Origin of the sequence: Streptomyces sp. NPDC012888, from assembly GCF_042900645.1 — a bacterium.
Lineage (GTDB): Bacteria > Actinomycetota > Actinomycetes > Streptomycetales > Streptomycetaceae > Streptomyces.
The window spans coordinates 57077-113062 of record NZ_JBIBBM010000008.1 but is presented as its reverse complement, the minus strand read 5'-3'; the positions used below and the strand labels follow the sequence as shown (position 1 = coordinate 113062).

Genomic DNA, 55986 nt, shown 5'->3' with positions numbered 1-55986 from the left:
GGTCACAGCGGGTGGTGTCCACCGGAGTCGCGCGGGGCGCCTGCCCCGTTCGGACGATCAAGAGCCTCGCCGACGGGCCGCACCCCACGGAAGCCCTTGGACCTGGCCCGAAGCGTCCCCGGACCGTTCAGGCCGGCGCTTGCGCTCGGCACGCGGGCGACACGGCCCGCCCGGAACGGGGTCGCCGGAGGTACCGGGCGGGGTCGAGACGTGCGGCAGCCCGCGGCGCCGCCGCGGCAGGCGCGCCGGCCGCGGCGGCGCTGGGGGCGGTGGAGGCGGCGGCGCTGGGGGCGGTGGGGGCGGCGGCGGTGGGGGCGGGGTGACGTCTCGCGTTCCGCCGCGAGACGTGTCGCCGAAGCCTTGCCCCACACCTCGACGTCACGCAGGGGCTACGGCTTCCCGGGCCGCCGCCGGCCTCGCCGTGCAGGGACGGCCTAGAGCCGCGAGCCGATGCCCCCGCGCTGGCCGAGGACGTCGTCCGGGTTGGACAGGACGCACGTCTTCAGCGAGAGGCAGCCACAGCCGATGCAATCCGTCAGGTGGTCGCGCAGCCGGGCCAGCTGCGCGATGCGCTCGTCCAGCTCGGCGCGCCAGACCTCCGACAGCTTCGCCCAGTCCTCACGGGTCGGCGTGCGCTCCTCGGGGAGCTCCGCGAGGGCCTCGCGGATGGTCACCAGCGGGATGCCGACGCGCTGGGCGGCCCGCACGAAGGCGACCCGGCGCAGCGCGTCACGGCTGTAACGGCGCTGGTTGCCGGAGGTGCGGCGGCTGCTGATGAGCCCCTTGGTCTCGTAGAAGTGGAGCGCGGACACGGCCGCGCCGCTGCGCGCGGACAGCTGTCCGACGGTCAGTTCGTGAACTCTCTCGGGAATCTGCGGCACCCTGCCGAGCGTAGTCGGCGCGGCGCGCATCCGTTGACAGATACATGCAGCCCAACCATGCTGAGCAAGCGCTTGTTCGCCGTCGTGGGACGCATCGAGAGGGAGACGTATGGCCGAGCCGAGGATCTTCACCTCCGCCGAGGAGCTGCGCGCCGGGACCGGTGAGCCGCTCGGACCCAGCGGCTGGCTGGAGGTGGACCAGAAGCGGATCGACCTCTTCGCGGACGCCACCGGCGACCACCAGTGGATCCACGTGGACCCCGAGCGCGCCGCGTCCGGCCCCTTCGGGTCCACCATCGCCCACGGGTACCTGACCCTCTCGCTGCTGCCCAGCCTGCTGCCGCAGCTGATGCGGGTCGAGGGCATGCGGATGGGCGTCAACTACGGGGTGGACAAGGTGCGCTTCCCGGCGCCCGTGCCGGTGGGCTCGCGACTGCGCGCCACCGCCGTGATCACCGAGGTGACGGAGGCGGGCGAGGGGGTGCAGGTCGCCGCGACGGTGACGGTGGAACGGGAGGGCGGCGAGAAGCCGGTGTGCGTGGCGCAGACCCTGTCGCGCTACTACTTCTGAACTACTTCTGATCGCGGGCGGCGGGCGCGCCCACCATGCGGAGCACGAGGTCGGCGTAGAGGGTGCCGACCTCGTCCGGGGTGCGGTTCCCGGTGAGGCTGAACCAGCGGGCCACGTCGATGCAGAGGGACAGCACGGCGAGGGTGGTGCCGGGCAGGTCCGGCACGTCGAACTCGCCCGCCGCGACCCCGTCGGCGAGGATCCGCCGGACGGCGGCGTCGCTCCGGCGCCGCAGGGCGACGATCTCGGTGCGGTGCTCCGGGCCGAGCGCGTCCAGCTCGTACTGGACCACGCGCGCGGTGGTGTGGTGCGCGGCGTGCCACCGCACGAAGGAACGCACGGCGGCGTCGAGCCGGTCGGCGGCGGTGCCGGGACCGTCGGCGGCGGTGCTGAGCAGCTCCAGGGCCTTGAGGTGGCCGACGCGGCTGATCCGGTGGAGCAGTTCTTCCTTGGTCTTGTAGTGGATGTAGAGCGCGGCCGGACTCATGCCGGCGCGCTGGGCGATGTCGCGGGTGGTCGTGGCGTGGTAGCCGCGCTCGGCGAAGGCGTCCACGGCGGCGATGAGCAGCCGCCGGGCCGCGTCCGGGGTGACCTCGGACCACGGCACGTACTCGCCGCTGCCGTCGGTCTCCACCGCGCTGTCCATCCGCCCACTCACCCTCTTCGCCGCGTTACGGGGGTGCACACTTTACCGGAGGGTGAGCAAGCGCTTAGGGCGCGGTCTTGTACGGGTCGTACTCGGCGAGGATCTTCTCCATCCGGGCCTGGTCGACGCGGCTGACGATCTGGCCGGCCTCCTGGCGGTCGCGGACGACCTTGGCGAGGGTGAAGGCGGAGGTGGTGAGGTACAGGACGGCGACGGCCATGAAGGCGCGCACCCAGGCGCCGGCCTCCATGTGGTAGATGCCGAGCGTGACGGCGAGGAGGGCCAGGCCGAAGGAGGCGACGGCCTGGCCGTAGTACGCGCCGGTGGTCTGCTGCTTGACCGGTGTCTCGTTCATGCCCCCACGATCGGCCCGGCGGGCCCGGTCCCACATCCGCCGGCCTACTCACCCCCACCCGCCGCGCTACTCACCCGCCCGGCCGCGGACCCGGCGGCGCGCCGCCCACCCGCGGAGCCGAGCGCAGGGCGAAGCCCCGGGGCACCTGGCGGAGCCGGGGCCGCACCGTCCAGCCCGAGCGGCGCTTGAGCGGGGTCCGGCGGAGCCGTCGAGCACCTGGCGGAGCCGGGGCCGCACCGTCCAGCCCGAGCGGCGCTTGAGCGGGCCCCGGCGCAGCCGAAGCCGCGCGGCCAACGCTCCGCCCGAGCACACGGGGCTCCGCCCCATACCCTGCTCCTCAAACGCCGGAGGGGCTGGAAGTGCCCCCGGAACCGGCCCGCAGGACCACACCACGCCGGGCCATCCAGCGCGAGCGGCGCTTGAGCGGGCCCGGGCGGAGCCCCGGGGCACCTGGCGGAGCCGGGCCGCACTTCAAGCCCGAGCGGCGATTGAGCGGGGTCCGGCGGAGCCGGAGTCGGGCGGCCGTCGGCCCGGGGGCCGCGCCCGGAACGCCCGCGGGCCCGGCGTTCAGAACGCCGAGACTCCCGTGCGGGCCCGTCCGATCAGGAGCTTCTGGATCTGGCTCGTGCCCTCGTACAGCGTCATCACCCGCGCGTCCCGCAACAGCTTCCCCGCCGGGTACTCGTCCACGTACCCGTAACCCCCGTGCACCTGCAACGCGTTGCTCGCCGCCCGTACCGCCGCCTCCGAGGCGAACAGCTTCGCCGTGGAGGCCTCCGTCGCGAACGGGCGTCCCCGGTCGACGAGGTCGGCCACCCGCCACGTGAGCAGCCGGGCCGCGTCCACGTCCACCGAGATGTCGGCGATCAGCTCCTGCACCAGCTGGTGGTGGGCGATCGTGCGGCCGAACTGCTCGCGCTCGCCCGCGTAGGCGACGGCCGCGTCCAGGGCCGCCTGGGCGATGCCCACGCAGCCCGCGGCCACCGACATGCGGCCCTTGGCGAGGGCGGACATGGCCACCGAGAAGCCCTTGCCCTCGGGCCCGAGCATCGCGGAGGCGGGCACCTCCACGTCGTCCAGGACGAGTTCCGCCGTGGCCTGCCCGCGCAGCCCGAGCTTGCCGTGGATCTCGCGACGGGCCAGCCCGGCGGCGTCCGTGGGGACGAGGAACGCGGAGATGCCCCGGTGCCCGGGGTCCTCGTTGCTCCGCGCGAAGACGAGCGCCACGTCGGCCCAGGTGCCGTTGGTGATGAAGGTCTTCGTCCCGCTGAGGAGGTACGTTTCGCCGCGCCGGACCGCCCGGGTGGCGAGCCGGGCCGCGTCGGAGCCGGTGCCGGGCTCGGTGAGCCCGAAGCAGCCGAGGGCGTCGCCGGAGCACAGCCGGGGCAGCCAGGCGCGCTTCTGCGCTTCGCTCCCCCACGCGGCGACGGTCTTCGCGACCAGCCCGAGCGAGACGGAGACGATCCCGCGGACGGCCGAGTCGCCGCGCCCCAACTCCTCGGTGACCAGGCAGTACGCGAGGTGGTCCCCACCCGAACCGCCGTACTCCTCGGGCACGGTGAGGCCCAGGAACCCGAGCGAACCGAGCTTCTTGACGATGCCCCGGTCCACACGTTCGGCGCGGTCCCATTCCGCGGCGTACGGGGTGATCTCGCGGTCGCTGAACTCGCGTGCGAGCTGCCGGACCGCCGCCTGTTCCTCGCTGAGTTCCAGATCCATGGCCACCCCTCGGACGGCGATTAATTAGCGCCGCTAGTTTTAGTTGGGCAGGCCCTACTATGTGGCGCATGGCCAGACCGCGCAAGCCCCTTCTCAGCAGAGACCGCATCGTCGAGGCGGCCGGGGTGCTGGTGGACTCGGAGGGGCTGGAAGCGGTGTCGACGCGGCGGCTGGCGGCCGCGCTGGGCGTCAGCGGGCCCTCCCTGTACAACCACTTCCGCACCAAGGACGAGATCCTGGAGGCGGTCGCCGACGCGGTGAGCGCGCGGGTCGACCTGTCGATGTTCGACGCGGAGGACGGGCGGGACTGGCGCACCGCGCTGCGGGACTGGGCGCACTCCTACCGGAACGCGCTGGCCGACCACCCCAACATCGTGCCGGTGCTGGCGCGCGGGCCGGGACGTCGGCCGTCCGGCCTGCGGCTGGCGGACGCGGTGTTCGGCGGGATGACGGCGGCGGGCTGGCCGCCCGCCCAGGCCACCCGGATCGGCGCGCTGATGCGGTACTTCATCCTCGGCTCGGCGGTGGGCTCGTTCGCCCGGGGCTTCGTGGACGACGAGTCGGCGTACGACCCGGCCGACTACCCGCACCTGGGCCAGGCCCACCTGCTGGCCGAGCGTCAGCGGGAGGTGGACGAAGGCGCCTTCGAGGTGGGCCTGACCGCCCTGCTGGACGGCCTGGCCCTGCAGTACGCGGCGCTGGCCGGCGTCCCGGAGGACCCGGCGGACCGGACGGACCGGACGGACCAGGCTGACCGGGCGGGGGCCGCGCGGGCCCGGTCCGGCCAGGAGGCCTGACCCGGGCGGGAGGGCGCGGCCCGGGCCGGAGGGCGCGGCCCGGGCCGGAGGGCGCGGCCCGGGCCGGAGGGCGCGGCCCGGGCTCGCCGGCCCGGGTCAGGAGTCGAAGACCACCAGCGACCGGCCGCCCTTCCCGGCGACCATGGCGTCGAAGGCGGCCGGGATGCCGTCCAGGTCGATCCGGTCGGTGACCAGCCCGCCGAGGTCGAGGCGGCCGGCCCGGACGTGCTCGGCGAGGACCGGCAGGTCGCGGGCGGGGTCGCTGTTGCCGTAGACGCAGCCGGTGAGGCTGCGGGCGAAGTGGAAGATCTCGAGGGCGTGGAAGGTGACCTGCTGCTCCTTGCCGCCGATGCCGACCACCGTGGTCCGGCCGCCGCGCCTGGTGGACTCCCAGGCGGTGCGGATCGCCGCGGCCCGGCCGGCGCACTCGACGGCCACGTCCGCGCCGCGCCCGCCGGTCAGCGCGCGGACCTCCTTGGCGGTGGTGTCGGAGACGAGGACGAACTCGGTGGCCCCGGCCGCCCGGGCGAGCTCCTCCTTGGCCGGGGACACGTCCACCGCGACCACCGGCCCGGCCCCGGCGATCCGGGCGGCCTGCAGCGCGGCCAGGCCGACCCCGCCGACGCCGAACACGGCCACCGACTCGCCGGCGCGGACCCGGGCGCTGTGGTGGACGGCGCCGTAGCCGGTCAGCACGGCGCAGCCGAGCAGGGCGGCCTCGGCGAGCGGGATGCCCTCGGGGGCGGGGAGCACGCAGTTGGCGGCGACCACGGTCTCCTCGGCGAAGGCCGCCACGTTGAGCCCGGGGTGCAGCTCGGTGCCCTGGGCGTCGTGGGCGTGGACGGCGCCGACTCCGCTGAGGGCGTGGACGCAGAGCCACACCTCGCCCATGGCGCAGTGGTGGCAGCGACCGCAGGACGGCGCCCAGTTGAGCACGACTCCGTCGCCGGGGGCGACGTGGGTGACCCCCTCGCCGACGGCGAGCACGGTACCGGCGCCCTCGTGGCCGAGGACGGCGGGTACGGGGACCCGCATGGTGCCGTCGGTGAGGGAGAGGTCGGAGTGGCAGACCCCGGCGGCGGCGAGCCGGACCCGGACCTGACCGGGCCCGGGGTCGGGCAGGACGATCTCCCGTATCTCCAGCGGGGCTCCGACGGCGGGCAGGATGGCGGCGCGGACCATGGTGGTTTCTCCGTCTGCTGGTGCGGCGTCGGGGGCGGTCAGAACTGCAGGGACTTGGTGTGGAGGTACTCGGCCAGGCCGTGCGGGCCCAGTTCCCGGCCGACGCCGGACTGCTTGTAGCCGCCGAAGGGGGCGAGCGGGTTGAAGCGGCCGCCGTTGATGTCCACCTGGCCGGTGTCCATGCGGCGCGCGAACGCCACCGCGGTCGCGTCGTCCGCGGCCCACACGGCGCCGCCGAGGCCGTACGCGGTGCCGTTGGCGATCCGGAGGGCGTCCTCCTCGTCGTCGTACGGCAGGATCGCGACGACCGGCCCGAAGATCTCCTCCTGGGCGATGGTCATCTCGGGGGTGACGTCGGCGAAGACGGTGGGCGCGACGAACCAGCCCTGCTCGCGGGGCGCTTCGGGGCCGCCCACGACGAGCCGGGCGCCCTCCTCGATGCCCTTGTCGATGTAGGCGCGCACCCGGTCCCGCTGCTTGGCGTTGACGACCGGGCCCAGGCGGGTGGCCGGGTCCTTGGGGTCGCCGACGGGGTACTTGGCGACGGTCTCGGCGGCGAGGGCGACGGCCTCCTCGTACCGGTCGCGGTGCACCAGCATGCGACTGAGGGCGTTGCAGCTCTGGCCGGTGTTGTTCATGACGTGGCCGACGCCGGTGGCGACGGCCTTGGCGAGGTCGGCCCCGGGCAGGATGACATTGGCCGATTTGCCGCCCAGTTCCAGCGCCACGCGCTTCACCGCGCCGCCGGCAGCGGCGCCGACGAGGCGGCCGACGGCGGTGGAGCCGGTGAAGGAGACGAGGTCGACGTCCGGGTGGGTGGCCAGCGCCTGACCGGCGACCGGGCCGGTGCCGGTGACCAGGTTGAAGACGCCGGCCGGTACGCCGGCCTCGTCCACGGCCTCGGCGAAAAGCTGCGCGGTCAGCGGGGTGTCCTCGGCGGGCTTGAGGACGACCGTGCAGCCCGCCGCGAGAGCGGGTGCCACCTTGGCAACGATCTGGTGCAGCGGGTAGTTCCAGGGCGTGATGGCCCCGACCACGCCGACCGGCTCGAGGAGCACGGTGGAGTTCCCGATGCGCTCCTCGAAGGCGTAACCGGCCGCCAGTTCGGCGAAGGAGGAGGACACCGCGATCGGGGCCCCGACGTGGACCATCCCGGAGAAGCCGAGCGGGGAGCCGAGCTCGGCCGTGATCAGCTCGGCGAACTCGCTCCTGCGCGCCACGAGCACGTCCCGGACGGCGGCGATCCGCGCCGCGCGCTCGGCGGGCGGGGTGGCGGCCCAGCCGGGGAAGGCCGCGCGGGCCGCGCGTACGGCCGCGTCCACGTCCTCGGCGGTGCCGGCGGGCACGCCGCCCAGGACCTGCTCGTCGGCCGGGTTGAGGACCTCGATCCGCTCGCGTCCGACGGCGGCCCGCCACTCTCCGCCGATGTACATGCCGTCGTGGGGCTTCATCGCGTTCCTCCCGTGCTGGTGTGCCTGTGTCCTGGCCTCGCGCACACCCTACAAACGAGCACCGGTAGTTTTCTGCGCGCGGGACTCAGATGATGCCGAAAAGCATCCCTGCGGCGAGGACGACCAGGGAGGTGAGGGCGGCCCACTTCACGGTGAAGCGGGTGTGGTCGCCGAACTCCACCTTGGCCATGCCGACCAGTACGTACACGGCGGGGACCAGCGGGCTGGACATGTGGAGGGCCTGGCCGACCAGGGAGGCGCGGGCGATCTCCAGCGGTCCGACGCCGTGGGCGGCACCGGCCTCGGCGAGGACGGGGAGGACGCCGAAGTAGAAGCCGTCGTTGGACATGAAGTAGGTCAGGGGCAGGCTGAGGAGACCGGTGACCAGGGCCATGTGCGGGCCCATGCCCTCGGGGACGGCGCCGACGAGCCAGTCGGCCATGTGCTTGACCATGCCGGTGCCGGTGAGGACCCCGGTGAAGACGGCGGCGGCGAAGACCATGCCGGCGACGTTCAGGACGTTTTCGGCGTGGGCTGCGATGCGCGCCTTCTGGTCGGGCATCCGGGGGAAGTTGACGGTGAGCGCGAGGGCGGCACCGAGCAGGAACAGCACCGGGATCGGCAGCAGCTCCAGGATCATCGCGGTGAGCAGGGCGAGGGTGAGGCCGGCGTTGAACCAGTACAGGCGGGGTCGCAGGGTGTCCCGGTGGGGGTCCAGGCCCTGGAAGCCGCCGGCGTGCGCGGCGGTGACGTCGGCGGGGAAGTGGGCGGGGGCGTCAGCGGGGTGGTCGTCGGTGCCCGTGCCGCCGGCCGCTCCGGTGGCGGAGGCGGCCGGTCCCGTGGTGGTGGGGCCGCCGGCAGCGGCGCCGGAGGTGACCAGGGTCTCCGTGCGCTCCTCGGCGGCGGGCAGGGCCAGCGTGCCGATCCGGCGGCGCTCGCGCAGCCCGAGGACGTAGGCGAGGACGAAGACGAAGACCAGGCCGACCGCGAGGGCCGGGATCATCGGGACGAAGATGTCGGCGGCGTCGAGCTCGAGCGCGGTGGCGGCGCGGGCCGTGGGGCCTCCCCAGGGCAGGGTGTTCATGACGCCGTTGGCGGTGGCGGCCACACCGGTCAGGACCACCAGGCTCAGGCCGAGCCGTTTGTAGAGCGGGTACATGGCCGAGACGGTGATCATGAAGGTGGTTGAGCCGTCGCCGTCGAGCGAGACGACGGCGGCGAGCACCGCGGTGCCCACGACGATCCGGACCGGGTCCGCCTTGCAGAACCGCAGGATGCCCCGGACGATCGGGTCGAACAGGCCGACGTCGATCATCACGCCGAAGTAGACGATGGCGAACATCAGCATGGCGGCGGTCGGCGCGAGTTTGCCGACGCCCTCGATGACGTAGTCGCCGAGCTGCGCGCCCTGCCCGGCGAAGACGCAGAAGAGCGCGGGGATGATGACGAGGGCCGCGATGGGCGACATTTTCTTCATCATGATCAGCACCAGGAAGGTCGCGATCATGGCGAAGCCGAGGAAGGTCAGCATGCAGGGACGGTAGAGCCCTCGTCTTTACGCCAACAAGACGTCCAGCCGTGAGCAATACGAGCAAAACCCCAGGTCAACACATGGGCGAGGCTGACGGTGCGGGGCGGAGCGGCGGTACGGGCGACACCTCCACGGGGAAGCCGTTGAGCACCGCGGTGCCGGACAGCGGGTCCAGCCGGCTGCCGTCGAGCAGCTGGTTGACGTTGGCTCCGGGCCGGGCGGCTGCGGTGGACATCCTGGTTCCGGGCCGGTCGTGGCCCCAGCCGTGCGGGAGGCTGACGACGCCGGCGCGCACGCTGTCGGTGATCTCCACCGGGACTTCCAGCGCGCCGCCCTCGGCGCTGATCCGGGCGGACGCGCCGTCGGCCAGGCCCAGCCGGGCCGCGTCGGCGGGGTGGACGTGCAGGGTGCAGCGGTTGGAACCTCCGGTGAGGGCCGGGACGTTGTGCAACCAGCTGTTGTTGGACCGCAGGTGCCTGCGGCCGACGAGCACCAGGGCGGCGGGGTGTTCCGTCAGCGCCGCGCCCAGCCTGGGGAGTTCGGCCGCGATGGGGTCGGGCAGCAGCTCGATCCCGCCGCTGCGGGTCCTCAGCACGCCGGGGAGCCGGGGGCGCAGCGGGCCGAGGTCGATGCCGTTCGGGTGGGCGCGCAGCCGCTCCAGCGTGAGCCCGTCCGCGGCCGGGGCGTGCCCGAACCGGTCCCCGTACGGGCCGAGCCGCAGCATGAGGTCCAGTCTGCGCTCGGGGCCGGTGTCGCCGGTGAGGCACTCGGCGAGGCGGTCCGGGTCGGCGCCGTGCAGCGGGGAGTGCGGGTCGGCCACGGCCCTGGCCAGGCCGGCCCGGACGGCCAGGTCGTCCACGGCTTCGGGGCCCGCGGTGCCGTGCGTTCCGGAGACGGCGAGGACGAGGCGTGCCTGGATCTCGCATTCGTCCATCCGCCCGGGCTCCAGTGCGACCGGGGCGGGGGTGTACCGGACCTGGTTGCGGATGGCGAATCCGTTGAAGGCGAAGTCGAAGTGGGCGCTCTGCGAGGGCGGCGGAGGGGGCAGGACGACGTGGGCGTGCCGGGACGTCTCGTTGAGGTAGGGGTCGACGGAGACCATGAAGTCCAGGCCGGCCAGGGCCGCGTCGAGGCGGTGTCCGTCGGGCGCGGACAGGACGGGGTTGGCGGCGATGGAGATCACCGCCCTGATCCGGCCCTCGCCCGGGGTGTCGATCTCCTCGGCCAGGGCGGCGAGCGGCAGTTCGCCCTTGGCCTCGGGGTGCCCGGAGACCCGGCTGGCCCACCGGCCGAGGGAGAACCCCTTGCCGGGCCCGGCGGGGCGGGGCGCGGGCCCGGTGGCGGAGAGCGGGAAGAGCGCGCCGCCGGGGCGGTCGAGGTTGCCGGTGAGGATGTTGAGGACGTCGACGAGCCAGCTGGTGAGGGTTCCGAAGGCGACCGTGCAGCTGCCCATCCGGCCGTAGACGGCGGCGGTGGGGGCGGCGGCGAGCCGGCGGGCCAGCGCGCGGATCTCCTCGGCGGGGAGGTCGCAGGCGGGGGCGACCTCCTCGGGGGTGAAACGGGCGAGGGCTTCGGCGAGTTCCCCGAGGTCGGTGGCGAGGTGGGCGACGAGGGGGCCGGGCGCGGCGAGCTTCTCGGCGAGCAGGGTGTGGGCGAGGGCGGCCAGCAGCAGGGCGTCGCTGCCGGGGCGCAGGGCGAGGTGCTGGTCGGCGAGGCGCGCGGTGCGGGTGCGGCGGGGGTCGGCCACCACGAGGGTCCCGCCCCGGGCGCGCAGCGCCTTGAGGCGGCCGGGGAAGTCGGGGGCGGTGCACAGCGAGCCGTTGGACTCGACCGGGTTGGCGCCGAGGAGCAGCAGGAAGTCGGTGCGGTCGAGGTCGGGGACGGGGATGGCGAAGGGGTCCCCGAAGAGCAGCCCGCTGGAGACGTGCTTGGGCATCTGGTCGAGGGTGGAGGCGGTGAAGAGGTTGCGGGTGCCGAGGGCCTTGAGGAGCAGCGGCGGGTAGAGGGCGCCGGCCATGGTGTGCACGTTGGGGTTGCCCAGCACCACGCCGACGGCCTGGGGCCCGTACTGGCGGACCAGCGACGGGACGGCTTCGGCCACGGCCGCGAACGCCTCCTCCCAGGTGGCTTCCACCAGGCGGCCGGCACGCCGGACGAGCGGGGTCCGCAGTCGGTCGGGGTCGCTGTCGAGGTCGCCGAACGCCGCCCCCTTGGGGCAGACGAAGCCGCGGCTGAAGACGTCGTCGCGGTCGCCGCGGGCTCCGGTGACGGTGGTGCCGTCGAGGGTGAGGACGAGTCCGCAGGTGGCTTCGCAGAGGGGGCAGATGCGCGGGGCGGTGCGAGGGGCTCGGGTATCGCTGGGCATGGGCCCTCCTGGGCGGCAGGCTGCGGCGCGCGGGCGTGGACGCGCCCCGAGCATACCGACCGGTAGGCACGGCGGGGAGGGTCCTGCGCGGCCCGCGCTCCCGGCCAGGGTTCCCCGGCCCCTGCTCCCCACTTCCCCGCCCCTTGCCCGTTGCCCCTGCCCCTCGGCCCGTTCTCCGCTGCCGGCGCTGGTCCGGCCCGTCCGCCCCGACCGGGCGGGAGGCTCAGTCGAGGACGCGGGCGAGGTAGGCGTGCATCATGGCGCGGGTTTCGTCCAGGATGTCCGGGTCTCCGGTCGGGGACACCCGGAAGGCCAGCTGTATGAGCGCGTCGGTGGCCTCGACGGCGACGAGGACCGCGCGTCGCAGGGGCGCGTCGGGCACCCGGCGGAGGTGGCCGCAGAGCAGTTCGGTCAGGCGGGCGGCGACGAGGTGGTTGGGGTCCACTTCGGGGTCGCCGGTGGGCGGGGCGGGCACACCGAAGTCGACCAGGACGAAGCCGGGGACGCTGCGCTTCATGGACAGGTACTCGTCGAGCACCGCGTCCACGACGGGCCGCCAGTCCGTGGCCGGGAGTACGGCGAGGCGCTCGGCGACGCCCTCGGCGTAGCGGTCGAGGTTGCGGTGGGCGAGGGCGTCGGCCATGGCCCGTTTGTTGTCGAAGAAGCGGTAGACGGACCCGATGGGCACGCCGGCCCGCAGGGCGACGGCGCGGGTACTGAGGTTCTCGTAGCCGGTCTCGTCGAGGACCTCGGCGCAGGCGTCGAGGATCCGGGCGAGGCGGTCGGCACTGCGCTGCTGGATGGGGGCGCGGCGGAGGGTACGGGCGGGGGGAACTGGTGGCACGGGGTCCATCATGCCGCTCCGGGAAGTGGATCAATTCAGCAGGAGGCCTATTCCGCCGACGGTGTAGACGATCATGAGCCCGAGCAGGGGCAGCTGTCCGGCGACGGCCCGGTCGGGCGGGAAGAGCCGGACGGAGCGGTCGTGGGCCGCGACGACGCCGAGGACGTGGCCGGCGACGACGGCGGTGACCTGGAGGGCGGCGAGGCCGCCCGGACCCAGGGGTGGGGCGGGCGAGGAGGCGTTGTCAGTGCCCAGTGCCATGATTACGGTACGTGGTCCTTCGGTTACGAGGAGGGAGAAGTAGTGGGCCGTGAGATAGCCGAGCGCGATCGGCAGGAGTGAGTGCGCGAAGGCGGTGAGGGGCCCGGGCAGCGGGCCGGACACCAGGCGGGTGGCCGCGGCGCACAGGCAGTAGAGGGCGGCGACGGCGGCGACGGCGCCCAGGAGTCCGAGGGTGGCCGTGGGGGTGCGGCCGAGGGGGGAGGTCTGGACGGTGTTGATCCAGTAGGGGGTGTCGGAGAAGCCGTCGTAGGCGGTGGAGCCGAGCAGGACGCAGACGGTGGCGACGAGGCCGGGGCGCTCGGGTGTGGCGTCGAGTCCGTGCAGGGGGTTGCGGAGGACCAGGCGGCCGTCGTCCCGGCGGCCGAGTGGGGAGAGGCGGGCCAGGAGGGCGGAGTACGCCTCGAAGGGGTCGCCGTGGTCGAACCAGCGCTCGCCGTGGCGGGCGGCGAACAGCAGTTGGACGGCCGTGTGGACGGCGAGGGCGATCAGGAGGGTGGTGGTCGATGCGGGATCGGGCGCGACGAGTTCGAGCCAGGTGAAGCCGAGCAGCCCGACGGCGGCGGGCCGGGTCCCCAGGCGGGCGGGGACCGGGCGGTCGGGCTGCCGGCGGAAGAGCCGGCACAGGAGGAGGTGCACGGAGCGGAGCGGGTTGAGGAGGCGCCAGACGGGGCCGAGCAGCAGGGAGGCCGGGACCAGGCCGACCCAGAGGAGTACGTAGACGGCGCCGGGCGCGGGGTTGCGTTCGGGGTCGTCGGGACCGAGGAGGAGGTGCAGCAGGACGAACAGGGCGGCGGCGAGGCCCAGCCCGCGCAGGGCGGTGCGCGTGGCGGGGGCGTCGGCGGAACGTTGGAGGGCGGCGGGCAGCGGACGGCCGGAACGGTCGCCGCGGAAACGGGAGGAGGACCACAGCAGGCCGAGCGCGAGGAAGGAGACGAACAGGGCGGTGAAGGCGCCGGCGAACGCGTAGAAGGGAGAGATGGGCAGGTCGTGGGTGGATCCCACGCCGTGGGCGAGGGACGGGAGCGAGGGCGGCCGGGTCATCGGACCAGGAGCTGGGTGAGGACCAGGCCGGACTCGTGGGTCTCGACCTCGAAGAGACCGGTGCGGTCCGCGGTGAGCAGCAGGGTGACCTCCTGGCCCGGGGGCAGGGGGAGCTCCTTGTCGTAACCGTGGACGTGCAGGGTGTCGGTGCGGTCGCTGGTGACGCGCAGGGCCACCCGCTCGCCGCGCTTGAGCTCGGTGCGGCCGGGCGGGGGGCTGACCTTGCCGTCGCGGACGGCGATGGTCACGGTCCGGTCGGCGTCCGCGTCGGCGGTGCCGCCGGCCGGTGCCGGGGCGGTCGAGCGGCCCGGGCCGGGATCCTGCCCGTGGCCGTGGGTGTGGCCGGACGGGGCGCCGGGGGTGAGCTGCGCGGTGGCCTGGACGGGCTTGCCGGCGACCGCCCAGGCGGTGTGGTCGTCCGCGTAGAGGCGGACGGTCAGGGTGCGCGCGGCGCCATGGGGTACCTGCGCGGCCGGCAGGTGGTACCAGGGTCCGTACAGCCGGGCCAGTTTGCGGCCGTCCAGCTCCAGGTGGGCGTGGCCGGCGCCGGGGAGGGCGGCGCCGCCGGTGCTGCCGGGGGTGAAGCGGAAGTTCCGCACGGCGAGCTCGAGGTTCCAGCCGTCCTCGGAGTCGGGGCGGACGGTGAGGGTGACCTCGGGGGCGCCGGCCGCCGGGACCTCCCGGTAGCGGTGGCCGGCGGCGTCCTTGGCCTCCAGCAGGGTGCCGGTGCTGCCGGAGGCCTGGTGGTGCGTGGTGCCCGGCTTGTGGTGGGTGGTGGGACGGCCGCCGCAGCCCGCCGCCGTGCCGCCGGCCAGGAGCACGGCGAGGGTGAGCAGCGCCGCGGCGCGGCGGCGGGCCGCGGGCCGGGGGCGGCTCAGGCCACTCATGCCGCTCATGCCGCTCCCTCCCGGGCGCCGGCCGACGGGGTTCCGCCCGCCGGGACCGGCTCGCGGTCGCCCGCCGGGTCGCCGCCGGGGGCGTCGCCGGAGGGAACGGTGCCCGGGCCGGGGCGGGCGGATGCGATCACCGCCCACAGCACCCAGACCACGGCGACGATCCCGCGTATCCAGGCGGGGCCGAGGGGGATCCAGGGGATCATCAGCACGGCCTTGTCGAAGGCGTCGAGCAGGGTGAGCGCGCCCAGCAGGAGGGTGAGGCGGGCGAACCAGGGGCGGTCGGGCCGGAGCGCCAGGCCCGCGCCGGTCCACCACAGGCCGAGCAGCAGCAGGGCCAGGGCCGGGACGGCGGTCGCGGTCAGGCCCGTGGTGGAGCCCGCCACGTCCAGGGCCAGTCCCGCGAGGCCCAGCAGCGAGGCGACCGTGCCCGTCCGGGTGCCGCGCAGCCTGCGCCACCACAGGATCCCGCCCACCAGCAGCAGCACGCAGGCCACGGCGAGTGCCGCCTGGGTCTCCACCCGCTCCAGTCCGCTCGCCCCGTACCAGTCGCAGCCGGCCGGGAGGCGCCGGGCCTGCACGTTGTAGTCGGCGCAGACCATCAGCTGGGCCAGCTTCACCGGTTCGCCGACGAGGCGGGCGGAGGAGCCGCTCACCTCGCCGCGCTCCCCGCCGCACCGGGGCGGGGCGCCGGGAGTGGAGCCGTCGGGGCCGTCCTGCCAGCAGTTGCCCTTGCCCTGGCCGTCCCACCACACGTCCATGCCGTTGGGCCGGGGGTTGCCGGCCTTGTCGCGGCCGAGGACGTTGCCGGCGTACCGGTTGCGGTGGGAGGTGTCGGCCTGCTTGGACCAGGCGGACTCGCCGCGGATGAAGGCCGGTACGGCGCTGAGGAAGAAGGCGGCGCGCTGGTGGCCGTACACCCAGTTGTCCTCGTAGATGTTCCAGTTGCCGCCCGCGGTGATGATGCCGGTGCCGGGGGGCATGGAGATCTGCGGGCAGACCACGCCCTCCTCGTAGCCGCGGTCGACGGGGTCCTTGGCGCAGGTGCCGTCGGCGACGTACCGGTAGTAGTCCTGGTTGTTGTCGTGGATCAGGTTCCGCTCGAACTTGGCGTGGTTCTGCGGCAGTCCGGGGTGGCCGGGGAAGGCGCTGTCCATGGAGGCGCCGCCCATGTTGTGGTCGAACTCGTTGTCGTGGACCCAGACGGAGTCCCCGGCCGTGCCGGAGTAGCCGACCATGTTGTGGTGGCTGCGGCAGCCGGTGATCTCGATGGAGTAGCGGGGGACGTCGTAGCCCCGGCCGTCGTTGATGTTCGAGGCGCTGCCCGGGTAGATGCCGGAGTCCCCGTTGCCGTAGGACTCGCAGTTCTTGTAGAGGCCGTGGTCGCTGGCGAAGGTGAGGAAGCCGTACTCGTCGTTCCACCGGGTCAGCACGTCGTCGATGACGAACCCGTCGGCGGCCAGCACGTACAGCGAGTTGAAGGTGGTGCGCTGGGCGGTGAAGTTGCGGAAGTAGACGCCGTCGGACCGGTCGGCCCGGATCCCGTTGAGCTTGCGGTACTTGCTGTCGATGACCACGTCCAGGCGGGAGGCCCCGGTGCCCTCGATCTGCAGGTCGGTCTTGCCGAGGACGGCGACCAGGTTCTGGTTGTGGGGGCAGCGGACCTGCTGCTCGTAGCTGAGGATCTGGTAGCCGAACGACGAGGTGGGGGCCTTGAGGGAGGCGCACTCGCCGGTCGGTTCGGGCAGGGAGGGCTCCTCCTCGTAGAGCCCGGGCAGCACCGCGATGTTCATGCCGGGCCGGTCGACCTTGTCGACGGCCTCCTGGAGGTGCCGGAACCCGCTGCGCTCGCAGCGCGCGAACAGGTCGAGGTTGCGCTGCCGCAGCTGTTCGGGGAAGCCGGATATCCGTTTCTCGAACGCGGCCCGGTCGGTCTTGCAGACGATCAGGTCGGGCTCCGCCGCACGGTAGCGCGGCACGGAGCCGGAGCCGTCGGGGAAGGTGACGGGCCGCTCTTCGTGCGCGCGGGCGGCGGGTGCGGCGGCGAGGAGTGCGACCAGGGCGAGGAGGGCGGCGAGGAGCGCCCCCGGAACGGCAGGGAACCTGCGGGTCCACGACATGCGCGAGAGAGTAGAGCAATGTTCATCTTTTGGGATCCCCCCGCGCGGGCCCTTTTCCGGCCCCGCCGCCGGCACCGGCCGTTGACGCGGCGGGCCGCGAATCCTACTGTCGACCATAGGATTCCTTCGACGGAGTGGGAGCAGCGCGATGAGCGGCGGCAGCGAGCAGGCCAGGAAGACGGCGGAGGGGCTGGTCTACCTGACCGGCTTCGGCAACGAGCACAGCTCGGAGGCCGTCCCCGGCGCCCTCCCCCACGGCCGCAACTCCCCCCAGCGGGCGCCCCTCGGCCTCTACGCCGAGCAGCTCAGCGGCAGCGCGTTCACCGAGCCGCGGACCCACAACCGCCGGTCGTGGCTCTACCGGATCCGCCCCTCCGCCGCGCACCCCCCGTACACCCGGACCGACAACGGCAACCTGCGGACGGCCCCCTTCACCGAGACCGTCCCGGACCCCAACCGGCTGCGCTGGAACCCGCTGCCCGACCCGGCCCCCGGCACCGACTTCCTGGCCGGCCTGTGGACGCTCGGCGGCAACGGCGACGCCACCCAGCGCACGGGCATGGCCGTCCACCTCTACGCCGCCGACTCCTCCATGACCGACCGGGTCTTCGGCAACTCCGACGGCGAGATGCTGATCGTCCCCGAGCGCGGCGGCCTGCTGCTCCGCACCGAGCTCGGCGTGATGTCCGCCGGCCCCGGCGAGGTGGCGCTGATCCCCCGCGGAGTCCGCTTCCGCGTGGAACTCCTCGACACCGAGGCCGGGCCCGCCCGCGGCTACGTCTGCGAGAACTACGGCCAGCCCTTCGAGCTGCCGAACCTCGGCCCGATCGGCGCCAACGGCCTCGCCGCGGCCCGGGACTTCCGCGCCCCGGTCGCCGCGTACGAGGACGTCGAGCGGCCGACCGAGGTCGTCAACAAGTTCTGCGGCAACCTCTGGACGGCCACCTACGACCACTCCCCGCTGGACGTGGTGGCCTGGCACGGCACCCACACCCCGTACGTCTACGACCTGCGCCGCTTCAACGTGCTGGGCAGCATCAGCTACGACCACCCCGACCCGTCGATCTTCACGGTGCTGACCTCGCCCACCGACACCCCGGGCCTGGCCGGCGTCGACTTCGTGGTCTTCGCCCCGCGCTGGCTGGTCGGCGAGGACACCTTCCGCCCGCCGTACTTCCACCGCAACGTGATGAGCGAGTACATGGGCCTGATCGAGGGCGCCTACGACGCCAAGGCCGAGGGCTTCGTGCCGGGCGGCGGCTCGCTGCACAACATGATGTCCGCCCACGGCCCGGACCGGGAGACCTTCGACCGGGCCAGCGCCGCCGAGCTCAAGCCGCAGAAGATCGACGACGGGCTGGCCTTCATGTTCGAGACCCGCTGGCCGATCACCGCCACCGCGCAGGCCGCCGCCGCGGACCACCTCCAGCCCGCCTACGACGACGTCTGGCAGGGGCTCGAACGGCACTTCCGCGCCTAGGATCCTCCCCCAGGACCGCGCACCGCCCCACCCGTACGGAGAACCGACCGTGACCGCCTTCGCCCCCGACTCGCTGGTGCTGAACCGGAAGCTGCCGCTCTGGTACCAGGTGTCGCAGTCGCTGCGCGCCTCGATACTGGGGCGCTCACCGGAGTCCTCCCTGCGGTTGCCCACCGAGGAGCAGCTCGCCGAGCACTACGGGGTCAGCGTGCTGACCATGCGGCAGGCCCTGAAGGAGCTGGAACAGGAGGGGCTCATCAGCCGGCACCGGCGGCGCGGCACGTTCATCGAGCCGGGGGCGCGGCGCGGCGCCCCGGTACGGCTGCTGGGCTCGGTCGACGCGATCGTCGCCCAGCAGTCGGGCGAGCCGACGACGGTGCTGGGGTGCGGGCGCGGTCCGGTGCCCGGCGAGCTCGCCGAGTACTTCCCCGGCCTCGCGGAGGTGGTCACGTACCGGCGGCTGCGCCGCGACGGGACGACCGGGGAACCGACCAACTGGGCGGAGAACGCGGTCCGTCCGGAGGTCGCGGAGGCGGTGGAGACGGCCGACCTGGAGCGCTGGCCGATGACGAAGGTGCTCCGGGACGCGGTCGGGGTGCGGATCAGCCGGATCACGGACACGGTGGAGGCGCGGCTGGCCGACCCTGTGACCGCCGAGCTGCTCCAGGTGCCGCTGCTCAGCCCGATCCTGCACTACACGGGCGTGACGTACGACGAGGACGGCCGGGTGGTGGACGTGGCCAGGATCCGGTACCGCGGCGACCGGTTCTCCTTCACGGTCACCATGGACGCGCACTAGCGGGCGCGGCCCGGGGCACACCGCAACCTGCACCGGCACCGTGCGCGGGACGCGGCCAGCGAGACGCGGCCAGCGGTCCGGTCAGCGGTCCCGGTCGGCGGTGCGGTCCTCCTCGTCGCGACCGCGCTCGCCCTCCGCCTGGGACGGGGTGGTCCGCATGGTCTGGGGGTGCCGCTGCTTGCGCTCCCGCTCGTCCATGTCCTCGTCGAGGCGCTCGCCCTCCGCCTGTGACGGGGTCGAGTACTCGTCGTACTGGCTCATGGCCGCCCTCCTCGATCCGAACATGTGCATACAAAAGGAGCGTAACGCTTCGGGGTGGCCGGGACAGGTCCTACCATCTGCCGGGTGACGACCGACGCGCCCCTGCTGGACGATCTGATGCCCTGGTCGGTGGCCCCGCTGCGGCTCGGTCGGGCCTGGGTGACCGCGGCCGATCCCGCGACGTTGCGGACCCGGTGGGCGGCGCTGGCCGCCGCCGAGGGGGCCGAGCGCGCCCGCCTGTTCCGGCCCACCCGGGCCCGTACGCCGGAGACCGGCGCGGCCGCGCTCCCCGGGCAGCGGACCCGGACCGGCCGGTTCGCCCGGGAACCCGGGCCGTGCCCGGAGCCGGTGCGGGTGCTGTCGGAGTTCTTCCACGAGCAGTGGCTGCTCCCGGACCAGCGCCTGATCGACGCGGCCCGGCCGGAGTTGTGGCGGGTCCGGGACGCCCGGCAGCTGTTCACCGTGGAGGACCCGGAGCTGCTGGTCACCGCGCACCTGCCGGCCGGGCGCCCGGGCCGGGTGCGGCCGCTGCACCGCCGGCCCGGCGGGGCCGAGCCCAATCTGGCGCCGGGCCTGCTCGACTTCCTCGGCGGGCGGTACCGCACCCGGGTGGCCCCGGAGGACGTGCTGTGCTGGGCACTGGCAGCGGGACGCCCCGGCCCGGCCGGGTACGAGGTGCCGCTGGCCGCCGACCCGGACCGCTGGCGGACCGGGGTGGACCTCGGCCGGCGGCTGCTGACCGTGCAGCTGCGCGGCGCGCGGGGCGGGGAACCGCCCCGGCTGCCCGGCGGCCACCGGCCTTACGTACGGGCCGCGCTGCCCGGCCGGCCGGACGGGCCCGTCTACGAGCCGGAGACCCGGACCCTGCACCTGGGCGGCGGCCAGATCTCCCCGGTTCCGGCCGGGGCCTGGGAGTACCAGGTGCGCGGGGTGCGGGTGCTGGAGGGCTGGTTCGAGGCCAGGACCCGGCACTGGCACGCGGAGGCGGGCGGCCTGGAGGCCCTCGGTCCGGCCGACTGGCCGCAGGAGTGGACCTCGGAGCTGCTCGGCCTGATCACCACGCTCTCGCTGCTGGCCGGACTGGCACCGGAGCGGGCGGCGTTCCGGCCCGGCCCGCTGTTGCCCGCCGCCCTGCTGCGGGAGGGCGGGATCCTGCCGCCTCCGCGCTGGTCCCGGCGGCCCGCCTCGGTCCTGGACCACCAGGAGGAGGGCCCGGGCGGCCAGTTCGCCCTCCCCCTGTAGGCGCGTACGGGTCGCCCGGCGCTAGGAAGCCCCCCACCCGGCGAGCAGCCGGTCCAGGAAGCGGTCGAAGGCGGCGTCGAGGTCAGGGGCGATCGGGGTGCCGTCCGCCGAGGACAGGGCGGCCGCCAGGTGCGGGTAGTCGCCGGTGGCCAGGCGGCCGACGAGCCAGGCGCCGCGGACCCGCTGCTCCTCGGCCTCGCTCCAGGGCAGGCTGCGGGCCCGTTCGGCGAGGGCGAGCTCGCCGGTCACGTACGTCGCGACGGTCCCGTTCAGCGCGGCGACGAGTTCCACCTTCTCGGCGCCGGAGGCCTCCAGGGGCTCCAGGCAGGCCAGGCAGTGCTCCAGGTAGCGCAGCGCCTGCGGCCCGAAGCCGTACACCGGGGAGAGCAGCCGGGGCAGCCACGGGTGGCGGTGCATCAGCGCGCGTCCCTGGCGGGCGATGCCGAGCAGGTCGGCGCGCCAGTCGCCGCTGGGCGGGGTCAGTTCGTACTCCGCGCTGACCGCGTCGACCATCAGCTCGTACAGGTCCTCCTTGCGCGGGACGTAGTTGTAGAGGGACATGGTCCCGGCGCCCACCCCGGCGGCGACCCGCCGCATGGACACCGCCTCGACGCCCTCCGCGTCGGCGATGCGCACCGCCTCCGCCGCGATGGAGTCACGGCTGTGCGCGGGGCGGGGCCCGCGGCCGGCCCGCTGGGGGCGGGCCCAGATCACCCCGGGTTCAGCGGTACGCCCGCTGGCTGTCATCGGCCATCACCTCGATCTCGGTACTCGGACCCCATCGTAGTTACGTACGCCGTACGTAGTGAGGTATGGTCGCCGCATGACAACTACGTACGCTGTACTTAGTGAGGGTCTGGAGAAGCGGTTCGGCGAGGTGCGCGCCCTGCGCGGACTGGACCTCGCCGTCCCCGCCGGCACCGTCTGCGGGCTGCTCGGGCCCAACGGCGCCGGGAAGACCACCGCCGTCCGGGTCCTCGCCACCCTGACCGCGCCCGACGGGGGGACCGCCTCGGTGGCCGGCCACGACGTGGTCCGCTCCCCCGCCGCCGTACGCCGGGCCATCGGCGTCACCGGCCAGTACGCCTCGGTGGACGGCGACCTGACGGGCCGGGAGAACCTCCGGCTGTTCGCGCGGCTCTCCGGGCTGCGCGGAGCCGCCGCCCGCACCCGCGCCGACGCCCTGCTCGACCGCTTCGGGCTGGCCGAGGCCGCCGACCGAGTCGCCCGCACCTGGTCCGGGGGCATGCGGCGGCGGCTCGACCTGGCCGCCGGCCTGCTGGGCCGCCCCGAGGTGCTGTTCCTCGACGAGCCGACCACCGGCCTGGACCCGGCCAGCCGCGAGCAGATCTGGACCGCGGTGCGGTCGCTCGCCGACGAGGGCACGACCGTGCTGCTGACCACCCAGTACCTGGAGGAGGCGGACCGGCTCGCCGACGACATCGTCCTCGTCGACCGGGGCCGGGCCTCCGTCACCGGCACCCCCGCGTCCCTGAAGGCCCGCATCGGATCGGCGGCCCGGGTGACCGTCGCCGGAGCCGACGCGCTCACCGGCGCGGCCACCGTCCTGGACCGGCTCACCGGGGGCCGTCCGGACGTGGACGAGGAGGCGCTCACCGTGACCGTGACCGTCGCCGACCCCTCCCTCACCCTCCCGGGGGTCATCCGGGCCCTGGACTCGGCCGGCATCCCGGTCACCGACGCGAGCCTGCGCCCGCCCACCCTCGACGAGGTCTTCCTCCGCCTCACCACCGTGAAGGAGTACGCGGCATGACCGGCAACGTCCTGACCGACGGGGCGGCCGTCTTCGGCCGGCAGCTGAACAAGGCCCGCCACGCGCCCGCCCTGCTGATCCTCACCCAGACCATGCCGATCACCATGCTGCTGTTCTTCGGCTACGTGTTCGGCAGCGCGCTGGCCATGCCCGGCGCCGAGTACCGGGAGTTCCTGGTGCCCGGCCTGCTCGCCGCGACCGCCGCCAACGGCCTCATGACGGGGATGTTCACGGCCGCGCAGGACGCCCACCGCGGGGTCACGGACCGGTTCCGGACCCTGCCGATGAGCCGGGCCGCGGTCCCGCTCGGACAGACCGCCGCCGATCTGCTGACCACCGGGGTGTCGATGGTGCCGCTGATGCTGGTGGGCCTCGCGATGGGATGGCGGGTCGAGAACGGGCTGCCGGGCGCGCTCGCCGCCCTGGGCGTGCTGCTGTTGTTCCGGTTCGCGACCGCCTGGACGGGCACGTACCTGGGGCTGGTGAGCCGGAGCGAGGAGGCGGCGGGCCAGCTGGGCAGCGCCACCTTCGTACTGCCGATGCTGTCCAGCGCGTACCTGCCGACGGCCGGGCTGCCGGACTGGCTGCGCGCGGTGGCCGAGTGGAACCCGATCAGCGCGGTGGCCACCGCGGTCCGCGAACTGTGCGGGAACGCGGGTGGCGGGGCGGCCCCGGGCGCGGCCTGGCCGGCCGCCCACCCGGTGGCCGGGGCGGTGCTGTGGTCGCTGGCGCTGCTGGTGCTGTTCGTACCGCTGGCCGCGCGCAGGTTCGCGCGCGGCCAGGACTGAGCGGGACCCGGCGGAGGGACGTGACGGTCCCGGTCGAGGCGCGGTGCGTGACGGCGGACTCGGCCCGGACCTGACATCCCATGACCGTCGACATACGCGCGGGAACCGGACGAAACGCGGCATTCCGGCGCGGCGCCCGGGTGACAAGCCACACGCCCAGCGGGTAGGCAGTGCTGTCATGGACACCGAACCGCTCCCGCTGGACGGCATCACCGTCGTCGCCGTCGAACAGGCCGTATCCGCACCCTTCGCCACCCGCCAGCTCGCCGACCTCGGCGCCCGGGTGATCAAGGTGGAGCGCCCCGACGGCGGCGACTTCGCCCGCGGCTACGACACCGCCGCCCAGGGCCTGGCCTCGCACTTCGTGTGGGCCAACCGGGGCAAGGAGTCCATCGCGCTGGACCTGAAGGACCCGCGCGGCCGCGAGCTGCTCCACGCGCTGGTCGCGGAGGCGGACGTGTTCGTGCAGAACCTCGCGCACGGCGCGGCCGCCCGCCTCGGCTTCGACTCGGCGGCCCTGACCGCCCGGTACGAACGCCTGGTCGCGGTGGACGTCTCCGGCTACGGCGCCGAGGGCCCGTACGCGCACAAGCGGGCCTACGACATGCTCGTGCAGTGCGAGGCGGGACTGGTGTCGGTGACCGGCACCCCCGACCGGCCGGTGAAGGCCGGCATCCCGGCGGCCGACATCGCGGCCGCCATGTACGCCTTCTCCGGGGTGCTGGCGGCCCTGTTGCGCCGGGGCACCACCGGGCGGGGCGGCCGGGTCGAGGTGTCGATGCTGGACGCGCTCGCCGAGTGGATGGGACATCCGCTGCACCACACGATGCACGGCGGGCGGCAGCCCGCGCGGACCGGCCTCGCGCACGCGGTGATCGCGCCGTACGACGCCTATCCGACGGCGGACGGCGGGCAGGTGCTGCTGTCGGTGCAGAACGACCGGGAATGGCGACGCCTCGCCGAACAGGTGCTGGACCGACCCGAGTTGGGCACCGACCCCGGCTACGCGACGAACGCGGCGCGGACGGCGAACCGGGAGAAGACCGACGCCGTGGTCGCGGAGGCACTGGCCGCGCTGACCGCGGCGGAGGCACTGGAACGACTGGAGGCGGCCGGCATCGCCTGCGCCCGCCTGAACTCCGTGGCGGACCTGGCCGCGCATCCCCAGCTCTCGGCGCGCGACCGCTGGCGGCAGGTGGACACCCCGGCCGGGCCGCTGCGGGCCCTGCTGCCGCCGGTCGGGCTGCCGGGCGGCGCGGCACCGCGCATGGGCGCGGTGCCCGCACTCGGCGAGCACACCGACGCCCTGCTGCGCGCCCTGGGGATGACGGACGCGCAGATCACGGCGCTGCGCCGGGACGGTGTGGTCGCCTGAGGCCGGGGACGGAGGTGTGCCGGGTGAAGGGACGTCGTGTTACGAGCGGCGGCTGCCGAGGAGCGTGCGACGCAGCCGGCGCAGCGGGGCGAAGAGCGAGACGCGCGCGCTCCGGCTCCGCTGGACGTGCGTGTGGTCGCGCGACGTGAGTTCACGCATCAGCAGGGTCGCCTCGGCCGTCTCGCGCTGCGGGACGGCGGGTCCGCCCAGCACGGCGAGGTGGCGGTCGAGGCGCGAGCTGGTCGCGCTGCTGCCGCAGGTGATGGCAGGCACGCGGGGCGGCCTGCTGCGCATTGCTATCTGTTCCATGTCTCTCCCCACCCGTACGAGGGCACCCGGCCCGGGCAGGGTAACCCTATCGCCCCGACGTCGCAGTCGGGTATCCCGGGCGTGTGAATTACCCCTGTTTCATGCGGGAGTTGACGGTTACTCAGCGGAGTCGACCGTCACTCTCCGCACAAATCGGCTGCTTTGGAGAGTTTCCGCGCGACCCACGCCACAAGGCGCCAACTCGGATAACGTGGAGTGATCGACCCGTTGCGGACGACCGGGGCTGATGGGGGGCTCGGATGACGCGGATGAGCGGCGGAGAGAGCGGAGCGGGCGCAGAGGGCGCGAAGAGCGGAGCGGGCGGAGCGGGCGCAGAAGGCCCCGGGAGCCGGGAGCCGGTCGGCGGACGCACCCTGGCGGGCCGGTACCGGCTGCTCGACCCGCTGGGCGAGGGCAGCTCCGGGATCGTCTGGCGGGCCCGGGACGAGCTGCTCGGGCGGGAGGTCGCGGTCAGGGAGGTGCGCGCCCCGGCCGGACTGGACGCCGAGGGCGTGCGCCGGGTCCACGAGGCGGCCGAGCGGGAGGCCGGAGCGGCCGCCCGGATCGCCCACCGCGGCGTGGTCAGGGTGCACGACGTGGCCTCCGAGGACGGCCGGCCCTGGATCGTGATGGAGCTCGTGCGCGGGCTGACCCTGGCCGAGGTGCTCGCCGGGGACGGGCCGCTGCCGCCCGGGCGGGCGGCCCACATCGGCGAGCAGCTGCTGGCGGCGCTGCGCGCGGCGCACGACGCGGGGGTGCTGCACCGCGACGTACGGCCGGGCAACGTGCTGGTCGCAAACGACGGCCGGGTGATGCTGAGCGACTTCGGCCTGCCGCGGCCGGACGGTCCGGCGGGCGCCTACCTCGCGCCGGAGCTGGAGTCGGGCCGTGAGCCCACGCCCGAGGCGGACCTGTGGTCGCTGGGGGCGCTGCTGTGGACCGCGGTCGAAGGGAGCCCGCCGCCCCGGCCGGTCCCCGGCGGTGAGGCCGCCGCGCCGCGCCGGGCCGGCACGCTGGCACCCGTACTGGAGGTGCTGCTGCACGCGGATCCCGCGCGGCGGGCGACGCCGGCCCAAGCGGCGCGGATGCTGCGGGTGGTGGGCGCGGGCGGGACCGTACGCGCCTCGGGCGGCCCGGAGTCGGGGCCGGCCGGCATCCCCGCGGCGAGTGCCGGGGAGTCCGGCGCCGACGGGGCCGGCGGCGGTACCGCGACCGCGGCACCACCGGAAGGGGCGGTGCCGCGCCGCGCCGGCCTGGTGCTGGCGGCCGGGGTGCTGGTCCTGCTGGTGGGACTGGTGGCGCTGGTCTGGCTGCTCGCGTCGGCCTGACCGGTCCGGCCGGAATGGCGCTGGTGGCGCCGGTGGTTCTGGTGGTTCTGGTGGCCGGACCGGGGTGACGCCGGCTCAGGCGGCGTTGGTGAACACGGGCAGGTAGCCGCCGGACTGTCCGGCCGCGGTCGGGTGGTAGGACTCGCCGATGTTGGTCCAGTTGACGCTGTGCAGCCACGCGCTGCCGGAGCAGATCTCGTGTCCGGTGAAGGCACCGACCACCGAGGCGAAGGCGAACCCGTGGTCGGCGGCGCGCTTGGCGATCGCGGTGTTCAGGTGGTCGGCGGCCCCGTTGATGGCCGAGCGCTCCCCTTCGGAGAGCCCCGCCACGCAGGTGCCGTTGAGCTTGTAGAAGCGGGGGTAGCCGATGACCACCACGCGGGCGGCCGGGGCCTTGGCCCGGATGGCGTTGTAGACCTGGTCGAGTTTGCCGGGGAGCGTGCTGTCCACGTACGCCTTGGCCTGGTTGACGCGGTTGACGCAGGTGGACTCGGACTGCAGCACACAGGTCGTCATGACGTCGGAGAACCCGGCGTCGTTGCCGCCGACCGTGATGCTGACGAGGTCGGTGCCGCTGTTGAGCGGTGCGAGCTGGTTGTTGCGGACGTCGTCGGTGCGGGCGCCCGAGCAGGCGGTGAAGGAGAAGGACTGCGGGGAGTTCCTGGCGGCCCAGAGCGCCGGGTAGGCGCGGCTGGTGCGCTTGCAGCTCCCGCTGCCGCTGTCGTAGTTGCCGGCGCCGACGCCGGAGGAGTACGAGTCGCCGAGCGCGACGTACCCGAAGTCGGCCTGGGGGGCCGCGGCAGCCGCCGTGGCACCGAACAGGGCGGCACCTGCGGCCAGCAGGAGGGCGGAGCTTAACGAGGCGAAACGGCGGAGTTCCGTGCTCATGGGGGCGGCTCCTCGTGGGGGTCGTGACGGTCGTGGGGGTTGACCGTCCAGTCCGTGGTACAAGCCGCCGGAGGTTTCTGGAAGTGTCCATGCCAAGAAGATTCGGGGGCGGAATCTTCACGCCGAAGGTGTTTGAGGAGGGAAGTCGCGCACCCGATCCAGCGAACGAACCGGCGAAACACGGGTGCACGGGGGGACCTCGTGCCGGATCATGGGCGCCATGCCAGCGACCAACCCTCAGGACGCACTGCCGATCCGGCTCAACGTCGACGACAGCGACTCCCCCTCGGACGTCGTCGACGCGCTGTTCCTCGGCCGGTTCGCGTCGGGCGAGCAGCCGTACTCGCACAGCGTCACCATCGAGCGGGTCCGGGCCGGGGCCACCCTGCTGCCGCCGTCGGCCCGCGTGCTGCGCTCGGCCCGCGACAGCGACCGCAGCGCCACCCTCGCCGAGGGCGAGGGCTGGACCATGCTGGTCTCGCGGTGGAGCCGGGGGGCGGACGTCACGGTGACGGCGGTCAGCGACGAGCTGGCGACGAGCATGCTGGACGCCGCCACCGACGGGGCGCAGGACGAGCCCGAACCGCAGCCGGAGAACGTCACGATGGGGTTCTGGTACGTCTCACCGCGGCGCGGGCCGTACCGGACGACGCGTCAGATCGCGGCGGGCACCTGGGCCGAGGTGCGGCCGAACTACTCCGGGCCGGTGGCCGCGGCCATGGACCGGCTGATGAAGGTCACGCCCGACGACATCGCGGGCCGGCTGCTGCTGCTCCACGGGCCGCCGGGGACCGGCAAGACCTCGGCGCTGCGGACGCTGGCCCGGTCGTGGCGGGACTGGTGCCAGGTGGACTGCGTACTGGACCCGGAGCGGCTGTTCAACGACGTCGGGTACCTGATGGACATCGCGATCGGCGAGGACGAGGGCACGGCCAAGGGGCGGTGGCGGCTGCTGCTCCTGGAGGACTGCGACGAGCTGATCCGCGGCGAGGCGCGGCACACGGCGGGGCAGGCGCTGTCCCGGCTGCTGAACCTGACGGACGGGCTGCTGGGGCAGGGCCGCAACGTGCTCGTCGGCGTCACCACCAACGAGGACCTGGAGCGGCTCCACCCGGCGGTGGTCCGGCCGGGCCGCTGCCTGGCCCGGATCGAGGTCGGCCCGCTCACCCACGGGGAGGCGGTGGACTGGCTCGGCACGGACGAGGGGGTGTCGCGCGAGGGCGCCACCCTGGCCGAACTCTTCGCCCTCCGCCGCGGCTCGGGGCCGGCGGCGGTACTCCCACCCCAGCCCCACGGCCCGGCGGCGGGCCTGTACCTCTAGCCTCCGGCGGGGCACGACTGGGGCTGCGGTCCCGCGGTGGCTCAGCCCAGCGGACCGGCTCCGGGCGGGGAAACCCAGCCCCATAGGCACTCGAGCAGCGCTTTCCCGGCCGGAGCCCAGGCTGCCCGGCTCGGCTCCGCCCGGCCCCGCTCAAACGCCGCTCGGGCTGAAACGCCCCCGCACCGGGCCGGAACGCCGCGCACGGCTCGGCTCCGCCCGGCCCCGCTCAAACGCCGCTCGGGCCGGAAGGCCCGCCCGGGCGCAGCCCAGCAGGCCGGCTCCGCGCGGGCAAACCCCAGTCCCGCCGGCGATTGAGGCGCGGGGGGCGGGGCAGAGCCCCGCGTGGTCGGGCGGAGCCGGCTCGGACGGCCACCGCTCCGGGCGGCCACGCTGAGACGCCGCTGCGCCGGGCCCGGCGCCGGGGTCAGGCCGGGTAGCGGGAGCGCAACGCTTCGACGGCCGTCGACACCGCTTCGTCGAAGGTCAGCCCCAGCCGCCGCGCCCGCTCCGCGTACGCCTGCGCCGCAGCCGCGGCCTCGCGGGCCGTCGCGTCGCCCGCCGCCGCCACGAACGTCCCGTGCCGGCCCCGCGTCTCGATCACCCCGTCCGCCTCCAGCGCCCGGTACGCCTTGGCCACCGTGTTCGCGGCCAGCCCCAGCTCCTCCGCCAGCCCGCGCACGGTGGGCAGCTTGTACCCCGCCGGCAGCCCGCCGGACCGGGCCCGCTCCGCGATCTGGGCGCGCAGTTGCTCGTACGGGGCCGCCGAGCCGGCCGCCGCCGAAATGGTGATCTTCAGGTTCGTCGAGGTCACCCGCCAGATTCTGCTGCATCGGGGGACCGCCGCGGGGAAATTCGGAGGCGCCCGCCCAGCCGCGCACGTAGCGTCCGGATCATGACTGTTCTCGTCCGTGACCTCCGCGCGACCGACCCCGCCGACGTGGAGGCCGTCGTACGCGTGCGCCGCGCCGCCCTCCCCTACATGATCACGAACCCGGAGGTGATCGGCTTCGAGCTCTCCTCCGCGCACCCCGCCAAGCGGTACCGCCTGCTGGTCGCCGAGGACGGGCGCGGCGAGGTCGTCGGCACCGCGCAGGTGGGCGTCGTCCACGACAGCGCGGAGCCGGGTCGGGCCTTCGTGAACGCGTACGTGCACCCCGGGCGCCGCGGCCTCGGCGCCGGCACCGCGATCCTGCGCGCCGCCGAGGAACACCTCGCCGCGGAGGGCGCCACCGAGGTGTTCTCGTGGGTGCTGGACGAGCCCGTCCACCGCGGCTTCGCCGAGCGCCGCGGCTACCGGCCCAGCCGGTCCGCGCACTTCCTCCGCCTGGACCTCGCGGCGGCCGCTCTGCCCCCGCTCCCGGAGCTGCCGGCCGGGGTGGAGCTGCGTCCCGCGTCCGACTTCGCCGGGGACCCGCGCCCGCTCTTCCTCGCCGACGCCGAGACCACCGCCGACGAACCCGGCGACGTGGACGTCGAGTTCGACGACTTCGAGGACTGGGTGCGGCACACCTGGAACAACCCCGTACTCGACAAGGAGCTGACCGTTGTCGCTCTGGTGGAGGGCGAAGTGGCCGCCTTCACCGCCGCCCAGACCGACGGCGCCACCCGCTACGCCTCGGCCATGACCGGCACCCTGCGCGCCCACCGCGGCCGCGGGCTCGCCAAGCTCGCCAAGGCGGCCTCGCTGCACCGGGCGCGGGCCGCCGGGTACACGGAGGCCTTCACCGAGAACGACAGCGGGAACGAGCCGATGCTCGCCATCAACGACTGGTTCGGGTACGAGGTCTGCGCGACCGAGACCCGCTTCACGAAGAAGCTGGGGGCGTGAGATGGCGCCCTTCGTGGACGTGGTCCTGACCAAGGGCGGCCGGACGAAGATCCGTTACCGGGCGACGCTGCTGGGCGACGACGGCACGCACGTGCGAGTGAGCGCCCCGTGGTCGGCGCCGGGCGTGCGCGACTTCGGCTTCGTCCGGTTCGAGCCGGGTGACGTCTTCACCGAGCACTACTGGCGGGACCGCTGGTACGCCGTCAAGGAGGTCCGCGGCGGCGACGGGACGCCCAAGGGCTGGTACTGCGACGTCACCCGCCCGGCGGTGGTGGTCGGGGGCGAGATCGTGGTGGAGGACCTCGACCTCGACCTGTGGGTGTCGGCGGACGGGTCCGCCGTACTGCGCCTGGACGAGGACGAGTTCGAGGCGAGCGGCCTCGCCGGCCGCGACCCGGAGGCCGCGCGGCGGGCGGCGTCCGCCCTCGACGAGCTGGAACGCCTCGCGCGGGAAGGCACCCTGACGGAGCTGCTCCGGCCGTAGGAGGACAGGGGGTCAGGGCGCCAGCGGTTTGCGGTAGTGGAAGCGGTCGTAGGGGCCGTCGACCCGGCGCTCGACGAGCTCGTACCCGTAGCGCGGGTACATCTCGCGGTTCTCCCACATCATCGCGTTGGTGTAGAGCCTGATCTCCGGCAGCCCCAGCTCGCGGGCCCGCTCCTCCGCGAAGCCGAGGAGGCGCCGGCCGAGTCCGGTACCGCGGGCGCCGGGGTGGACGGCGACGCTGTCGAGGAAGAGGTGGTCGGCGGCCGGCACCAGGACGACCAGTCCGGCGACCGGCTCGCCGGCCACGAAGACGTGGCCGGCGGCCACCTCGGCGGCGTGGTCGGCGTCCATCGGCGCCGGCCGGATCCCGATCCGCGCGATGTAGTGGTGGTACGCGGCGTCGGTGACGGCGCGTACCGCGTCCACGTCGTCGGCGGTGGCCGGACGCGGTGCGGGCAGGTCTCCCTGGCGGGCCGGAACGATCATGCTTCCAGCGTACGGCGCCCGCCGTCGCGGGTCCGCGGCCCCGTACCTGAGCCCGCTCCTATGCCTGCCTTAAACGAACCCTAAGGATCGTCCCCAGGGGCTCTGACCACGCCGAACGGCCGCTCCCAGTGGCTAGCTTGGCCGGGCACCGACCGCTCGTGCCGCCCCGAAGGAGACCCGTCCATGTCCGCTCGCCGCACCGCCGCACGCCGTATCACCGCCCTCGGCCTCGCCCCGTTCGCGGTGGCCGCGTACGCCGCGGTGCCGGCCGCCGCGCACGGCTCGATGACGGACCCGGTGAGCCGGGTCGCGGCCTGCTACGCCGAGGGGCCGGAGTCGCCCAGGTCGGCGGCCTGCAAGGCGGCCGTCGCGGCCAGTGGGGCGCAGGCCTTCTACGACTGGAACGCGGTGAACATCGCCAACGCGGCGGGACAGCACAGGCGGCTCGTGCCGGACGGCAAGCTGTGCTCGGCGGGCAACGACAAGTACCGGGGCCTGGACCTGGCCCGCGGCGACTGGCCGGCCAGCCCGATGAAGGCGGGCCCGCACACCTTCCGCTACAAGGGCACCGCCCCGCACCGCGGTTCCTTCGCCCTGTACGTCACCCGGGACGGTTACGACCCGTCGAAGCCGCTGAAGTGGTCCGACCTGGAGCCGGCCCCGTTCGCGACGGTCACCGACCCCCGGATGCAGGGCGGGGACTACGTGTTCTCCGGGACCGTGCCGAAGAAGTCGGGCCGCCACCTGATCTACAGCATCTGGCAGCGGTCCGACAGCCCGGAGGCGTTCTACACCTGCTCGGACGTGGTGTTCGGCAAGGACACCGGCAGGCCGGGCAAGCCGGGCGGCACGCCCAGCGCCGGGCCGAGCACCAAGCCGAGCACGAAGCCGGGTGCGAAGCCGAGCGGGCAGCCGCAGGCGACGCCGACCGCGCAGCCGTCCGTCCCGCCGTCCGCCGGGCCGACCGACGTGCCCTCCGCGCCGACCGACGAGCAGATCGACCAGGGCCGTGGCAAGTCCACCGTGGAGCACGGCGGGCACGGGGACGACGACCCGAAGACCAACGCGGGTTCCTCGCCCTCCCCGGTCGCCGGCGGCGACCTGGCCGAGACCGGCGGCAGCGGCACCTCGTCGCTGATCGCGATCGGCGGGGCCGGTGCCCTGGCGGTCGGCGCGGCCGTGCTGTTCGGTCTGGCGCGCCGCCGGAGCACCGGGGGCCGTCACGGCCGCTGACGGCTCCCCGGTCCCGGGCCGCCGCCCGCGCGTCGTCCTCAGTCGAAGTCGAAGACCGACGCGCAGGTGGTGCGCTCCGCGTTGGCGGGGTCGAGCGCGTTGACGGCCTCGTGCCAGGCGATGCGGTCGGTCAGCCCGATCGCGACGTGCTCGGAGAGGTCCACCGGGCAGAGGTCCTGCAGGACCACGTTGCGTACGTTCGGCCCGTCCAGGAACTGGCTGCGGTACGGGGTGACCACCTGGTCGAACCTGGTGGCGATCACGGTGTACTCGACGCCGGGCACGGTGTCGCCCCCCGCGTTGAGCTTGGTCAGGAAGGCCGAGCCGGCGATCTGGTCGGCGAGGCCGGGGGTGGCCTCGCTGATCAGGTCCTCGGCGCCGGGGAAGTAGGGCAGGAGCTTGGTCAGCCCCAGCAGGGTCGTCCCGTGGTTGTCGGGTGCGATCCCGACCAGCGCCCGCACCTTGTCCGCGCCGCCCAGGAACTTCAGGTAGTAGTTCGGCATCATGCCGCCCTGGGAGTGGCCGATGATGTCGGTCTCCGCGGCGCCGGTGGCGGCGAGGACCCTGTCGACGAACACGTCGAGCTGTCCGGCCGACTTGTCGATGGGGCCGAGGCCGTGGAAGAAGGGCACACCCGGCAGCTGGCCGTAGTCGAGCGAGTAGACGCAGTACCCGCGGTGCACCAGGTAGGGGGCGAGGCCCAGCCAGTTGTCCACGGAGTTCCCGAAGGTCCCGTGGACCAGGACGACCGGGCGCGGGTGGGCGGCGGAGGGCTTGCAGGACCAGTTGTTCCAGCCGCTGCTGGGGGCGGGGGCGGTGGACGCCTGCGCGGTGGTGGGGGTCAGGGCGGCCGCGGCGAGCGCGAGGACGGCCAGGGGGCGGAGGAGGCGTCTCCAGGGCAGCATCGAGCGATCTCCTTGCGTTCGGGGATTGCGTGGGGGAGGAGAGGCCCAGTGATCCGGATCACAAGGGGATGTCGCTGCCGTTAAATTACGGTCGAGTAGCAACGGTTGGAAGTTACGCGTCAGTAAAAAGTCAAACGTGTCACGCCGGATCCGCTAGGCCGCCCGGCCGTCGGCCCGGTCCCCGGTACGGCCGGCCCGCCCGGCCCGCCCGGCCGGCCCGGCCGCGAGCGTGCCCCGGGTGACGGCCGCCGGACCGAACCGGGCGCGGGCCCGGTCCGCCACCGCCTCGATCCGCCGGGCCTTGTCGTCCTCCGGGTCGAAGCTCAGCTGGTGCACCGCCCGGTCGGCCGGGGCCAGCCCCTCGGCGCGCAGCGCGAGGAGCCGGACGCGGGCGCGCTGGAGGCCCAGCGCGGTGTGCATCGCGTACGCGGCGCCGGTCAACGCGGCGGAGTGCGCCGTGGGTTCGGGCAGCACCCGGTCCCGGGTGAGGGCCGTGCGGTCCGCGCAGCGCACGGTCAGCGACAGCGACCGGCAGACCTGCCCCTGGGCACGCAGCCGCGCGCCGAGCTCCTCCGTGAGGGAGAGCAGCGCCCGGCGCTGGGCCCCGGGGTCCAGCTCGTCGTGACCGAAGGACCGCTCCGCGCCCAGCGAGCGGGTCGTGGCACCGGGCACCACCGGGGTGCGGTCGATGCCGTGGGCCCGCTCGTACGCCTCGCGGCCGGCCCGAGCGCCGAGGATCCGCTGGAGGGTACCGAGGGGGGCGGCCGCGATCCGGCCGACCGAGTCCAGGCCGTACGAGCACAGCGCGCGGGCCGCCTTCGGGCCGATCCCGTCCAGCGCGGAGGCCGGCTTGCGCAGCAGGAACTCCCGTACGGAACCGGGGTCTTCCGGGACCAGCACGGTCCGGCCGGGGCCGGCCTCGCGGGCCGCCATCCTCGCCAGCATGGGGTTGGCGGCCGCGCCGATCACGCAGTCCACGCCGTACAGGGCGAGGGCCCGGACCCGGATCAGCGCGGCCAGGCCGGCCGCGTCCCGGCCGAAGTAGCGGAGGGCGCCGCGGACGTCGGCGAGGGCGGTGTCGGGAGGGAGGGCCTGGACGGTGGGGGTCACCGTACCGAGCATCCCCAGCAGGGCGGGGTAGACCGCCGGGTCCGGCGGGCCGCCGTCCAGCGCCCTGAACCGCAGGCACAGCACCCCGGCGCCGGCTCCCGCCCCGGGCACCACAGCCCCGGGCACCGCCGCGAAGCGGGGCCCCTCCCCCGCCGGCGCCGCGAACGCCGTCGGGACCGGAGTGCGCGGCACGGTCATCCCGCGCTCCCCGGACTGGAGTGCCACAGCTTGCGCGGGGGCTCCGCGCCCGTGCCCGCCGGCTGGAGGTCCGCCCACGGGTTGAGCGTGTAGCCGGTCGGCAGCTCGATCCGCCGGCCGGTGTCCGGGGAGCCGCCCGGCACGGGGGCCGGCCGGGCCAGCCGCGCGGCGACCGCGTCCAGGCCGCCGGACCCGCGGAGCTCCGCCAGCTCGGCCAGGTTCCACGCCGCCGAACCCACCACGCTCAGGCTCTGCGGACCGCGCCGCTGCACGACCCCGCGCACCAGCAGCAGGAAGGAGTGGAAGACGGTGTGCGCGCACGCCTCGTGGCTGTCGTCGAAGAAGGCCAGGTCGACCAGGCCGGTCCCGTCGTCGAGGGTGGTGAAGATGACCCGCCTGCCGGACCGGACCGGCGGGGTCTGGGTGGCCGCCTTGGCCCCGGCGACCAGCACCGTCCGGCCGTGCTCCACGTCCCGCAGCGACCGGGCCGGAACCACGCCGAGTTCGGCGAGGAAGGCGTGGTGGTCCCCCATCAGGTGCCGGGACGCGTCCATGCCGAGCACACCGAGCTCGGCGCTGAGCCGCTCGGCGTCGTTGAGGTCGGGCAGGCCGAGGCGGGCCGTCGACCCGCCTCCGTCCAGCGGGAGTTGGCCGTCCCGTACACCCAGCGCCCGCTGGGAGCCGTGCAGTTCGGACAGGTGCAGCAGCAGGTCCCGGCGGTTGGCGCCGAAGGCGTCCAACGCGCCGACCTGCGCGAGTCGTTCGGCGACCGGACGGCCCGGGTGCGCTCGCTCCCAGAAGTCGCGCAGGGAGGCGTACGGCTGGCCGGTCTCGATCCGGCCGGCCTCCGCCTCGCTGATGCCGTGGACGTCGGCCAGGGCGAGCCGGAGCCCCCACACCCGGGGGGCCTCGGACACCAGTTCGATGCGGTGGGCGACCGCCGAGCGGTTCACGTCCAGCGGCAGCACGGGCACCCCGCGCCGCCGCGCGTCCGCCAGCAGCAGCCGCTTGGGGTACATGCCCGGGTCGTGGGTGAGCAGCCCGGCGTAGAAGGCCGCCGGGTGGTGGGCCTTCAGCCAGGCCGACTGGTAGGTCGGCACGGCGAAGGCGACCGCGTGGGCCTTGCAGAAGCCGTAGCTGCCGAACGCCTCGACGATCTCCCAGGTGCGGGCGATCACCGCGGGGTCGTAACCGTGCTCCCGCGCCCGCTGCCCGAACCACGCCTTGATCCGGCCCTGCGACTCGGGGTCGGACAGCCCGCGCCGCACCCGGTCGGCCTCGTCCCGTCCGCACCGGGTCATCACGTGCAGGATCTCGATGACCTGCTCGTGGAAGACCACCACCCCGTAGGTCTCGCGGAGCGCGTCCGCCAGGTCCTCGTGCGGGTAGCGGACCGGCGCGCGCCCGTGCCGGGCCTCGATGAACGGCCGGACCATGTCGGCGGCGACCGGCCCGGGCCGGAAGAGCGAGATGTCCACGACCAGGTCGTGGAAGGTGGCGGGCTGGAGCCGGCCCACCAGGTCGCGCTGGCCCGGGGACTCGATCTGGAAGCAGCCCAGGGTCTCGGCCGAACGGATCAGCTCGTACGTCGCCGGGTCGCCCGGCGGCACCTGGTCCGGGTCGTCCAGGTCCAGCCGCCGCCCGGTGGCCCGGCCGATCTCGGCGACCGCGTGCGCCATCGCCGACTGCATCCGCACGCCCAGCACGTCGAGCTTGAGCAGCCCGAGGTCCTCCACGTCGTCCTTGTCGAACTGGGACATCGGGAAGCCCTCGCCGCTGGTGGGCACGACGGGGGTACGGGCGAGCAGGGAGGCGTCCGAGAGCAGCACGCCGCACGGGTGCATGGCCACCCCGCGCGGCAGCGCGTCCAGCGCCTCCACCAGCTCCCACAGCCGCCCGTACTTCTCCCGCTCGGCGTGGACCGCGCGCAGCTCGGGGAGTTCCTCCAGCGCGGCGCGGGCGTCCCGGGCCCGGATGTGCGGGAAGGCCTTGGCCAGCCGGTCGGTGACGGCGGGGTCCATGGACAGGGCGGCGCCCACGTCGCGGATCGCGTGCCGGACCCGGTAGGTCTCGGGCATGGCGACGGTGGCGACGCGCTCGGCGCCGAACCGGCCGATGATCTCGCGGTAGACCTCCAGCCGGCGGGCGGACTCCACGTCGATGTCGATGTCGGGCAGTACGTGGCGGCGCTTGGACAGGAACCGCTCCATCAGCAGGCCCTGTTCGACCGGGTCCGCGTGCGCGATGCCGAGGAGGTGGTTGACCAGGGAACCGGCGCCGGAGCCGCGGGCCGCGACCCGGATGCCCATCCTGCGTACGTCGTCCACGACTTGAGCGACCGTCAGGAAGTACGAGGCGTAGCCGTGGTAGGCGATGATGTCGAGCTCGTGGTGCATCCGGTCCCAGTAGGCCCGGTTGCCCGCGTAGCCCCGCCGCACCATGCCGGCGGTGGCGCGGGACTCCAGGACCCGCTGGGCGGTGCGGTGGGCCGCGCCGACCAGCCAGGGCTCGGGGAAGTGCACCGAGCCCATGCCGAGGTCGTCCTCGGGGTCGACGGCGCAGGAGTCGGCGGTGCGGCGGGTGTCCTCCAGCAGGCGGCGGGCGTCGGCCGGGCGCAGTCCCGCGGCCCGGGCGATCCGGTCGGCCGCGCCGGCCATGTCGGCGGGTCCCTTGAGCCAGCGTTCGCCGGGGTCGAGGGGGGACCGGGGGTCGATGGGGACGAGGCGGCGGGCGGCGTCCAGGACGTCGGCGACCGGGCCCTGGCCGGGGTCGGCGTACCGGACGGCGTTGGTCAGCACGGCGGTGACGCCCTGCTCCGCGGCGAAGCCGACGGTACGGGCGGCCAGCCGCAGCGAGCCGGGGCCGGTGCCGGCCCGGCCGTGGTCCACGGCCTCCAGCCGGAGCGCGTCGCCGTAGACCTCCCGCCAGGGCGCGAGCAGCCGCGCCGCCCGGTCGGGCCGCCCGGCGGCCAGCGCCCGGCCGACCTCCGAGCCGGGGCCGAGCAGTACGTACACCCCTTCGCCGCGCAGGGCCCGCCAGGGCAGCCGGGGCGTCTCCAGGGCGTCCGCGTGGGCGGCGGTGACCATCCGGCACAGCTCGGCCCAGCCGGCGGCGCCGTCCCGGGCCAGGAACACGGCGCGGGGGGCGGACTCGTCGACGAAGGCGCCGCCCTTGACGGGGGTGCGGAGGCGGACGGACCGGGCCGCGGCGGGCACGCCGGCGGCGGCCGGGCCGCTCGGGCTCGGGCCGGCCGGGCCGGGGGTGCCGTTCGCGCGGGCGGTGCCGCTCGTGCCGGCGATGCCGCTCGTGCCGGTCGCGCGGGCCGGGCCGGGGGCCGGGGCGACTGCCAGGTCCACGCCGAACAGCGGGCGGATCCCGGCCTTGGCGCAGGCCTTCGCGAACCGCACCGAGCCGGCCAGGGTGTCGCGGTCGGTGAGGGCGAGGGCGTCCATGCCCCGTTCGGCGGCACGCTCCGCCAGCCGTTCCGGATGCGCGCCTCCGTAGCGCGCGGAGAAACCGGAAACGGTGTGCAGATGCGTGAAACCGGGCACCCGGCGCCTCCTGCTTCCCTGATACGCCACTACTGCTCTGCTCCCCCCGTTCCACCATAGACCAATTCGAATGCCCGTACGAAACACGTGTTCGATCCTCCGTTTCGGTCCCTCACCCGTTCGCCCCTCCCCTGCTGCGACCCGCCGCGGGCACGCCGAGCGTGGAGGCCATGAGCTTCCTCGCCGAGATCAAGGACGCGGTGACCGCACGGGCCGCGCTGCTGGTCCTGGGGGTGCTGGCCCTCCAGCTCGCCTTCGTCACCTCCTACATCGGGGCCTTCCACCAGCCGAAGCCCAGCGACATCCCGATCGCCGTGGCCGCCCCCACCGGACGGATCACCGAGCAGACGGTGGAGCAGCTCGGCGGGCTCCCCGGGGACCCGCTGGACCCGCGGGCGGTCAGGGACGAGGCGGAGGCGGTCGAACAGATCCGGAACCGCGAGGTGGACGGTGCGCTGCTCGTGGTCCCGACCGGCACGACCGACCGGCTGCTGGTCGCCAGCGGGGCCGGGGCCTCCCTCTCCCAGGCCCTAGAAGCGGTCGTCGGGGCGGCGGAGCGGGCGCGGGGGCGGACCGTCGAGGTGACCGACGTGGCCCCGGCCGACCCGGGCGACGCCCGCGGCCTGTCCGCCTTCTACCTGGTCGTGGGCTGGTGCGTGGGCGGGTACCTGTGCGCCGCGATTCTCGCGATCAGCGCCGGCGCCCGGCCGGCGAACTCCGCCCGCGCGGTGATCCGGCTCGGCGCGCTGGCCGCGTACGCGGTCGTCGCGGGGCTCCTCGGGACGCTGATCGCCGGGCCCGTCCTCGACGCGCTGCCCGGCAGCATCTGGGGGCTGTGGGGGCTGGGGGCGCTGGTCGTCTTCGCGGTCGGCGCGATCACGCTGGCGTTCCAGGGGCTGGCGGGGGTCGTCGGCATCGGCCTGGCCATCCTGCTGGTGGTCGTCCTCGGCAACCCCAGCGCCGGCGGCGCCTACCCGTACCCGCTGCTGCCGCCGTTCTGGCGCGCCATCGGGCCGGCCCTGCCGCCGGGGGCCGGCACGTACGCCGCGCGGTCCATCGCGTACTTCGGCGGCAACGGGGCGGGCGGGCCGGTGCTCGTCCTGGGCGCCTGGGCGGTGCTCGGGTCGGCGGTCACCCTGGCGTGTGCGGTCTTCCGCCGTGGTCGTCCGGGGGCGGCGGTGGGCAGCGGGCTGCCCGGGTGACGCGCGGCCGGGCTCGCGGGGCTCCGCCCCGCACCCCGCGCCTCAATCGCCGGCGGGGCTGGGCGGGGCCGGGCGGGGGTGTGGACGGGGCGCGGGGGCACGGGGGCGGGGCCTCCGGGTGAGGGCATCAGGGACTGCATGATTTACGGCGCAGAACTCGGAACCGGCCCGTGGCTCAGGGGTCGCGCCACAAATCACGCTTTACGTCCCTGACACCCCCACCCTCCACCCCCACCCCCGCACCCCCACGCCGGCACACCTCCGCCCGGCAAGGGGAAACCCCACCCGCGCCCGCACCTCCGCCGGCAGCCCCGCAACCTCCGCCCGGTGGGGGAGGGACACCCGCACCCCGAACTCCACCCGAGGGTGGGGCGGTCCGTGCCCGTACACACGGGCGCTCGGCGGTTCCACTTCTCGTAGCGCTGGGCGGAGTGGTTCACCGGTCGCCGTGCCGGGGGGATGACTGGGGGGACGGCCCGGAGGGCGGGTAGTGGGCGGGGAAGCCGAGAGACGGCGGGAGGGGGGCGGGGGCGGAGGGGGAGGGTGTCCGGGACGTAAAGCGTGATTTGTGGCGCGACCGCCGGGCTACGGACCGGTTCCGAGTTCGGCGCCGTAAATCATGCAGTCCCGGACACCCTCACCCGGAGCCCCCGACCCCCGCACCACCCCACCCGCCCCGCAGACACCCCCGCCACACCCGCGACCCCGCCACACCCGCACCCCCGCCGCACCCGCCGCGCAGAAGAGCCCGGCCGTCAGGCCGCCCGGTGGACCACCTCGCCGGCGACCACCACCGTTTCCGCCACCGTGCCCGGGATCCGGTCGGCCGGAACCGCGAAGATGTCCCGGGACAGCACCACGAAGTCCGCCGCCTTCCCGACCGTCAGCGAACCCCTGTCGTGCTCCAGGAAGTTCGCGTAGGCCGAGCCCATCGTGTAGCCGTACACGGCCGTCGCGACGTCCACCGTCTCGGCCGGCCGCCAGGCCTCCCCACCGCCCAGCGGCCGCCGCGTGACCGCCGTGTAGATGCCGATCATCGGGTCCATCTCGGCCACGTTCCAGTCGCTGGAGAACGCCAGCACCGCCCCCGCTTCGTGCAGGCTCCGCATCGGCCAGGCCTTGTGCCAGCGCTCCTCCCCCACGTTCTCCGCCCAGTCCTGCCCGGGGCCCGCGATCTCCGGCGCGCAGTGCCTCGGCTGCATGCAGGCCACCACGCCCAGCTCGGCGAAGCGCGGCACGTCGGCCGGGTCCAGGCACTCCACGTGCACCACCTGGTGGCGGGCGTCGCGCGGGCCGTTGACCGCCCGGGCGTGCTCCACCGCGTCCAGCACGGTCCGGATGCCCCGGTCGCCGGTGGCGTGCACGAAGCACTGGAAGCCCCGCGCGTCCAGCGCCGCCAGGAGTTCCGCGAACTCCTCCGGCGGGTAGAAGGTGTCGCCCCGGTGGCTGCCGCACCCCGCGTACGGTTCCAGCAGTGCGGCCGTCCGCGGCTCCACCACGTCATCGATGTACAGCTTGAGCGGGCCGACCCGCAGCCGGTCGTCCGCGAACTCCCGGCCCGCCGCCTCGAATTCCGCCAGATCGGCCGCCCCCGTGCCCCGCGGGTGGAACAGCGCGGCAACGATCCTGGAGCGCAGTCGGCCCTCCGCCCGGGCCCGCGCGAACAGTTCGAGGTCGTCGAGGGAGTTCTGCGGTTCCACCACCGTGGTGATGCCGTAACGGATCGCGTCGTCCAGGGACTTGACCAGTCGCCCGTACTGCCGGTCGGGCGAGGCCCACGGCACGCCCAGTTCGCGCAGCGCCCGGTGACCCTCCCGGGACAGCCCCTTGACCGCGAAGTCCGTGACGAATCCGGTGGGTTCGCCCGTGCCCGGGTCGGTGCGGGCGGTGCCGAAGGGCAGGTCGGTGCGGTCCCGGGTGACGCCGAGCCGGTGCATGGCCGCGGTGTTCAGCCAGGCGGTGTGCACGTCGTACGAGAGGACCACCGCCGGGGTGTCGCCGGTGACCGGGTCGAGGTCGGCGGCGCACGGCATCCGGCCGTCCGGGAGGGCCGAGTAGTCGAAGGCCTCGGCCTCGATCCACGCGGCGCCGGGGTTGCGGGCCCGCCAGGCCCGGATCCGGTCGTGGATCTCCGCGAGGCTGCGCGCCCCGGCCAGCTGTACGCAGGCGTCGTCGGAACCGAGCCGTACGTGGTTGTGGGCGTCGACGAAGCCGGGCAGGACCAGCCGGCCGCCGGCGTCGATCCGCTCGGTGTCCGGTCCGGCCCAGCGCTCGGCCCCGGTGTCAGGGCCGAGCCACACGATGCGGCCGTCGCGCACGGCGAGGGCTTCCGCCTCGGGCAGGTCGGGGTCGACGGTGTGGATCCGGGCGCCGGTGAGCAGCAGGTCGGCGGGCGCGGGAGGGTGCATGGGTGGTGCTCCTGGGTGCGGGTGGGGTGGAGGCGCGGAGGCGGGGGTCAGGTCGCGGCCGGGAGCCGGGCCGGGGTCTTGCGGAACAGGGCCCAGTACAGGAGCCCGGAGACGGCGGAGCCGAGCAGGCTGAGGTCCGCTCCGCCGAGCGGGGCCACGAGGGGGCCGGTCCACAGTTCGGAGTCGCAGGTCAGGGCGGCGAAGGCGATGCCGGCGAGGAGTGCGGCCAGGCCGGCGGGGTGGTATCCGGCGCGGTACCAGTAGGCGCCGCCGGGGCCGGTGGCGTGCAGGGCCCGCTCGTCGTAGTGGCAGCGGCGCAGCAGCATGTCGGCGAGGAACACGCCGCCCCACGGCGCGAACACGATGATCAGCAGGGACAGGAAGGAGGTGAGGGCGGTGGTGAAGTCGGTGAGGAAGAGCGCGGCGAGCGAGCCGAGTCCGGTGATGGCGGCGCTGACGACGATGGCCTTGGCCCGGCTCCAGGGGATGCCCAGGACCTGGAGGTTGAGGCTGGAGGAGTACAGCGTGATGATCGAGTTGGTGACGGAGCCGCCCAGGACGAGCGCCAGGAAGACGGGCTGGAACCAGGCGGGCAGCAGGTCCCCGGTCGCGGCCACGGCGTCGGTCATGTCCGTGCGGGTGGCGGCGGCCACGCCCGCGACGCCGAGGGCGACCGAGGAGAGGAACCCGCCCAGTGCGCCGTACCAGGTGACGGAGCGCAGCGTGGTGGTGCGCGGCAGGTAGCGGGTGTAGTCGGCGGGCATAGGCAGGTACGAGAAGGGCGCGGCCAGCATGATCACGAAGGCCAGGCTCCATCCGGACGCTCCGGGGGCCGCCGTGGCGGGCGCGGTGGTGTCGGCTCCGGGCAGCAGGAAGGCGAGCAGGGCGCCGAAGCCGATGGCCAGGACGTAGGCCATCCAGCGTTCGGCGAACTGCACGGTGGCGTGGCCCCATAGGGCGATGGCGAAGGTGAGGGCGAGGGTGACCAGCAGCGCGGTGGCCCTGGCCGGGGTGCCGTGGAGGAGGCCGAGCCGGCCGAGGGCCACCTCCAGCGCGAGGGTTCCGACGACGGTGTTGAGGACGGTGTACCCGACGCCGACGATCCAGTTGAGTACGCCGGCGGGGAGGTTGCCGCGGACCCCGAAGGCGGCGCGGGAGATGACGAGCGTGGCGGTGCCGGTGCGGACTCCGGAGAGGCCGGCGGCGCTGATGGCGAAGAAGGCGAGTCCGCTGATCACCACGACGGCGGTGGCCTGCCAGAAGGTGAGGCCGAAGGCGACGGCGAGGGCGCCGTTGATCACGTAGGTGAAGGTCAGGTTGGACCCGAACCAGAGCCAGAACAGGTCCTTGGCGCTGCCGTGGCGTTCCCCGTCGGGGATCTGGTCGATCCCGTGCGTCTCGACTCTGAAGACCTCGTCGCTCATCGCTCGAACCCCTGACTGATCTTGAATGCCGTTCTAACTCTTTGAATGGCATTCAAGATGAGGGGTGGGTCTCCGCCCCGTCAAGACCCTGTCCGGGATAAGGTCGCCCCAGGGACACGGAGGGCGGAGGAAGTGGCGGGAGCGGCGCGGCGGCGCGACGGGCAGATCGCCCAGGAGCGGATGCTGGAAGAGGCCATGGCGGCGATCGCCGAGGACGGGCTGGCCTCCCTGACCATGTCCAAGCTGGCCGAGCGGCTCGGCACCAGCGGCGGCCACATCCTGTACTACTTCGGCAGCAAGGACCGGCTGCTGCTGGAGGCCCTGCGCTGGAGCGAGCAGCAGCTCACCGCCGAACGCACGGCCCTGCTGGGCCGCCGGGTCACCGCCGCCCGCAAGCTGGACCTCTTCCTGGAGCTGTACCTGCCGCGCGGCCCGCGGGACCCCCGCTGGACCCTGTGGATCGAGCTGTGGGCCCGTACGCCGTCCAACGAGGACCTGCGCGCCGCCCAGGAGGAGATCGACGGGGGCTGGCAGCGGGACCTGGAGACCCTGCTCGCCAAGGGCGTGGAGCAGGGCCGGTTCGCCGTCACCGACACCACCGCCCGCGCCTCCGAACTCCTCGCCCTGCTCGACGGGTTGAGCACCCGGGTGGTGCTGGGCCAGCGGGACTCCGACCGCGCGCAGGCCCTGGAACGGGCCCGGTCGGCGGCCGCCCGGCTGGTCCTGCCGAGCTGAGCGCGCCGACCCGTACGACCCCGGGCGAGGCGCCCCCCGGTTCCGGCCACGGCGCCCCCCGGCCGCAGCACCCCCGCGGCCCCCGTCCGCCGGTCCGCCGCCCTGCCGGGGCCGGGGCGCCGACCGCCTCCCACGAGGGAGTACGCGCGAAGTGCGCGCGAAGTGCGCCCTACCACGCGCCTCCCCCGCCGAGGACAATCACGGTGACACGTTCCAGCCCCCGACCATCAGGAGGCGCCGCGTGCGCAACCGAGTACGCGCCGCAGACGGGCGAGCGCTCATGGTGGAGCGGTTCGGAGACCCCGGTGGACGGCCGGTCTTCCTGCTCCACGGCACCCCCGGCAGCCGGCTCGGCCCGGCCCCCCGGGGCATGGTCCTCTACCAGCGCCGCATGCAGCTCATCGCCTACGACCGGCCCGGCTACGGGGGCTCCGACCGCCACCCCGGCCGCACCGTCGCCGACGCGGTCCAGGACGTGGCCGCCATCGCCGACTTCCTGGAGCTCGACACCTTCGCCGTCGCCGGCCGCTCCGGCGGCGGCCCGCACGCCCTGGCCTGCGCCGCCCTGCTCCCGGGCCGGGTCACCCGGGCGGCCGCCCTGGTCGGGCTCGCCCCCTGGGACGCGGACGGCCTGGACTGGTTCGACGGCATGACCGCGCACAACGTCCGCGAGTACACGACCGCCTCCGTGGACCCGGAGGGACTCGCCGCCCGCCTCATCCCCCGCGCGGCCGGCATCCGCGAGGACCCCGGCCGGCTGCTGGAGGAACTGCGCCGCGAACTGACCGACCACGACCGGATGACCGTCTCCGACGCGGGTCTGCGCCGGATGCTGGAGCGGAACTTCGCCGAGGGCGTCCGGCACTCCGCCTACGGCTGGATCGACGACGTCCTGGCCCTGTCCAGCCCCTGGGGCTTCGACCTGGCCGCCATCTCCTGCCCGGTCCTGTTGTGGCACGGCGAGAAGGACGTCTTCTCCCCGATCGGCCACTCCCGCTGGCTCGCCCAGCGGATCCCCGGCGCCACCGCCGCCTTCGACCCCGAGGCGGCCCACTTCGCGGCGTTCCGGGCCTTCCCCGACATCCTGACCTGGCTGCTGCGGGAGCACGTGCCCCCGCAGCAGGAACAGGAACAGGAACAGCAGCCGGCCTGAGGGGACGGCACCGCGCCGGCCGGGCGCGGGGCGCACCTCACACGGCCAGCGGCTCCAGGTCGCGGTGGACCCGCCGTTCGTCGCGGGCGTACCGGGTCAGACCGTGGTCCTCGCCCAGGAGGCGGCCCAGTTCGTACACCGTGTCCGCGCGGACGCGGGCGGCCTCCTCCCTGCGGCCCAGCGAGTCCAGGCTGACCGCCATGTTCGAGGCCGCCGCCAGGGTCTCCGGGTGGTGCGCCCCCAGGGCCTCCCGGAGCCGGGCGACCGCCGCCCGTTCCAGTTCCAGCGCGCCCGCCGGATCGCCCAGGTCGGCCCGTGCGTTCGCCAGGTTCAGGTGGGCGAACACGGTGTGCGGGTGGTTGTCGCCCAGCACGTCCTGCATCATCCGGATGGTCTGCCGCAGCATCGGCTCCGCGGTCTCCGCCGCCCCCGCCCCCCAGTGGAAGACGGCGAGGTTGTTGACCGCGGCCAGGGTGTACGGGTGCCGCTCCCCCGGCACCTTCATGTACTCGTCGACGACCTCCTGGGCCACCTCCCGGGCCGCGCTCGCGTCCCCGGTCGCGAACAGGTCGGCCGCCAGGTTCAGGTCGCAGGCCAGCAGGTCCGGGTTGACCAGGGTGTACTTGGCCCGGTAGCGGTTGCGGGTGGCCGTGGTCAGCCGCAGCGCGTCCTCCAGCTGCCCCGCCCGGCGCAGCGAGACCGCGAGGTTCTTCGCCGCGGACAGCGTGCCGGGGAAGGCCCGGCCCAGCGTCCGCTTGTAGATCTCGTACGTCCGGCTCAGCAGCTGCACCGAGTCCTCGTAGCGGCCGACCTCCCGCAGGTCGCGGGCCAGGTTCTGGGCGGACGACAGGGTGTACGGGTGCTCCGGCCCCAGCACCTCGGTGCGCAGGTCGTACACCTCCTGGTCGATCTCCCGGGCCCGGGAGTACTGCCCCACCAGGCGGAGGTTCAGCGCCAGGTTGTTCGCGGCGGCCAGCGTCCGCGGGTGGGCCTCGTGGAAGATCTGGCCGAAGCCCTCGTGCGCGACGGTGGCCAGCTCCATCGCCGTGCCGTACTCGCCCAGTGCGGCAAGGGTGTTGGCGAGTCCGCTCATGGTCATGTACGTGTGCGGGTGCGAGGGTCCCAGCACCGCGCGCTGGCGTTCCAGGGTGACCTCGTCCAGTTCCCGGGACTCCACGAACCGGCCGCGCGAACGCAGGATGTTGGAGAGGTGGAAGCGCAGGTAGAGGTACTGGAGGTCGTCGTTGCCGAGCTGTTCCCGCCACGCCTCGCGGAGTTCCTCGCCGAGCTGGTACGCGGCCCTGAGGTCGCCGCGCTTCCACAGGTAGCGGACCCGGTCGATCAGCAGCCGGCGGGTCTCCGGCTCGTGGCAGTTGCGGGCCTCGGAGGGCGTCAGGTGCGGCCAGATGGTGTTGAAGCGCGGCCAGGTCTCGGGGTTGTCGATCGGCTCGTCGTCGTCGGGCCGGGCACCGGCGAGGACGCGGTGCACGACGTGCCGGGCCTCGCGCTGCTCCTCCTCGCTCAGCTGGGCCCGGATCACGGCCTGCACCAGGCGGTGCACCTGGATGCTGTTGTTGACCTGGTCCACCTTGGCCAGCGCGAACCGGCCGATCTCCCGGATGACCCGGCCCAGGACCAGCTTCTCCTGCAGGGAGGGGTCGTAGGGCTTGAGCGCCTCGATCATCTCCTTGCTGTAGAGCAGGGTCGCCGAGATCGGCTCGGGCGCGAAGAAGGCGCACAGCTGGAGCAGCCGCACGGCGGCGGGTGACCGGGACTGGAGCCGTTCTATGGAGACGTTCCAGGTGGCGGCGACGGGCTCCGGGTAGCCGGCCGGCTGGTTGAGGGCCAGCACGCGGGCGGCCTGCTGGGCCAGTTGCTCCAGGTACGCCGACACGGGCGTGGCGGTCTCGGCGATCCAGGCGCCGGCCTGCTCGACCGCGAGGGGGAGGTCGCCGACCGCGATGGCGACCTGTTCCGCGTCGTCCTTGGTCAGGCCGGGGGCGCGCCGCTGGAGGTGTTCGATGGACTCCTCGCGGAGGAAGACGTCCACCGGGAGGGCGTCGCCGTACTGCGACCAGCTCTGGTTGCGGGAGGTCACCAGGACGTGGCCGGGGCCGCCGGGCGGGAAGAACCGCTTGAGGGCCTCCGGGTCGTCGGCGTTGTCGAAGACCAGCAGCCACCTGGCGGTCGGTATGCCGCGGCGGAGCAGGTCGATGGCCTCCTGGGAGGCGGCGGCCATGTCCTCGCCGGTCTGCGCGCCGAGTCTGACGGCGAGCTCGGCGAGGCCCGCGACGACATCGTCGGTCTGCTCGGAGGAGATCCACCAGACCAGGTCGTAGTCGGCCATGAAGCGGTGCACGTACTCCAGCGCGACCTGGGTCTTGCCCACGCCGCCCAGTCCGAACAGGGTCTGCGGCTGCGGCAGTACGACGGCCATGCCGCCGCCGAGCTGGTCGCGCATCCGCTCCAGCACCATGGAGCGGCCTGTGAAGCCCGGGTTGCGGGGCGGCGCGTTCCAGATCTTGGGGACGGTGCCGGGGAACCGCGGTCCGGGGCCGGAGGTGCCGCCGGTGCCGTCCACGAGGGCCAGCGGCCGGTCGACGGCGCGCAGCAGGGCGGTGGTGGCGTGGACCTCGTCGAGGCGGAACAGGTCGACCGGGTTGCGGTCGATGTAGGGGGCGGAGAGGCGGACGTCGCCGACCCTGAGGGCGACGAGCTGGCGGCGGCCGCCGGTGGGGTCTTCCGCGGCGGCCCGCTCCCAGACGTCGACGGCGCGGGCGGACTTCAGGTAGGCGCTGGAGAGCAGCACGACGGTCCGGGCGGCGGTGTCGACGCTGAAGCCGGCGCCGCCGAGGGTGTCGCCGGGGGCGGGGGTGGAGGGGCGTTCGGCGGAGACGTCGCGGGGTACCACCCGGAACCCGGCGCGGGTGAGGACGGACTCGATCCAGTCGGCCCACATGCGGTTCTCGGCGACGTAGGAGAGGAAGAGGTCGGCGGGCAGGGCGGGGCGGCGGCGGGTGAAGGCGTCGCGGATGCGCAGCCGGATCTCCTCGTTGATGCCGGGCATGGCGGTGACTTCGCCGCCGGTGACGACGGAGGTGAGCCGTTCGAAGGCGGAGAGCAGGGAGTTGGTGAGTCCGGCCTCGTCGCCGAAGGTGGCGAGGGTCTCCTCGTAGGCGTAGTAGGGGCGGTAGGGGATCTCCACGGCGCCCCAATAGGCGGTGGCCTCGTCGCCGGCCAGGCCGGTGGGGAAGCGGTCGAACTTGAGCCGGGCCAGGGCGCGGCCGGCGTCGGCCTTCTCCTTCTCGCCCTCGTCGATGCGCATGGGCACCGGGTAGATCCTGATGCCGCGGTCGTGGAAGCGTTCGTCGATCTGGCGGGCTACGGAGGCGGCGCCGTCGATGGACTGGTCCGAGAGGGTGAAGCAGTCGACGAGGACGTCGGGGAGGTGGACGGTGCAGATGTCGGCGATGTCGGAGAGGCCGGTGCGGCTGTCGATGAGGACGTAGTCGTAGTTCTTCTTCATGTCCTCGCGCAGGGCGTCGAAGAAGTGGCCGCCGCCGAGGCGGTCGTAGAAGTTGTCCCAGTCGAAGGTGGAGACGGTGGCGGAGTACTCGCGGTTCTGCCGGCCGGCCGAGACGAAGTCGAGGGTGCCGCCGTCGGGGAACTCCCAGCCGAGGGTCTCGGGGGTGAGGGAGACGGCGTGCGGCTGGATCCGGGCGTAGTCCTTGTGCCAGTCGTCGGCGCGCGGGTCGGGGCGGGTCGCGGCCCAGGCGTACTCGCTGATGAGGTCGATGACCCCGGTGGTGGCGCCGAGGGTGGAGGGGTCGAGGAAGGGGTGGAAGAAGCGGTGCAGGCCGGGGGCCTCCAGGTCCCAGTCGACGGCGAGGACCCGCTTGCCGTTGGCGGCGAGGATCCAGGCGGTGTTGGCGAGGGCCATGGTCCGGCCGGTGCCGCCCTTGTACGAGTAGAAGGTGACGATCCGTCCTTCACGACTGGCTGTCATCCGTGTCCCCCCGGTCGGTGTCGGTGGTGGCTTCGGTGCGGGTGCCGGTGCCGGTGCCGCTGCCGCTGCCGGTGTCGCTGTGGGCGTCGGGCGGGAACGGGGCTCGTGGTGGCGGGGGCCCCGGTGGCCCGCTCATGCCCATCGGTCCGAGGAGCCGGGGCCGTTCGGTGTGGGCCCCGCCGGCCGGCGGATAGACCTGGGCGTGTCTGAGGTACTGCTGGGCGGCGGCCTCGACCACCTGCGGCAGGATCTGGCCGAGGGCTTCCAGGTTGGGTACGCCGTTGGCGGCGGCCCGGCAGGCGGCCCGGCCCTGGCCCATCTTGACGGGCATGGTGTCCTCGAGCGTGTGGACGAGCTCGTTCTCCTTGGCGCGGCTCTGGTGGTCGTAGCGGTTCCAGGGCACGACCACGCTGACCCACGGCCTGGGTTCCTGGTCGAAGGCGGCCAGCCGCTGCCGCCGGTGCTCGTCGGTGACCGCCCACCGGTCGACGATGAGGATCTCGGGGCGGGTGGGCGGCTGTTTGCTGTCGAAGTGGCCGGCCTCGTCGTCGAAGGAGGCGACGGTGGTGCGGTAGTTGAGGTTGCGGACGAGTTCCTCGGCCACGTAGGCGACCGGACGGCGGGAGGCGGGGTGGTACGGGTTCCAGTCGAGCGCGGTCTCCCCGTAGTACTCGGGGCTGCGCCCTTCGGGGAGGTCGTGCCGGGTGGCGGCGGCCACGGTGACCTGGAGGGAGCGGGCCGAGCCGCCGGGGCTGCCGAAGGCGCTGGGCACGACCCGGTAGTCGAGGGGGCGACTGGAGTCCAGCCGTACCGACTCGGCGACGCGGACGATGCGTTTGGCCAGTTCGTACACGGCCCGCTCGTACTCCTCGGCGTAGCCGCGGAGTTTGATCAGCCCGTACAGGCCGTCGGTGACGTAGCGGTCGCCGAAGGTGTTGTGGTTGAACTGCAACCGTTCTGCCGGGCCGGGGAGTTGGGAGGGCGGTACGGGCACCCAGAGGGCGGGCACGATGGCGTTCGCCGGTTCGTCGCGCTCGGCGCCCTGGGCGATGGCGCGTTGGGCGAAGGCGAACCACTCCTTGCCGCACATCTCGCTGGCGAAGTAGCGGGGCGAGAAGAGCGGGACGAAGACGCGGCAGGTGGCGAGGGCTGCGCCGAGCCGTTCGGACCAGCCCTCGCCGCTGCGTATCTCCCGGTCCATGAATCCGGCGTCTGATCCGGCCGGGAGGTCGGTCAGTGCCATCACGTGGCTGGAGAGATCGCGGAAGAGCCGTTCCACCCACATGTCGGGGTCGGGTCCGCCGGCCCCGAATCTGGGTGTGTGCGCGTAGCTGAGGAAGAAATACGGCTGCACTGATGCGGGCACATGACCCCCGTCCCGAAGATGCGAGCGAAGAAACATCATTCCGGAGCTGCTTCGCCACATCTCCTCATGGTTCAGTCAATCAGCGTCTGTTTTCGGTCATCCAGGTCAGGGCGTGATCGACTGCGTCATGCAGCGAGAAAAGCGTGGTGCGCGCTCGGCCCACCCACCCCCGGGACACCCCGGATTCCGGGAACTCCTTGCCGATCATGTCGAAATCGCCGTCGTCGAGCGCGACGTCCTCGTACTCGGTCCACTGATCACCCCCGCTCCCCGGTAGGTTCACCACACAGGCGTACATGCGCAAGGGGGGCCCGGGAATTCGGTACTCCGCGAGATGGAAGGCGGTGCACACCGGAAAACCCACATTGATCATGAGTACCTGGGCCATCCCGGGCCCCTCCCGCCACAATGCGCCCAGCGGTGACTCCTCTCCGAGATGGCAGGTGAGCGCGTGACCGGCGCACAGCCTCCCGGCGTCCCGCCCGAGCGCCGCGAAGGAGGACTGCGGGTGCGCGCTGCGCGCCGCCCCGGGGCTGCGGCGGACCGTCTCGGCGAGCACCCCCATGCCCTGGCTGGCGGTGCGCGCCGGGTCGAAGGCCGGCATCGCCTCCCGGTAGGCCCGGACCTGTTCGGCGTCCATGCCCCGGATGCGCGCCAGGTGGGCGCTGGAGGTCCTGGAGTTCTCCGGGGTGAAGGCGGGCACCAGCAGCGTCCCGCCCGGGCCGAGGGCCTCCAGCAGGGCGTCGCGCAGCTCCCCCGCGCGCAGTCCCGTCCCGGAGAGGCCGGCGTGCACCAGGAGCCGCCCGCCGGGGCGTACGCCGGCCTGCCGGAGCTGCCGCGCCAGCGGTCCGGTCACGCCCCGGCCGCCTTGAGCTCCCAGCGCAGCTGCTCGACGAGCCGTCGTCCGCCGGTGGTGAGTTCGGCGGCTCCGGCGAGCCGGTCGAGGGCGCGGTGGATGGCGTCGGCCTGGCCGGGCTCGCCGCTGCCGGTGGCCCGCCGGTACGCCTCGACGGCCACCCGCTCGTGTACGTCGGCCAGCAGCCTGGACACCGGCACGGGGCGGCGGCGCCAGGGCGAGGGGTGGCTCCAGGCGCCGTCGAGGGCGTACAGGTCGGTGATCTCGGTCAGCGCCCGCAGGCGGGCCCTGCGCCAGCCGGTGAGCAGCGCCAGGGCGGTCTCCCTGACGCCGGCGGCGTAGGGCACGCCGAGTGCGCCGGGGCCGTGCCGGCCGGCTTCGCCCCAGCCTCCGGCCCGCGGCCCGCCGGCCAGTGGGGTGAGGGTGGTGAGGCCGGCGGCGGCCGCCGCGGCCAGTTCGGGGACGCTGCGGCGCAGCAGGGCGGAGGCGGCGGCGAGCCGCCGGGTCCATTCGGCGGCTTCGCCGGCGCCGAGCCGGAGCCTGGCGGGGCGGGCGAAGCAGTTGCGGTAGGGGTCGAGGTCCTCCAGGGCGACGGGGGGCCGCCCGGTGGCGGGGGTCCAGCTGCGGACGGGCTGCCAGCGGGGGTCGTGGTCGCCGAGGCCGAAGCGGTGTTCGGAGCGGCCGTCGCGCACCAGGTGGCCCTCGCCGGTGGCGGCGAGGACGGCCCGGCCGTCGGTGCCGGGGTCGCCCAGGCGCAGGAGTCCGAGCGTGGGCAGGTAGACCTCGCCGTCGCGGTAGGGGACCTCGGCGGGCAGGGGCAGGCCGCCGCGCAGGACGGCCGCGGCGCCGAGGGCGGCGAGCCGACGGGCGGCTTCGGGGGCGCCGGGCCGGTGCCGGTCGCCGGGGGTGCCCGGCGTGCCCGGGGAGCCGGGGCCGCCCGGGGTACCGGCGGCGCCGGAGGCGCCGTCGCGGGCGGTCTCCAGGGCGGCGAGGACCCAGCCGCGGGTGTAGGGGTGGGTGAGTACGGCGTCCAGTGCGGCGGAGCCGCCGTCCGCGCCTTCCACGGCGAGGACGAGTTGCCAGGCCCGGTCCCACTCCTCGTGGCGTCCGGCGAGTTCGGTGTGGAGCCGGGCGAGGAGGGTGCGGGTGAGGTCCTCGTGCGCGGCGTCGAGGGCGGCCTGGGGGCCGGGTCCGGTGCCCACCGCCGGCGCGGCGGCGGCCGCCGTGCGGCCTTCCACGCCGTCGACGAGTTCGCGCAGGTCGGTGCAGTAGACGGAGGGGTTGTCGAAGCCGTTGGCCGTGCGGTAGCGGTGGCTGTAGAGGCCTCCGCCGCACGAGCGTACGACGGGGCAGCGGCGGCATTCGGCGCTGACGCCGGCCAGGCCGAGCTGCCGGGCGCGGACCCCGGGGTGGGCGGCCACCTGGTCGAGGGAGTGGTCGAAGACGTCGAAGCCGGTGGCCGGGGCGCCCTCGTAGGCGGTCTTGAGGGAGTCGACCTGTTCCAGGGTGCCGTCGGTCTCGACGACCACGAGGTCGGTGGGGGCCAGGCCCAGGGACTCGGTGAGGGAGGGTCCGCCGGCGAGGGTGCTGAGCAGGGATTCGAAGATCCGTACGGGTGCCGGGCGGCCCAGGCGTTCCCAGTGGTCGAAGACGCGCAGCAGCCAGCGGGCGTAGGCGTCGGGGGCGCCGTCGGGGCGGGGCGGGGGCGCCTCCCAGGTGGCGTGCGGGAGGAGGAAGTCCACGCGTGGGGGTTCCAGCGCGACCAGGGCGTCGAGGACGGCGACGGGGTCGTTGGCCACGTCCACGGTGCAGAGCAGCCCCTGGTAGAGGTGGCGGTAGCGCTCCGAGCGGAGCAGTTCGAGGGCCTTGAGGACCAGGGGGTGGCTGGTGCGGCCGTCGGCGAAGCGGCGGTGCCGGTCGTTGGCTGCGCGGTCCCCGTCGAGGGAGACGCCGACGCGTACGCCGTACTCGTCGAAGAGGTCGAGGCAACGCGTGTCGAGCCGGAGTCCGTTGGTGTGGATCCGCAGGTCGAGTGCCGCGGTTCCGGCGAGGGCGCGGGTGAACTCCTCGCAGACCAGCCGGAGTCTGTCGGGTCCGGCCAGCAGGGGTTCCCCTCCATGGAGGATCACCGTGACGGAGGGGAGGGCATGGTCACGGGCATGTTCGGCGAGCCGAGACGCGGTCCGGGAAACGACCTCCGGGGAGATCACTCTGGGCCGGGCTCGCCAGCTCTGGTCCGCGTGCTCGTAGACATAGCAGTGATCACAAGCAAGATCGCATCTGCTGTGAACTTTCAGGACGATCTCGCGAAAAGCGATCACACCGGTCATTCCACCAGTCTAGAGCTCCGGACAGGCCTTTCAGAGCGCGGAGTTGAAGGTGGGGGCCTGGACGGGACGAGTGGATTCCGACGGGAGTACCCGGCCGAGCGCGGCTGTCGCGGAAGCGCTGCGGGCGTCGATCTCGGCGAGCGGGACCCGACGGGTCTTCGCGCCGGTCGGGGGGGTTGCGGAAGTCTTCACGGTTCCGTCCTATGGGAGGGCCATATGGAATGGGCATGGAAATGACAACAGCGACGCGCTAGTGTCAGCGTGGACTTTACTCTTCCACGCCCTCTTGGCAACCGAGACATGAGGCCAGGTCAAGCGTTCTATCGAAAGAGTGAGCACCAGAGCAGCCGACTAGGGGGGTCGCTGTGAAGGATTTCTCCGGACCGCCGAACAGCGTGACTTTTCGGAACGAGGACCTTCCGGCTCTCTTCCACCACACCGACCGGGCGGCCGTCTCGCGCCAGCGGGAGTCCACCCGGGCCACCCGCGCCCAGCTGCTGTTTCTCGTCGTGGCCGCGACCGCCGCGGCCCTGCCCTCCACTCCCCGGATCGGGTCGCTCGAACTCTTCGGCCTGGTCGGGGTGTCGGCGTACGCGGGGGTGCTCGCGGTGGGTGCCCGGGCGACCCGGAGGCGCGCCCGCCCGCAGTGGCAGCTCAACAGAAGTGCCGCGGAGTTCATCAAGTCGCTGTCCTGGCGGTACGCCGTGCACGGGCTGCCCTTCGGCTCGGACGCCGAGGATCCCGAACTGGCCTACCGCACACGGCTGGAGGCGGGTCTGGCGGAGCTGCGGAAGATGGGCTGGGAGGATCCGCGCGAGCTCGGTCTGGTGCCGCGGGACGGTGAGATCACCGGCGCCATGAGGCGGTTGCGGGACCTGGACTACCAGGTCCGCCGCGAGACGTACGTACGGGACCGGCTGATCGAGCAGCGCAACTGGTACCGCCGGCGCACCGAGGCGTCCCGCCGGGCCACCGCCCTGTGGTCGTGGAGCATCGTGCTGCTGACCTGCCTGGGTCTGCTGTTCGCCCTGGTCGGCGCCTTCGGCGCGGGGCCCGCGGTCCGCGTCAGCGGGCTGCTGAGCGCCGCCGCCGCGGCCGGCATCGCCTGGAACGAGGTGCGCAGGCACCATCCGCTGATAGAGGCGCACACGCTGGTCGAGCAGGACCTCGCCGCGATGATGGTGGTCATGCAGACGACCATCACCGAGGGGCACTGGCCCTCGGCGGTCTACGAGACCGAGCGGTACGTCTCGCCGCAGCACACCGACTGGCTGGCGCGGCACAGCAGTTGACGACAGCTCAGAAATGCTTCAGTCGCGCGGGACACCCTCGCGCCAGATCACGGTGACCGGCTTCCCGAGCTCCCGCGCGTAGGCCACGATGTCGCCGGTACCGCCCAGTCCGCGGGCCGGCAGGCCGTCCCAGACGGCCACCAGCCGGTCGCAGGAGTCCGCGATCCAGGTACCGGCCGCGTAGTAGGCCTCGTCGGTCGAATGGGCGAAGTCCATTCGGACCTCCTGGGCCGCCCGCCCCCTGAGCCGGCGGTAGCGGGCCAGCGAGGCCTCGTCCTCGAACGCGTCCTCGTAGTCCTCGCTCGGGATCACCGCGACGAGGTCGGCGCCGCATTCCAGGGCGATGTCGGCGAAGATCTGGTCGGCCCCGTCCGCCAGGCTGGACAGCGCCTCCAGGGGCCCCTCGTGCCCCTCGAGCACGGACCGCAGCCCGTCCCGGACGTGACCGAGCACCTCGTCCGGGATGGACCGGTGCCCGGTCACTCCGATGCGCTTCATATCCCGTTTCCCCCCGTGGACGCCCTGGACATCCTCCCAGAACCGGGGAGGACGTCCAGGGGTCCGAACGGGCGCGCGGGGATCAGTAGACGCTCACCCCGTAGGCGGCCAGCGCCTCCTTGACCGGCTGGAAGAACGTCGTCCCGCCGGTGCTGCAGTTGCCGCTGCCGCCGGAGGTGAGGCCGACCGCGCGGGTGCCGGAGTACAGCGGGCCGCCGCTGTCACCGGGCTCGGCGCACACGTTCGTGCGGATCATGCCGTAGACGATGTCCCCGCCGCCGTAGTTCACGGTGGCGTTGAGGCCGGTGACCCGGCCGCTGTGGATACCGGTGGTCGAGCCGCGCCGGGTGACGGCCAGGTTCACCGTCGCGTCGATGGCGCTGCTGATGTCCTGGTTGCCGACGCCGCCCGGGTGGGACAGCGCGGTGTTGCTGTAGCGCACCAGGCCGTAGTCGTTGCCCGGGAAGCTGGAACCGACCGTCGGTCCGATCGCCGTGGTGCGGGCCGAGTTGGTGTACCAGGTGCCCGCGCCGTCGGTGCAGTGGCCGGCGGTGAGCACGTAGTACGTGGTGCCCTTGCGGACGTTGAACCCGGCCGAGCAGCGCCAGCTGCTGGCGTAGATGGCGTCGCCGCCGGAGAGCAGCTTGGTGAGCTTGCCCGGGGTGCGCTCGATCCGCA

Annotated in this window: 47 protein-coding genes (1 of these 47 running past the window's edge); 17 read left to right on the top strand and 30 right to left on the bottom strand. The window is 74.1% G+C overall.

The features are described from left to right. Positions 1 to 434 precede the first annotated feature (434 nt). On the bottom strand, positions 435 to 881 hold the full coding sequence (gene soxR, locus ACFY61_RS16375) for a redox-sensitive transcriptional activator SoxR (protein WP_389472291.1): 447 nt from the start codon (positions 879 to 881) through the stop codon (positions 435 to 437). Positions 882 to 990: 109 nt separating this feature from the next. Here soxR and ACFY61_RS16370 point away from each other — a divergent pair, with 109 nt between their 5' ends. After that, positions 991 to 1452, top strand: coding sequence for a MaoC family dehydratase (locus ACFY61_RS16370; protein ID WP_389472289.1), 462 nt, complete (start codon positions 991 to 993; stop codon positions 1450 to 1452). Between the two features lies 1 nt (position 1453). Here ACFY61_RS16370 and ACFY61_RS16365 read toward each other — a convergent pair whose 3' ends face one another. The 3 genes from ACFY61_RS16365 to ACFY61_RS16355 all read right to left on the bottom strand — a co-directional run bounded on the left by ACFY61_RS16365 (position 1454) and on the right by ACFY61_RS16355 (position 4172). Beyond that, positions 1454 to 2098: a TetR/AcrR family transcriptional regulator gene (locus ACFY61_RS16365; protein WP_389472286.1), complete on the bottom strand. Its 645-nt coding sequence runs from the start codon at positions 2096 to 2098 to the stop codon at positions 1454 to 1456. 64 nt (positions 2099 to 2162) lie between these two features. Beyond that, the gene (locus ACFY61_RS16360) at positions 2163 to 2453 is read right to left on the bottom strand and encodes a YiaA/YiaB family inner membrane protein (RefSeq protein ID WP_389472283.1); all 291 of its coding nucleotides are present in this window, start codon (positions 2451 to 2453) and stop codon (positions 2163 to 2165) included. A gap of 567 nt (positions 2454 to 3020) precedes the next feature. After that, entirely contained in the window at positions 3021 to 4172 is a 1152-nt protein-coding gene (locus ACFY61_RS16355; RefSeq protein WP_389472280.1) for an acyl-CoA dehydrogenase family protein, read from the bottom strand. Positions 4173 to 4231: 59 nt separating this feature from the next. On the opposite strand from ACFY61_RS16355, the gene ACFY61_RS16350 reads away from it, so the two are divergent. After that, entirely contained in the window at positions 4232 to 4969 is a 738-nt protein-coding gene (locus ACFY61_RS16350; protein ID WP_389472278.1) for a TetR/AcrR family transcriptional regulator, read from the top strand. A gap of 96 nt (positions 4970 to 5065) precedes the next feature. Here the strand turns inward: ACFY61_RS16350 and ACFY61_RS16345 are convergent, their stop codons facing one another. The 8 genes from ACFY61_RS16345 to ACFY61_RS16310 all read right to left on the bottom strand — a co-directional run bounded on the left by ACFY61_RS16345 (position 5066) and on the right by ACFY61_RS16310 (position 16678). Next, on the bottom strand, positions 5066 to 6151 hold the full coding sequence (locus ACFY61_RS16345) for a Zn-dependent alcohol dehydrogenase (protein WP_389472276.1): 1086 nt from the start codon (positions 6149 to 6151) through the stop codon (positions 5066 to 5068). 38 nt (positions 6152 to 6189) lie between these two features. Further along, positions 6190 to 7602 carry an aldehyde dehydrogenase family protein gene (locus tag ACFY61_RS16340; protein ID WP_389472274.1) on the bottom strand — a complete coding sequence of 471 codons (1413 nt, stop codon included), beginning with the start codon at positions 7600 to 7602 and terminating at the stop codon, positions 6190 to 6192. An 85-nt stretch (positions 7603 to 7687) separates the two neighbouring features. After that, the gene (locus ACFY61_RS16335) at positions 7688 to 9133 is read right to left on the bottom strand and encodes a CitMHS family transporter (protein WP_389472272.1); all 1446 of its coding nucleotides are present in this window, start codon (positions 9131 to 9133) and stop codon (positions 7688 to 7690) included. Positions 9134 to 9206: 73 nt separating this feature from the next. Beyond that, a complete protein-coding gene (locus ACFY61_RS16330) occupies positions 9207 to 11498 on the bottom strand; it encodes a molybdopterin oxidoreductase family protein (protein WP_389472269.1) in 2292 nt (763 codons plus the stop codon). Positions 11499 to 11721: 223 nt separating this feature from the next. Then, positions 11722 to 12351 (bottom strand): TetR family transcriptional regulator, encoded by a 630-nt coding sequence (locus ACFY61_RS16325; protein WP_389472728.1) that lies wholly within the window; start codon positions 12349 to 12351, stop codon positions 11722 to 11724. 21 nt (positions 12352 to 12372) lie between these two features. Next, on the bottom strand, positions 12373 to 13665 hold the full coding sequence (locus ACFY61_RS16320) for a hypothetical protein (protein ID WP_389472266.1): 1293 nt from the start codon (positions 13663 to 13665) through the stop codon (positions 12373 to 12375). Then, complete coding sequence (locus tag ACFY61_RS16315; RefSeq protein WP_389472725.1) at positions 13662 to 14552, bottom strand: hypothetical protein; 891 nt, start codon at positions 14550 to 14552, stop codon at positions 13662 to 13664. Before ACFY61_RS16315 ends, ACFY61_RS16320 begins: the two co-directional genes overlap by 4 nt. Positions 14553 to 14557: 5 nt before the next feature. After that, positions 14558 to 16678, bottom strand: a complete 2121-nt coding sequence (locus tag ACFY61_RS16310; RefSeq protein ID WP_389472264.1) for a right-handed parallel beta-helix repeat-containing protein — start codon at positions 16676 to 16678, stop codon at positions 14558 to 14560. 148 nt (positions 16679 to 16826) lie between these two features. Between ACFY61_RS16310 and hmgA the strand changes: the two genes are divergently transcribed. Next, a complete protein-coding gene (hmgA, locus tag ACFY61_RS16305; protein WP_389472261.1) occupies positions 16827 to 18158 on the top strand; it encodes a homogentisate 1,2-dioxygenase in 1332 nt (443 codons plus the stop codon). Positions 18159 to 18207: 49 nt separating this feature from the next. Then, entirely contained in the window at positions 18208 to 18957 is a 750-nt protein-coding gene (locus tag ACFY61_RS16300; RefSeq protein WP_389472258.1) for a GntR family transcriptional regulator, read from the top strand. A gap of 81 nt (positions 18958 to 19038) precedes the next feature. On the opposite strand, the gene ACFY61_RS16295 is transcribed toward ACFY61_RS16300, so the two are convergent. Beyond that, complete coding sequence (locus ACFY61_RS16295; RefSeq protein WP_389472256.1) at positions 19039 to 19218, bottom strand: hypothetical protein; 180 nt, start codon at positions 19216 to 19218, stop codon at positions 19039 to 19041. A gap of 117 nt (positions 19219 to 19335) precedes the next feature. On the opposite strand from ACFY61_RS16295, the gene ACFY61_RS16290 reads away from it, so the two are divergent. After that, entirely contained in the window at positions 19336 to 20460 is a 1125-nt protein-coding gene (locus tag ACFY61_RS16290) for a type ISP restriction/modification enzyme (RefSeq protein WP_389472722.1), read from the top strand. Between the two features lie 21 nt (positions 20461 to 20481). Here the strand turns inward: ACFY61_RS16290 and ACFY61_RS16285 are convergent, their stop codons facing one another. Next, positions 20482 to 21207 (bottom strand): TetR/AcrR family transcriptional regulator, encoded by a 726-nt coding sequence (locus tag ACFY61_RS16285; protein WP_389472253.1) that lies wholly within the window; start codon positions 21205 to 21207, stop codon positions 20482 to 20484. Between the two features lie 76 nt (positions 21208 to 21283). Here ACFY61_RS16285 and ACFY61_RS16280 point away from each other — a divergent pair, with 76 nt between their 5' ends. From ACFY61_RS16280 to ACFY61_RS16270, 3 genes are all read left to right on the top strand, one after another. Continuing rightward, positions 21284 to 22234 (top strand): ATP-binding cassette domain-containing protein, encoded by a 951-nt coding sequence (locus ACFY61_RS16280; protein ID WP_389472250.1) that lies wholly within the window; start codon positions 21284 to 21286, stop codon positions 22232 to 22234. Further along, positions 22231 to 23022, top strand: coding sequence for an ABC transporter permease (locus ACFY61_RS16275; protein ID WP_389472247.1), 792 nt, complete (start codon positions 22231 to 22233; stop codon positions 23020 to 23022). The genes ACFY61_RS16280 and ACFY61_RS16275 overlap by 4 nt, the downstream gene beginning before the upstream one ends. A 178-nt stretch (positions 23023 to 23200) precedes the next feature. Beyond that, positions 23201 to 24397: a CaiB/BaiF CoA transferase family protein gene (locus ACFY61_RS16270; RefSeq protein WP_389472245.1), complete on the top strand. Its 1197-nt coding sequence runs from the start codon at positions 23201 to 23203 to the stop codon at positions 24395 to 24397. A 39-nt stretch (positions 24398 to 24436) separates the two neighbouring features. On the opposite strand, the gene ACFY61_RS16265 is transcribed toward ACFY61_RS16270, so the two are convergent. Beyond that, positions 24437 to 24706 (bottom strand): hypothetical protein, encoded by a 270-nt coding sequence (locus tag ACFY61_RS16265; RefSeq protein ID WP_389472242.1) that lies wholly within the window; start codon positions 24704 to 24706, stop codon positions 24437 to 24439. Positions 24707 to 24975: 269 nt separating this feature from the next. Here ACFY61_RS16265 and ACFY61_RS16260 point away from each other — a divergent pair, with 269 nt between their 5' ends. Further along, positions 24976 to 26034, top strand: coding sequence for a serine/threonine-protein kinase (locus ACFY61_RS16260; protein WP_389472240.1), 1059 nt, complete (start codon positions 24976 to 24978; stop codon positions 26032 to 26034). A gap of 75 nt (positions 26035 to 26109) precedes the next feature. Here ACFY61_RS16260 and ACFY61_RS16255 read toward each other — a convergent pair whose 3' ends face one another. Continuing rightward, positions 26110 to 26922 carry an SGNH/GDSL hydrolase family protein gene (locus ACFY61_RS16255; RefSeq protein ID WP_389472237.1) on the bottom strand — a complete coding sequence of 271 codons (813 nt, stop codon included), beginning with the start codon at positions 26920 to 26922 and terminating at the stop codon, positions 26110 to 26112. A 220-nt stretch (positions 26923 to 27142) separates the two neighbouring features. Here ACFY61_RS16255 and ACFY61_RS16250 point away from each other — a divergent pair, with 220 nt between their 5' ends. Next, entirely contained in the window at positions 27143 to 28243 is a 1101-nt protein-coding gene (locus ACFY61_RS16250) for a DUF5925 domain-containing protein (RefSeq protein WP_389472234.1), read from the top strand. A 424-nt stretch (positions 28244 to 28667) separates the two neighbouring features. Here the strand turns inward: ACFY61_RS16250 and ACFY61_RS16245 are convergent, their stop codons facing one another. After that, complete coding sequence (locus ACFY61_RS16245) at positions 28668 to 29054, bottom strand: GntR family transcriptional regulator (RefSeq protein WP_389472232.1); 387 nt, start codon at positions 29052 to 29054, stop codon at positions 28668 to 28670. A gap of 81 nt (positions 29055 to 29135) precedes the next feature. Here ACFY61_RS16245 and ACFY61_RS16240 point away from each other — a divergent pair, with 81 nt between their 5' ends. Together ACFY61_RS16240 and ACFY61_RS16235 are read left to right on the top strand one after the other, a co-directional pair. Then, positions 29136 to 30071, top strand: coding sequence for a GNAT family N-acetyltransferase (locus ACFY61_RS16240; RefSeq protein WP_389472230.1), 936 nt, complete (start codon positions 29136 to 29138; stop codon positions 30069 to 30071). 1 nt (position 30072) lies between these two features. Further along, on the top strand, positions 30073 to 30555 hold the full coding sequence (locus ACFY61_RS16235; protein ID WP_389472227.1) for a DUF402 domain-containing protein: 483 nt from the start codon (positions 30073 to 30075) through the stop codon (positions 30553 to 30555). A 12-nt stretch (positions 30556 to 30567) separates the two neighbouring features. Here the strand turns inward: ACFY61_RS16235 and ACFY61_RS16230 are convergent, their stop codons facing one another. Next, positions 30568 to 31041 carry a GNAT family N-acetyltransferase gene (locus ACFY61_RS16230; RefSeq protein ID WP_389472226.1) on the bottom strand — a complete coding sequence of 158 codons (474 nt, stop codon included), beginning with the start codon at positions 31039 to 31041 and terminating at the stop codon, positions 30568 to 30570. A gap of 183 nt (positions 31042 to 31224) precedes the next feature. Between ACFY61_RS16230 and ACFY61_RS16225 the strand changes: the two genes are divergently transcribed. Beyond that, a complete protein-coding gene (locus ACFY61_RS16225; protein ID WP_389472223.1) occupies positions 31225 to 32274 on the top strand; it encodes a lytic polysaccharide monooxygenase in 1050 nt (349 codons plus the stop codon). Positions 32275 to 32312: 38 nt separating this feature from the next. Here the strand turns inward: ACFY61_RS16225 and ACFY61_RS16220 are convergent, their stop codons facing one another. From ACFY61_RS16220 to ACFY61_RS16210, 3 genes are all read right to left on the bottom strand, one after another. Continuing rightward, on the bottom strand, positions 32313 to 33179 hold the full coding sequence (locus tag ACFY61_RS16220; protein ID WP_389472221.1) for an esterase/lipase family protein: 867 nt from the start codon (positions 33177 to 33179) through the stop codon (positions 32313 to 32315). Between the two features lie 153 nt (positions 33180 to 33332). Then, positions 33333 to 34364, bottom strand: coding sequence for a hypothetical protein (locus ACFY61_RS16215; RefSeq protein ID WP_389472720.1), 1032 nt, complete (start codon positions 34362 to 34364; stop codon positions 33333 to 33335). Between the two features lie 119 nt (positions 34365 to 34483). Next, on the bottom strand, positions 34484 to 38038 hold the full coding sequence (locus ACFY61_RS16210) for a DNA polymerase III subunit alpha (RefSeq protein ID WP_389472218.1): 3555 nt from the start codon (positions 38036 to 38038) through the stop codon (positions 34484 to 34486). Positions 38039 to 38208: 170 nt separating this feature from the next. Between ACFY61_RS16210 and ACFY61_RS16205 the strand changes: the two genes are divergently transcribed. Beyond that, positions 38209 to 39240, top strand: a complete 1032-nt coding sequence (locus tag ACFY61_RS16205) for a DUF3533 domain-containing protein (RefSeq protein WP_389472216.1) — start codon at positions 38209 to 38211, stop codon at positions 39238 to 39240. A 755-nt stretch (positions 39241 to 39995) separates the two neighbouring features. Here the strand turns inward: ACFY61_RS16205 and ACFY61_RS16200 are convergent. Next, a complete protein-coding gene (locus ACFY61_RS16200) occupies positions 39996 to 41648 on the bottom strand; it encodes an amidohydrolase (RefSeq protein WP_389472214.1) in 1653 nt (550 codons plus the stop codon). A gap of 47 nt (positions 41649 to 41695) precedes the next feature. Then, on the bottom strand, positions 41696 to 43072 hold the full coding sequence (locus tag ACFY61_RS16195; protein ID WP_389472211.1) for a purine-cytosine permease family protein: 1377 nt from the start codon (positions 43070 to 43072) through the stop codon (positions 41696 to 41698). Between the two features lie 132 nt (positions 43073 to 43204). Between ACFY61_RS16195 and ACFY61_RS16190 the strand changes: the two genes are divergently transcribed. Both ACFY61_RS16190 and ACFY61_RS16185 read left to right on the top strand, forming a co-directional pair. Beyond that, positions 43205 to 43807 carry a TetR/AcrR family transcriptional regulator gene (locus tag ACFY61_RS16190; protein WP_389472209.1) on the top strand — a complete coding sequence of 201 codons (603 nt, stop codon included), beginning with the start codon at positions 43205 to 43207 and terminating at the stop codon, positions 43805 to 43807. 241 nt (positions 43808 to 44048) lie between these two features. Further along, positions 44049 to 44960, top strand: coding sequence for an alpha/beta fold hydrolase (locus ACFY61_RS16185; RefSeq protein ID WP_389472207.1), 912 nt, complete (start codon positions 44049 to 44051; stop codon positions 44958 to 44960). 37 nt (positions 44961 to 44997) lie between these two features. Here ACFY61_RS16185 and fxsT read toward each other — a convergent pair whose 3' ends face one another. From fxsT to fxsA, 5 genes are read right to left on the bottom strand one after another with little or no spacing between them, the layout of a single operon-like run. Beyond that, positions 44998 to 48966 carry an FxSxx-COOH system tetratricopeptide repeat protein gene (fxsT, locus tag ACFY61_RS16180; RefSeq protein WP_389472204.1) on the bottom strand — a complete coding sequence of 1323 codons (3969 nt, stop codon included), beginning with the start codon at positions 48964 to 48966 and terminating at the stop codon, positions 44998 to 45000. Beyond that, on the bottom strand, positions 48950 to 50368 hold the full coding sequence (locus ACFY61_RS16175; protein ID WP_389472717.1) for a TIR-like protein FxsC: 1419 nt from the start codon (positions 50366 to 50368) through the stop codon (positions 48950 to 48952). The genes fxsT and ACFY61_RS16175 overlap by 17 nt, the downstream gene beginning before the upstream one ends. A gap of 43 nt (positions 50369 to 50411) precedes the next feature. Next, complete coding sequence (locus ACFY61_RS16170) at positions 50412 to 51188, bottom strand: aminoglycoside N(3)-acetyltransferase (protein WP_389472202.1); 777 nt, start codon at positions 51186 to 51188, stop codon at positions 50412 to 50414. Further along, a complete protein-coding gene (fxsBH, locus tag ACFY61_RS16165) occupies positions 51185 to 53518 on the bottom strand; it encodes a radical SAM/SPASM protein FxsBH, inactivated beta-hydroxylase extension form (protein WP_389472200.1) in 2334 nt (777 codons plus the stop codon). The genes ACFY61_RS16170 and fxsBH overlap by 4 nt, the downstream gene beginning before the upstream one ends. Positions 53519 to 53548: 30 nt before the next feature. Beyond that, positions 53549 to 53710, bottom strand: coding sequence for an FxSxx-COOH cyclophane-containing RiPP peptide (gene fxsA, locus ACFY61_RS16160; protein WP_389472199.1), 162 nt, complete (start codon positions 53708 to 53710; stop codon positions 53549 to 53551). Positions 53711 to 53913: 203 nt separating this feature from the next. Here fxsA and ACFY61_RS16155 point away from each other — a divergent pair, with 203 nt between their 5' ends. Continuing rightward, positions 53914 to 54810 (top strand): DUF4231 domain-containing protein, encoded by an 897-nt coding sequence (locus tag ACFY61_RS16155; protein ID WP_389472197.1) that lies wholly within the window; start codon positions 53914 to 53916, stop codon positions 54808 to 54810. A gap of 18 nt (positions 54811 to 54828) precedes the next feature. On the opposite strand, the gene ACFY61_RS16150 is transcribed toward ACFY61_RS16155, so the two are convergent. Both ACFY61_RS16150 and ACFY61_RS16145 read right to left on the bottom strand, forming a co-directional pair. Next, positions 54829 to 55308, bottom strand: coding sequence for a hypothetical protein (locus tag ACFY61_RS16150; protein WP_389472195.1), 480 nt, complete (start codon positions 55306 to 55308; stop codon positions 54829 to 54831). 82 nt (positions 55309 to 55390) lie between these two features. Further along, a protein-coding gene (locus tag ACFY61_RS16145; RefSeq protein ID WP_389472192.1) for a S1 family peptidase crosses the window boundary here: on the bottom strand, positions 55391 to 55986 show its 3' portion. The gene runs 298 nt beyond the window's last position; 596 of the gene's 894 nt are visible here — the last part of the coding sequence; its start codon lies beyond the right edge, outside the window; the stop codon is at positions 55391 to 55393.

Excerpts from the sequence above, each read along its gene's own strand:
- ACFY61_RS16230 (WP_389472226.1), bottom strand. The coding sequence starts at position 31,041 with ATGATCGTTCCGGCCCGCCAGGGAGACCTGCCCGCACCGCGTCCGGCC.
- ACFY61_RS16240 (WP_389472230.1), top strand. The coding sequence starts at position 29,136 with ATGACTGTTCTCGTCCGTGACCTCCGCGCGACCGACCCCGCCGACGTG.
- ACFY61_RS16345 (WP_389472276.1), bottom strand. The coding sequence starts at position 6,151 with ATGGTCCGCGCCGCCATCCTGCCCGCCGTCGGAGCCCCGCTGGAGATA.
- fxsBH (WP_389472200.1), bottom strand. The coding sequence starts at position 53,518 with ATGACCGGTGTGATCGCTTTTCGCGAGATCGTCCTGAAAGTTCACAGC.
- ACFY61_RS16320 (WP_389472266.1), bottom strand. The coding sequence starts at position 13,665 with ATGACCCGGCCGCCCTCGCTCCCGTCCCTCGCCCACGGCGTGGGATCC.
- ACFY61_RS16255 (WP_389472237.1), bottom strand. The coding sequence starts at position 26,922 with ATGAGCACGGAACTCCGCCGTTTCGCCTCGTTAAGCTCCGCCCTCCTG.
- ACFY61_RS16350 (WP_389472278.1), top strand. The coding sequence starts at position 4,232 with ATGTGGCGCATGGCCAGACCGCGCAAGCCCCTTCTCAGCAGAGACCGC.
- ACFY61_RS16280 (WP_389472250.1), top strand. The coding sequence starts at position 21,284 with ATGACAACTACGTACGCTGTACTTAGTGAGGGTCTGGAGAAGCGGTTC.
- ACFY61_RS16250 (WP_389472234.1), top strand. The coding sequence starts at position 27,143 with ATGCCAGCGACCAACCCTCAGGACGCACTGCCGATCCGGCTCAACGTC.
- ACFY61_RS16335 (WP_389472272.1), bottom strand. The coding sequence starts at position 9,133 with ATGCTGACCTTCCTCGGCTTCGCCATGATCGCGACCTTCCTGGTGCTG.
- ACFY61_RS16285 (WP_389472253.1), bottom strand. The coding sequence starts at position 21,207 with ATGACAGCCAGCGGGCGTACCGCTGAACCCGGGGTGATCTGGGCCCGC.
- ACFY61_RS16270 (WP_389472245.1), top strand. The coding sequence starts at position 23,201 with ATGGACACCGAACCGCTCCCGCTGGACGGCATCACCGTCGTCGCCGTC.
- ACFY61_RS16260 (WP_389472240.1), top strand. The coding sequence starts at position 24,976 with ATGAGCGGCGGAGAGAGCGGAGCGGGCGCAGAGGGCGCGAAGAGCGGA.
- ACFY61_RS16195 (WP_389472211.1), bottom strand. The coding sequence starts at position 43,072 with ATGAGCGACGAGGTCTTCAGAGTCGAGACGCACGGGATCGACCAGATC.
- ACFY61_RS16225 (WP_389472223.1), top strand. The coding sequence starts at position 31,225 with ATGTCCGCTCGCCGCACCGCCGCACGCCGTATCACCGCCCTCGGCCTC.
- ACFY61_RS16315 (WP_389472725.1), bottom strand. The coding sequence starts at position 14,552 with ATGAGTGGCCTGAGCCGCCCCCGGCCCGCGGCCCGCCGCCGCGCCGCG.
- ACFY61_RS16265 (WP_389472242.1), bottom strand. The coding sequence starts at position 24,706 with ATGGAACAGATAGCAATGCGCAGCAGGCCGCCCCGCGTGCCTGCCATC.
- ACFY61_RS16290 (WP_389472722.1), top strand. The coding sequence starts at position 19,336 with ATGCCCTGGTCGGTGGCCCCGCTGCGGCTCGGTCGGGCCTGGGTGACC.
- ACFY61_RS16360 (WP_389472283.1), bottom strand. The coding sequence starts at position 2,453 with ATGAACGAGACACCGGTCAAGCAGCAGACCACCGGCGCGTACTACGGC.
- ACFY61_RS16365 (WP_389472286.1), bottom strand. The coding sequence starts at position 2,098 with ATGGACAGCGCGGTGGAGACCGACGGCAGCGGCGAGTACGTGCCGTGG.
- fxsT (WP_389472204.1), bottom strand. The coding sequence starts at position 48,966 with ATGACAGCCAGTCGTGAAGGACGGATCGTCACCTTCTACTCGTACAAG.
- ACFY61_RS16205 (WP_389472216.1), top strand. The coding sequence starts at position 38,209 with ATGAGCTTCCTCGCCGAGATCAAGGACGCGGTGACCGCACGGGCCGCG.
- ACFY61_RS16370 (WP_389472289.1), top strand. The coding sequence starts at position 991 with ATGGCCGAGCCGAGGATCTTCACCTCCGCCGAGGAGCTGCGCGCCGGG.
- ACFY61_RS16340 (WP_389472274.1), bottom strand. The coding sequence starts at position 7,602 with ATGAAGCCCCACGACGGCATGTACATCGGCGGAGAGTGGCGGGCCGCC.
- ACFY61_RS16220 (WP_389472221.1), bottom strand. The coding sequence starts at position 33,179 with ATGCTGCCCTGGAGACGCCTCCTCCGCCCCCTGGCCGTCCTCGCGCTC.
- ACFY61_RS16310 (WP_389472264.1), bottom strand. The coding sequence starts at position 16,678 with ATGTCGTGGACCCGCAGGTTCCCTGCCGTTCCGGGGGCGCTCCTCGCC.
- ACFY61_RS16235 (WP_389472227.1), top strand. The coding sequence starts at position 30,073 with ATGGCGCCCTTCGTGGACGTGGTCCTGACCAAGGGCGGCCGGACGAAG.
- ACFY61_RS16355 (WP_389472280.1), bottom strand. The coding sequence starts at position 4,172 with ATGGATCTGGAACTCAGCGAGGAACAGGCGGCGGTCCGGCAGCTCGCA.
- ACFY61_RS16275 (WP_389472247.1), top strand. The coding sequence starts at position 22,231 with ATGACCGGCAACGTCCTGACCGACGGGGCGGCCGTCTTCGGCCGGCAG.
- ACFY61_RS16150 (WP_389472195.1), bottom strand. The coding sequence starts at position 55,308 with ATGAAGCGCATCGGAGTGACCGGGCACCGGTCCATCCCGGACGAGGTG.
- ACFY61_RS16175 (WP_389472717.1), bottom strand. The coding sequence starts at position 50,368 with ATGTTTCTTCGCTCGCATCTTCGGGACGGGGGTCATGTGCCCGCATCA.
- ACFY61_RS16330 (WP_389472269.1), bottom strand. The coding sequence starts at position 11,498 with ATGCCCAGCGATACCCGAGCCCCTCGCACCGCCCCGCGCATCTGCCCC.
- hmgA (WP_389472261.1), top strand. The coding sequence starts at position 16,827 with ATGAGCGGCGGCAGCGAGCAGGCCAGGAAGACGGCGGAGGGGCTGGTC.
- ACFY61_RS16325 (WP_389472728.1), bottom strand. The coding sequence starts at position 12,351 with ATGGACCCCGTGCCACCAGTTCCCCCCGCCCGTACCCTCCGCCGCGCC.
- ACFY61_RS16295 (WP_389472256.1), bottom strand. The coding sequence starts at position 19,218 with ATGAGCCAGTACGACGAGTACTCGACCCCGTCACAGGCGGAGGGCGAG.
- ACFY61_RS16200 (WP_389472214.1), bottom strand. The coding sequence starts at position 41,648 with ATGCACCCTCCCGCGCCCGCCGACCTGCTGCTCACCGGCGCCCGGATC.